The sequence below is a fragment of the Microbulbifer sp. NBRC 101763 genome (assembly GCF_040371615.1).
Classification (GTDB): domain Bacteria; phylum Pseudomonadota; class Gammaproteobacteria; order Pseudomonadales; family Cellvibrionaceae; genus Microbulbifer; species Microbulbifer variabilis.
This window is the reverse complement of the sequence record NZ_BAABQV010000003.1, coordinates 1-57671: the sequence shown is the minus strand read 5'-3', so window position 1 is coordinate 57671 and position 57671 is coordinate 1. Positions and strand designations below refer to the sequence as shown.

General features: G+C 51.9%; 48 protein-coding genes (1 of these 48 running past the window's edge). 36 read left to right on the top strand and 12 right to left on the bottom strand.

Translation table 11 applies throughout. The features are described from left to right. From gltB to ABWV76_RS08350, 4 genes are all read left to right on the top strand, one after another. Window positions 1-104, top strand: the 3' portion of a protein-coding gene (gene gltB, locus ABWV76_RS08365) for a glutamate synthase large subunit (protein WP_353375739.1). Its footprint begins 4345 nt before the window's first position; 104 of the gene's 4449 nt are visible here — the last part of the coding sequence; its start codon lies beyond the left edge, outside the window; the stop codon is at window positions 102-104. Between the two features lie 20 nt (window positions 105-124). Then, on the top strand, window positions 125-1543 hold the full coding sequence (locus tag ABWV76_RS08360) for a glutamate synthase small subunit GltD family protein (RefSeq protein ID WP_020413636.1): 1419 nt from the start codon (window positions 125-127) through the stop codon (window positions 1541-1543). Window positions 1544-1705: 162 nt separating this feature from the next. After that, on the top strand, window positions 1706-2785 hold the full coding sequence (gene hemE, locus ABWV76_RS08355; RefSeq protein ID WP_020413635.1) for a uroporphyrinogen decarboxylase: 1080 nt from the start codon (window positions 1706-1708) through the stop codon (window positions 2783-2785). A gap of 173 nt (window positions 2786-2958) precedes the next feature. Continuing rightward, window positions 2959-4311: a cyclic di-GMP phosphodiesterase gene (locus tag ABWV76_RS08350; protein ID WP_353375738.1), complete on the top strand. Its 1353-nt coding sequence runs from the start codon at window positions 2959-2961 to the stop codon at window positions 4309-4311. A gap of 60 nt (window positions 4312-4371) precedes the next feature. Here the strand turns inward: ABWV76_RS08350 and asd are convergent, their stop codons facing one another. Genes asd through rsgA form a run of 3 tightly spaced genes read right to left on the bottom strand, consistent with a single transcriptional unit; the run spans window position 4372 to window position 7093 of the window. Beyond that, entirely contained in the window at window positions 4372-5235 is an 864-nt protein-coding gene (asd, locus tag ABWV76_RS08345) for an archaetidylserine decarboxylase (protein ID WP_020413633.1), read from the bottom strand. A gap of 26 nt (window positions 5236-5261) precedes the next feature. After that, window positions 5262-6056: a sulfurtransferase gene (locus ABWV76_RS08340; RefSeq protein ID WP_020413632.1), complete on the bottom strand. Its 795-nt coding sequence runs from the start codon at window positions 6054-6056 to the stop codon at window positions 5262-5264. Further along, window positions 6053-7093 (bottom strand): small ribosomal subunit biogenesis GTPase RsgA, encoded by a 1041-nt coding sequence (gene rsgA, locus ABWV76_RS08335; protein WP_282951882.1) that lies wholly within the window; start codon window positions 7091-7093, stop codon window positions 6053-6055. Before rsgA ends, ABWV76_RS08340 begins: the two co-directional genes overlap by 4 nt. 86 nt (window positions 7094-7179) lie before the next feature. On the opposite strand from rsgA, the gene orn reads away from it, so the two are divergent. Next, on the top strand, window positions 7180-7719 hold the full coding sequence (orn, locus tag ABWV76_RS08330) for an oligoribonuclease (protein ID WP_020413630.1): 540 nt from the start codon (window positions 7180-7182) through the stop codon (window positions 7717-7719). Between the two features lie 35 nt (window positions 7720-7754). Here the strand turns inward: orn and queG are convergent, their stop codons facing one another. Further along, a complete protein-coding gene (gene queG, locus ABWV76_RS08325) occupies window positions 7755-8861 on the bottom strand; it encodes a tRNA epoxyqueuosine(34) reductase QueG (protein WP_282951881.1) in 1107 nt (368 codons plus the stop codon). 135 nt (window positions 8862-8996) lie between these two features. Here queG and ABWV76_RS08320 point away from each other — a divergent pair, with 135 nt between their 5' ends. The 13 genes from ABWV76_RS08320 (at window position 8997) to ABWV76_RS08260 (ending at window position 24421) form a co-directional block, all read left to right on the top strand. Next, the gene (locus tag ABWV76_RS08320) at window positions 8997-10478 is read left to right on the top strand and encodes an NAD(P)H-hydrate dehydratase (protein WP_282951880.1); all 1482 of its coding nucleotides are present in this window, start codon (window positions 8997-8999) and stop codon (window positions 10476-10478) included. Window positions 10479-10480: 2 nt separating this feature from the next. Then, window positions 10481-10966 (top strand): tRNA (adenosine(37)-N6)-threonylcarbamoyltransferase complex ATPase subunit type 1 TsaE, encoded by a 486-nt coding sequence (gene tsaE / locus ABWV76_RS08315; protein WP_020413627.1) that lies wholly within the window; start codon window positions 10481-10483, stop codon window positions 10964-10966. A 60-nt stretch (window positions 10967-11026) separates the two neighbouring features. Continuing rightward, complete coding sequence (locus ABWV76_RS08310) at window positions 11027-12337, top strand: N-acetylmuramoyl-L-alanine amidase (RefSeq protein ID WP_020413626.1); 1311 nt, start codon at window positions 11027-11029, stop codon at window positions 12335-12337. Between the two features lie 55 nt (window positions 12338-12392). Next, complete coding sequence (gene mutL, locus ABWV76_RS08305) at window positions 12393-14276, top strand: DNA mismatch repair endonuclease MutL (protein ID WP_020413625.1); 1884 nt, start codon at window positions 12393-12395, stop codon at window positions 14274-14276. A 70-nt stretch (window positions 14277-14346) separates the two neighbouring features. Further along, entirely contained in the window at window positions 14347-15270 is a 924-nt protein-coding gene (gene miaA, locus ABWV76_RS08300) for a tRNA (adenosine(37)-N6)-dimethylallyltransferase MiaA (RefSeq protein WP_040628948.1), read from the top strand. Window positions 15271-15460: 190 nt separating this feature from the next. Continuing rightward, window positions 15461-15745: an RNA chaperone Hfq gene (hfq, locus tag ABWV76_RS08295; protein WP_020413623.1), complete on the top strand. Its 285-nt coding sequence runs from the start codon at window positions 15461-15463 to the stop codon at window positions 15743-15745. Between the two features lie 131 nt (window positions 15746-15876). Further along, the gene (hflX, locus tag ABWV76_RS08290; RefSeq protein WP_020413622.1) at window positions 15877-17208 is read left to right on the top strand and encodes a ribosome rescue GTPase HflX; all 1332 of its coding nucleotides are present in this window, start codon (window positions 15877-15879) and stop codon (window positions 17206-17208) included. A gap of 164 nt (window positions 17209-17372) precedes the next feature. Further along, window positions 17373-18515, top strand: a complete 1143-nt coding sequence (hflK, locus tag ABWV76_RS08285) for an FtsH protease activity modulator HflK (protein WP_020413621.1) — start codon at window positions 17373-17375, stop codon at window positions 18513-18515. Window positions 18516-18526: 11 nt separating this feature from the next. Continuing rightward, a complete protein-coding gene (gene hflC, locus ABWV76_RS08280) occupies window positions 18527-19399 on the top strand; it encodes a protease modulator HflC (RefSeq protein WP_020413620.1) in 873 nt (290 codons plus the stop codon). A 201-nt stretch (window positions 19400-19600) separates the two neighbouring features. After that, window positions 19601-20800 (top strand): ATP phosphoribosyltransferase regulatory subunit, encoded by a 1200-nt coding sequence (locus ABWV76_RS08275; RefSeq protein ID WP_026305107.1) that lies wholly within the window; start codon window positions 19601-19603, stop codon window positions 20798-20800. A 111-nt stretch (window positions 20801-20911) separates the two neighbouring features. Beyond that, window positions 20912-22234, top strand: a complete 1323-nt coding sequence (locus ABWV76_RS08270; protein ID WP_353375736.1) for an adenylosuccinate synthase — start codon at window positions 20912-20914, stop codon at window positions 22232-22234. A 114-nt stretch (window positions 22235-22348) separates the two neighbouring features. Continuing rightward, window positions 22349-23029 carry a PAQR family membrane homeostasis protein TrhA gene (trhA, locus tag ABWV76_RS08265; protein ID WP_020413617.1) on the top strand — a complete coding sequence of 227 codons (681 nt, stop codon included), beginning with the start codon at window positions 22349-22351 and terminating at the stop codon, window positions 23027-23029. A gap of 171 nt (window positions 23030-23200) precedes the next feature. Next, window positions 23201-24421 carry a lytic murein transglycosylase gene (locus tag ABWV76_RS08260; RefSeq protein ID WP_353375735.1) on the top strand — a complete coding sequence of 407 codons (1221 nt, stop codon included), beginning with the start codon at window positions 23201-23203 and terminating at the stop codon, window positions 24419-24421. A gap of 4 nt (window positions 24422-24425) precedes the next feature. Here the strand turns inward: ABWV76_RS08260 and ABWV76_RS08255 are convergent, their stop codons facing one another. The 3 genes from ABWV76_RS08255 to ABWV76_RS08245 all read right to left on the bottom strand — a co-directional run bounded on the left by ABWV76_RS08255 (window position 24426) and on the right by ABWV76_RS08245 (window position 29509). Further along, window positions 24426-25448 carry a succinylglutamate desuccinylase/aspartoacylase family protein gene (locus tag ABWV76_RS08255; RefSeq protein ID WP_020413615.1) on the bottom strand — a complete coding sequence of 341 codons (1023 nt, stop codon included), beginning with the start codon at window positions 25446-25448 and terminating at the stop codon, window positions 24426-24428. Between the two features lie 93 nt (window positions 25449-25541). Further along, window positions 25542-28622 (bottom strand): DUF6531 domain-containing protein, encoded by a 3081-nt coding sequence (locus ABWV76_RS08250; protein ID WP_353375734.1) that lies wholly within the window; start codon window positions 28620-28622, stop codon window positions 25542-25544. 23 nt (window positions 28623-28645) lie between these two features. Next, window positions 28646-29509 (bottom strand): Stp1/IreP family PP2C-type Ser/Thr phosphatase, encoded by an 864-nt coding sequence (locus ABWV76_RS08245; protein WP_020413613.1) that lies wholly within the window; start codon window positions 29507-29509, stop codon window positions 28646-28648. A 191-nt stretch (window positions 29510-29700) separates the two neighbouring features. On the opposite strand from ABWV76_RS08245, the gene ABWV76_RS08240 reads away from it, so the two are divergent. The 18 genes from ABWV76_RS08240 to tssH all read left to right on the top strand — a co-directional run bounded on the left by ABWV76_RS08240 (window position 29701) and on the right by tssH (window position 54067). Continuing rightward, the gene (locus ABWV76_RS08240; RefSeq protein ID WP_020413612.1) at window positions 29701-30420 is read left to right on the top strand and encodes a transposase; all 720 of its coding nucleotides are present in this window, start codon (window positions 29701-29703) and stop codon (window positions 30418-30420) included. A 75-nt stretch (window positions 30421-30495) separates the two neighbouring features. Next, the gene (locus ABWV76_RS08235; protein WP_353375733.1) at window positions 30496-31992 is read left to right on the top strand and encodes a type VI secretion system contractile sheath domain-containing protein; all 1497 of its coding nucleotides are present in this window, start codon (window positions 30496-30498) and stop codon (window positions 31990-31992) included. A 143-nt stretch (window positions 31993-32135) separates the two neighbouring features. Next, the gene (gene tagH / locus ABWV76_RS08230) at window positions 32136-33884 is read left to right on the top strand and encodes a type VI secretion system-associated FHA domain protein TagH (RefSeq protein WP_020413610.1); all 1749 of its coding nucleotides are present in this window, start codon (window positions 32136-32138) and stop codon (window positions 33882-33884) included. Window positions 33885-33912: 28 nt separating this feature from the next. Beyond that, entirely contained in the window at window positions 33913-34530 is a 618-nt protein-coding gene (tssJ, locus tag ABWV76_RS08225) for a type VI secretion system lipoprotein TssJ (RefSeq protein ID WP_245556697.1), read from the top strand. A gap of 74 nt (window positions 34531-34604) precedes the next feature. Further along, window positions 34605-35942, top strand: coding sequence for a type VI secretion system baseplate subunit TssK (tssK, locus tag ABWV76_RS08220; protein ID WP_282951870.1), 1338 nt, complete (start codon window positions 34605-34607; stop codon window positions 35940-35942). 1 nt (window position 35943) lies between these two features. Next, a complete protein-coding gene (gene icmH / locus ABWV76_RS08215) occupies window positions 35944-36813 on the top strand; it encodes a type IVB secretion system protein IcmH/DotU (RefSeq protein WP_353375731.1) in 870 nt (289 codons plus the stop codon). Window positions 36814-36867: 54 nt separating this feature from the next. Next, window positions 36868-40407 carry a type VI secretion system membrane subunit TssM gene (gene tssM, locus ABWV76_RS08210; protein ID WP_353375730.1) on the top strand — a complete coding sequence of 1180 codons (3540 nt, stop codon included), beginning with the start codon at window positions 36868-36870 and terminating at the stop codon, window positions 40405-40407. A gap of 16 nt (window positions 40408-40423) precedes the next feature. Beyond that, complete coding sequence (gene tagF / locus ABWV76_RS08205; RefSeq protein WP_020413605.1) at window positions 40424-41101, top strand: type VI secretion system-associated protein TagF; 678 nt, start codon at window positions 40424-40426, stop codon at window positions 41099-41101. Between the two features lie 29 nt (window positions 41102-41130). Next, window positions 41131-41844, top strand: coding sequence for a SapC family protein (locus tag ABWV76_RS08200; protein WP_026305104.1), 714 nt, complete (start codon window positions 41131-41133; stop codon window positions 41842-41844). Window positions 41845-42011: 167 nt separating this feature from the next. Further along, the gene (locus ABWV76_RS08195) at window positions 42012-42794 is read left to right on the top strand and encodes a hypothetical protein (RefSeq protein WP_020413603.1); all 783 of its coding nucleotides are present in this window, start codon (window positions 42012-42014) and stop codon (window positions 42792-42794) included. A gap of 187 nt (window positions 42795-42981) precedes the next feature. Next, window positions 42982-44286 carry a type VI secretion system protein TssA gene (gene tssA / locus ABWV76_RS08190; RefSeq protein WP_353375729.1) on the top strand — a complete coding sequence of 435 codons (1305 nt, stop codon included), beginning with the start codon at window positions 42982-42984 and terminating at the stop codon, window positions 44284-44286. A 45-nt stretch (window positions 44287-44331) separates the two neighbouring features. Continuing rightward, entirely contained in the window at window positions 44332-44853 is a 522-nt protein-coding gene (gene tssB, locus ABWV76_RS08185) for a type VI secretion system contractile sheath small subunit (RefSeq protein ID WP_020413601.1), read from the top strand. Continuing rightward, window positions 44850-46337: a type VI secretion system contractile sheath large subunit gene (gene tssC, locus ABWV76_RS08180; RefSeq protein WP_020413600.1), complete on the top strand. Its 1488-nt coding sequence runs from the start codon at window positions 44850-44852 to the stop codon at window positions 46335-46337. Before tssB ends, tssC (ABWV76_RS08180) begins: the two co-directional genes overlap by 4 nt. Window positions 46338-46469: 132 nt before the next feature. Continuing rightward, window positions 46470-47957 carry a type VI secretion system contractile sheath large subunit gene (gene tssC, locus ABWV76_RS08175; RefSeq protein ID WP_020413599.1) on the top strand — a complete coding sequence of 496 codons (1488 nt, stop codon included), beginning with the start codon at window positions 46470-46472 and terminating at the stop codon, window positions 47955-47957. A 4-nt stretch (window positions 47958-47961) separates the two neighbouring features. Beyond that, on the top strand, window positions 47962-48435 hold the full coding sequence (tssE, locus tag ABWV76_RS08170; RefSeq protein WP_020413598.1) for a type VI secretion system baseplate subunit TssE: 474 nt from the start codon (window positions 47962-47964) through the stop codon (window positions 48433-48435). Further along, on the top strand, window positions 48435-50264 hold the full coding sequence (gene tssF, locus ABWV76_RS08165; protein ID WP_020413597.1) for a type VI secretion system baseplate subunit TssF: 1830 nt from the start codon (window positions 48435-48437) through the stop codon (window positions 50262-50264). The genes tssE and tssF overlap by 1 nt, the downstream gene beginning before the upstream one ends. Continuing rightward, the gene (gene tssG, locus ABWV76_RS08160; RefSeq protein ID WP_020413596.1) at window positions 50228-51358 is read left to right on the top strand and encodes a type VI secretion system baseplate subunit TssG; all 1131 of its coding nucleotides are present in this window, start codon (window positions 50228-50230) and stop codon (window positions 51356-51358) included. The genes tssF and tssG overlap by 37 nt, the downstream gene beginning before the upstream one ends. 39 nt (window positions 51359-51397) lie before the next feature. Then, window positions 51398-54067: a type VI secretion system ATPase TssH gene (gene tssH, locus ABWV76_RS08155; protein ID WP_020413595.1), complete on the top strand. Its 2670-nt coding sequence runs from the start codon at window positions 51398-51400 to the stop codon at window positions 54065-54067. A 97-nt stretch (window positions 54068-54164) separates the two neighbouring features. On the opposite strand, the gene ABWV76_RS08150 is transcribed toward tssH, so the two are convergent. The 5 genes from ABWV76_RS08150 to ABWV76_RS08130 form a co-directional block, all read right to left on the bottom strand. Further along, window positions 54165-55319 carry a lipase family protein gene (locus ABWV76_RS08150; protein ID WP_020413594.1) on the bottom strand — a complete coding sequence of 385 codons (1155 nt, stop codon included), beginning with the start codon at window positions 55317-55319 and terminating at the stop codon, window positions 54165-54167. A gap of 21 nt (window positions 55320-55340) precedes the next feature. Continuing rightward, window positions 55341-55745 (bottom strand): DUF6795 domain-containing protein, encoded by a 405-nt coding sequence (locus ABWV76_RS08145; protein WP_353375728.1) that lies wholly within the window; start codon window positions 55743-55745, stop codon window positions 55341-55343. 580 nt (window positions 55746-56325) lie between these two features. Further along, window positions 56326-56619: a PAAR domain-containing protein gene (locus tag ABWV76_RS08140; protein WP_020413592.1), complete on the bottom strand. Its 294-nt coding sequence runs from the start codon at window positions 56617-56619 to the stop codon at window positions 56326-56328. A gap of 2 nt (window positions 56620-56621) precedes the next feature. Then, the gene (locus tag ABWV76_RS08135) at window positions 56622-57200 is read right to left on the bottom strand and encodes a DUF6931 family protein (RefSeq protein ID WP_020413591.1); all 579 of its coding nucleotides are present in this window, start codon (window positions 57198-57200) and stop codon (window positions 56622-56624) included. 16 nt (window positions 57201-57216) lie between these two features. Next, window positions 57217-57671, bottom strand: a 455-nt coding sequence (locus ABWV76_RS08130; RefSeq protein WP_502914787.1) for a bacteriophage T4 gp5 trimerization domain-containing protein, incomplete at its 5' end; no start/stop codon positions are given.

The following is a 57671-nucleotide window of genomic DNA, read 5'->3' as shown; positions in this document are numbered from 1 at the left end:
TACTGGATAACTTTGATGACTACCTGAGTCGTTTCTGGCTGGTAAAACCCAAGGCGGCGAGCCTTGCGGATCTTCTTTCTGACGTGCGCAAGCGCGGCGAATAAGGCTGGGGTGGAGAAACAATATGAAAGACAGACTGAATAACGATTTCCAGTTTATCGACGTATCCCGCATCGATCCGCCAAAGAAGGACGTCATTACTCGCACTAATGAGTTTGTAGAAATCTACCAGCCCTTCAGTGAGAATCAGGTAGCTAGCCAAGCGCACCGTTGCCTGGACTGTGGCAATCCCTACTGTGAATGGAAGTGTCCGGTGCACAACTATATTCCCAACTGGCTGAAGCTAATCAGCGAGGGGAATGTGATTGAGGCGGCAGAGCTTTGCCATGAAACTAATACGTTGCCAGAAGTCTGTGGCCGCGTTTGCCCACAAGATCGCCTGTGTGAAGGTGCCTGCACCCTTAATGATGGTTTTGGTGCCGTAACTATCGGGAATGCGGAAAAGTATATTACCGATACAGCTTTTGCGCTGGGCTGGCGGCCGGATCTGAGTCATGTGGAAAAAACGGGCAAGAAGGTTGCGATTGTTGGTGCCGGCCCCGCGGGCCTGGGCTGCGCCGATATTCTCGTGCGCAATGGTGTGCAGCCGGTAGTATTCGACAAGCACCCGGAGATCGGCGGCTTAATTACTTTCGGTATCCCAGAGTTCAAGCTGGAAAAGTCAGTGATGCAGAAGCGTCGCGAGGTTTTTGTGGAGATGGGGGTGGAGTTTTGCCTCAATACCGAAGTGGGCAAGGACATCACCTTCGAGCAACTGCTCAGCGATTACGATGCGGTATTCCTTGGAATGGGTACCTACAACTATATGAAGGGCGGCTTCCCTGGTGAAGACCTCCCTGGGGTTCACGATGCCCTGCCATTTCTAGTGGCCAATGTGAACCGCAATATGGGGTGGGAGAAAGACCCCTCGGAATTTGTTCCTGTGGAGGGTAAGCGTGTGGTGGTACTCGGTGGTGGTGATACCGCTATGGACTGTAATCGCAGCTCCATTCGCCTAGGTGCCAAGAGCGTCACCTGCGCCTACCGCCGCGACGAACAAAATATGCCCGGCTCCCGCAGAGAAGTGGCCAATGCCAAAGAGGAGGGGGTGCAATTCCTATTTAACCGCCAGCCGGTGGAAATTGTCGGTGACGGCAAGGTCTCTGGAGTTAAGGTGGTGACAACGAAATTGGGTGAGCCAGATGAGAATGGCCGCCGTCGCCCACAAGTTGTGCCTGAATCGGAGGAAGTGATCCCCGCCGATATTGTATTGGTTGCCTTCGGCTTCCGCCCGAGCCCCGCGGAGTGGTTTACTGAACACAATATTGCAGTCGCCGATTGGGGTGGCGTTGTCGCTCCGGAAAAGCAGAAGTACAAGTTTCAGACTTCAAATGAGAAGGTCTTCGCTGGCGGTGATATGGTGCGCGGCTCCGATTTGGTGGTTACCGCTATTTGGGAGGGGCGTCAGGCCGGTGAGGGTATCCTCGACTACCTGGATATCTGATGGACCTCGCAGGATAGGAGAGGGTGACACCCCTCTCCATACTTTTCTTTGTTGATCTTCCCTATCAGCTCAAGGCTGCGCACCGCTATATTTTTGCCACTCTATTTATAGTGGCCCCGCCCCCTGTACAATGGCCGCTTTTTTAGCCCGCTCGGTGTGCTTATGTCTGATATTAAATCGCCCGAATTGAAAAACGATCGTTTCCTTCGCGCCCTGCTACGCCAGCCTGTGGATCGAACACCAGTGTGGATGATGCGCCAGGCGGGTCGCTATCTGCCAGAGTATCGTGCCAGCCGTGCCGAAGCTGGTAGTTTTATGGACCTGTGCCGCAACACCGAGCTGGCTTGCGAGGTGACACTGCAACCTTTGGAGCGCTACCCTCTGGATGCGGCAATCCTATTTTCCGATATCCTTACTATCCCCGATGCCATGGGGCTAGGCCTCTATTTTTCTGAGGGCGAAGGCCCGAAATTCCACAAGCCTCTGCGCACTGCGGCAGATATTGAGTCACTGGAAGTGGTTAACAGCGAGCGGGACCTGGATTATGTGATGAATGCCGTGTCCACCATTCGCCGAGAGCTGAATGGGCGTGTACCACTGATCGGTTTTTCCGGTAGTCCTTGGACTCTGGCCACCTATATGATTGAGGGTGGCTCCAGCAAAGATTTCGCTCGCTGCAAAGAAATGCTCTATAACCGTCCTGAGTTGATGCACCAGCTGCTATCAGTATTGGCCGATTCCGTAACCGACTACCTGAATGCGCAGATACGTGCCGGTGCCCAAGCTGTGCAGATCTTTGATACATGGGGTGGAGCGCTGAGCCACAGTGCCTACCGCGAGTTCTCCCTGCAGTATATGGCGCGTATCCTGGGCGGCTTGATTAAGGAGGTCGACGGCCGTCGTGTGCCCGCCATCCTGTTCACCAAAGGCGGTGGGCAGTGGTTGGAGGCGATGGCGGAAACTGGTGCCGATGCATTGGGCTTGGATTGGACTACAGATATTGGCAGTGCCCGTGCCCGTGTCGGTGAACGAGTTGCCCTACAGGGTAACCTTGATCCCTCAGTCCTCTATGCCAGCCCCGAGCGTATCCGCCAGGAAGTGGAAACTATCCTGCAGGCATTCGGTCATGGTAGTGGCCATGTATTTAACCTCGGTCACGGAATTACTCCAAAGGTCGATCCCGCCCATGCCGGTGCCATGATTGAGGCGGTAGTAGAGCTTTCTGCGAAGTATCACGCTTAATGGTGGTAACTAGTGTCTGAGTCTGTGAATGCAGTCTCACTTTGGGCGGGTGCTCGCCAATATCTCTCCGTGATATAAATGTGCGCCTGCCCAAAGGGTTCCGAGTTAGGCACCCTGCTCCTTGGCATTGGGCGGCTTTCAGAAAATTATCTCAGTGGTCGGCACCTCTCCAAGTGGCAATCGAACAGGCAAAAATCTCCGTCGGTGACCTACAGCGCGGCATGTTTGTTTCCAGGCTGGACAGGCCCTGGACACGAACACCTTTTGCGCTGCAGGGCTTTTATATCCGCGACCTGGAGGAAATACGGCAGCTGCAAAAATGCTGCCGCTTTGTCTATGTAGATGTTCACAAGACCGTTGGTAGTGCTGGTGCGACCCTACGCCGCCTGGTCGGTGGCAGCGGTGCTGGTATAGTTGGTGAAGGTCGCACCCCCCGCGTTACTATCCCCTGTCGTCCAGTGGCAATTTCTCACAGAGCATACCCTCCGCCACAGCCTGCCCGGCGCGAAGCCAGTAATGCACGCAAACTGCATGGGCAGATATTGCAGGGCATGGGGCAGGTGATGGGGTTAGTGGCGAGCAACCGGCCGCTACCAGTACAACAGGTCAACCGGGTGGTGGAAGACCTTGTGGATAGTGTGTTGCGCAGCCCCGATGCTTTCGCCTGGCTGGCTCGGGTGCGGGATAAAGATGAGCATACCTATAGCCACTCGGTGAGGGCGAGTATCTGGGCAGTACTGTTTGGCCGCCATATCGGTTTAGGGCGACGTGAACTATTACAGCTGGGGGTGGCGACTCTTCTAAAGGATGTCGGTAAATTGGCTATCCCTGCGGAAGTGTTGCAGATGAAGCAACGAGATCCGCGCAGTGAGCTGGAGTATCGAAAGTTTGTACTGCACAGTGCGAATATGCTTGCTGCCGATGTACAGATGGACCCACAAGTAATTAATATTGTCCGCTGCCACCGCGAACGTCACGATGGAAGTGGTTATCCGGAAGGCCTGCGGGGTGACAAGATTCCCGTGTTAGCGCGTATGTGCGGGATTGTGACCTTTTACGATGAAGCAACTAACCCCCGTGGTGTTAGCGAACCTATAGCTCCATCTCGTGCCGTGGCGGGCCTGTATGACTTGCGAGGTATCGCCTACCAGGAGCAGCTGGTAGTGGAGTTTATTCAGGCGATAGGCCTTTACCCAACGGGTACCCAGGTGGAGCTTTCCAATGGTGAAGTGGGCGTGGTAGTGGAGCAAACTTACGATCGTCGCCTTAGGCCGAAGGTGATGATTGTACTGGATGAGAACAAGCGCCAATTGAATAAACCTCGCCTTCTCGACCTGGCTGAGACTGAGGATCGTGCGAAGAAGCTGATTGAGCGAGGAAAGATGAGTGCTCAGGTGCAAGTGAGTATTTTGCGTGATATCGAGCCCGGCGCTTACCCCCAGGTGGATACTGCTGCGGTGCGGGATACTTATTTATTTAAAGGTAATGGGCAGCTATCCCGTTTGATTTCCCGCCTGGCGAAATAACTGCTGCTACTCACTACCCAGACTATCCACGATGGGCGGTTTATGCCGCCCCTCTCAAGTTCAGTCATTCTCAGCGATAAGGTTTCCGAAGTGCTCACCCATTCGTACGGTGGTTTCCGCATCCAATGAGTCCAGCCAGCGCACTTGCTCCTTGCCGAACAACATAATAACGGTGGATCCCAGTTTAAAGCGGCCCATCTCCTCGCCCTTTTTCAGGTGGATTGGTGCGGTGTCTAGATAATTGGTGCTACGCACATCGCGCTTGTGTGGGGTTACCTGGCCTGCCCATACGGTTTCGATACCGGCAACGATCATAGCGCCGACAAGAATCATAGCCATGGGGCCTGCCGCAGTATCGAATACACACACCAGCCGCTCATTGCGGGCGAACAGGCGAGGAACATTTTCCGCTGTGACTGTGTTGACTGAAAAGAGTTGGCCCGGCACATAGATCATGCTGCGCAAGGTGCCGGCCATAGGCATATGCACACGGTGGTAATCCTTGGGCGACAGATAAACTGTGGCGAAATGGCCGTCGTTAAACTGTGCTGCCAGCTCCGGATCACCGCCCACAAGTTCGAGCAGGCTGTAATCGTGTCCCTTGGCCTGGAATATGCGGCCGTTGTGAATGCCTCCCAGCTGACTGATGGCACCATCCGCCGGGCAAGCAAGGCTGTGCTCACCGCTGACGATTGGGCGTACGCCTTCTTTTAGTTCGCGGGTGAAAAAATCGTTAAAGGTGCGATAGGCGGTACAGTCGGTCTCCTTTGCCTCCTGCATATTGACACCGTACTTATCCACAAACCAGCGGGTGAAGGGATCTTTGATCGATTTGATTTGTGTGTTCGCCAGCCAGCCGGCAGCGCGTGAAAAGGCATGCTGTGGGGTCAGGTACTGCAGTGTGGCAAAGAGTTTTGGATTCATAGAATTACAACGTTTCTTGATGATTCTTACTGTTCTACCGGTGTATCGGGCAGGTTACCCCACTCGCTCCAGGAACCGGGATAGGCGTGTATATCAAAGCCCAGGGATTTACCCACCAGCCAGGTGAAGCCAGAGCGGTGATGGCTTTGGCAATGGGTAACGATTTTGTGCTTGTCGTCAATTCCCAGCTTGGCAAGAAATTCCCGTGCATCGGTGCGGATACGCAAGTCGCGCTGAGGATCCATTAGCTGGGTCCACTCGCAGTTGATAGCTCCGGGAATATGGCCACCTTTCATGGCTAATACCCGTTCACCAGAATATTCCTGCGGTGAGCGCGCATCCCAAATAATGAAATCCGGGTTGCCTAGTTGTGCCTGGATTTGTTCGGCGTCAATGGACGGGGTTGAATCGATGGATATTTCGATATCGCTGGGGTTGGCTTGTGATTCGTCAGTGGAGAGAGGCAGGCCAGCACTGCGCCAGGCGTGCATACCACCATTCAGATAGCTGTAGTTATGGTGGCCTATCATCTCCAGGGTCCACAGAAAGCGTCCAGCCCAGCCGCCTCCTTCATCGTCGCAGGCGACGACATGGGTTTCTGGGCGCAAGCCAATTGCGCGGAATATTCGGGTCAATTGTTCCAGGTCTGGCAATTTACCGGGCGCTGGAGGGGTACCGGCCATCAAAGCCTGGAAAGGCAGGTGCAAGGCGCCGGGAATATGGCCGCTCAAATAGTTTTGGTTGGAGCTGAGATCGACAATTAGCAGCTCCTCACGCTCTAGTTCGGCAGCGAGATCTTCCGCTTCGATAATCAGGTTCAAAATTTATTCTCCGATTCCAGGCTGTTGCGCAGGTGTAAGAAACTGTTCATGCGGCGTTCGGTGATGTCGCCACTGGACAGTGCTTTGTGGATGGCGCAACCGGGTTCACCCTGGTGACGGCAGTCCCTAAAGCGACAGTGGCCGATAAAGGGGCGGAACTCTACAAAACCTTCCAGCAGCGCAGTTTCCTCCATATGCCAGAGGCCAAATTCACGGATGCCAGGGGAGTCTATCAAATCGCCGCCACTTGGCAGGTGAAACAGTTCCGCCGCAGTAGTGGTGTGGGTGCCTTTCAAGGTGGCTTGTGAAAGCGCACCAGTACGTGCGCCGGCACTTGGGAGCAGTGCGTTCACCAATGATGATTTTCCCACGCCGGATTGTCCTACAAAAACACTGCTGCCCAGGGCCAGGGTTTCCAGTAATTGGGGTAAGCCCTCACCGGTTTTCGTGGAGAGTTTTAGTACCGGATAACCCAGGTCTGGGTAAGGGGCCAGCAACTCATCCAGTGCTTCGCGGTTACTGTCGTTGATCAGGTCGATTTTGTTGAGCAATAAAATAGGTGGAATGCCGGTGGTTTCTGCCGCTACCAGGTAGCGATCGATAGCATTGGCGAAGGGCTCGGGATAGGGTGCTATAACGATGACAATACGATCGATATTGGCGGCGACGGTTTTTAAATCGCCGTAGCGATCTGGTCGCTGTAATTCCGATGTACGGGGTAGGCGTGCACCGACCACACCATACCCACCATCGCTGTCACTCGTGGCCGGGCGCCAGGCAACATGATCGCCGGTAACCAATGTCTCAATATTGGCGCGCAGGTGGCAGCGCTGGCGCAGGGAGGAATCACTTTCACTCTCTACCAATATCTGGGTGCCATAATTGGCGATCACCAGGCCGGTCTGTTCCTGGGCCAGCTGACCTTCATCCATCGCTTGTTCCGCCGACTGCTCGCGCTTGCGCGCGCGGGCCTCGCGTTCCTGCTGGATTTTGGCGATACGCCATTGCTGGCGCCGGTTCAATTTGCGTTTACTCATGCATTGGTACCTGGGGATCAGCGGCGGATTATAGCTATTGCCGGGTAGTTACGGTAACTTGCGCGGAAAGTTTGAGGAGACCCCCTGTGGATCAGAACAACCTGATCTGGATCGATCTGGAGATGACCGGCCTCGATCCAGAGAAAGAGCGCATTATCGAGATTGCTACCATTGTGACCGATTCGCGCCTAAATGTTCTCGCTGAAGGCCCTGCAATGGTAATTCATCAGAGTGATGCTCTGTTGAATGCAATGGATGATTGGAACACTGAACAACACGGTGGTTCTGGTCTGGTAGCACGGGTGAAGGAGTCGACCATATCCGAGCGAGAAGCGGAGCGTGAAACTATTGAATTCTTGCGCCACTGGGTACCGGAGGGTGCGTCCCCTATGTGTGGTAACTCTATTGGCCAAGACCGCCGCTTTTTAGTCAAATATATGCCGCAGTTGGAATCCTACTTCCACTATCGCAACCTGGATGTGAGTTCGGTGAAGGAGCTGGCCAGGCGCTGGCGCCCGGAAGTGCTGGAAGGGGTAAAGAAGCACAGTAACCACCTGGCTCTTGATGATATCCGCGATTCGATCGGAGAGCTGCGCCATTACCGCGAGACTTTTTTTCGTCTCTAACTCTTGCCCCTTAGCTTTGCGTGTCGCTGCGCGGTCTAGGTGGGAGCGCGCTTGATCTTGCGCTTGCGCTTTCGGCCACCACGCAGGCGTGCCAGGGCCCAGTCAATATGTTCAAGCACTAATGGCGTGGCGGTTTGCCGCGCTTGTTCCAGGGTGTCCAGGACTCTATCGACGGGTTCGCCATTGCCGAGGGCAACCGCCAGATTGCGTTGCCAGCGTTCGTAACCAATACGGCGAATGGGGGAGCCTTCAGTTTTGCGCAGAAACTCCTCTTCGCTCCAGTTGAATAGTGCCAACAGCTCGCCGTTATCCAGTCCGTGGCGTGGGTGGAAATCCTGTTCGGCGGTGGGTTTGGCGAATTTGTTCCAGGGGCAGATCGTCTGGCAGTCATCGCAGCCAAATACACGGTTTCCGATGGGCTCGCGAAATTCTTCGGGTATCGGCCCTTTATTTTCGATGGTCAGGTAGGAGATACAGCGGCCCGCATCCAGGGTTCGAGGACCGATAAAGGCATCGGTTGGGCATACCCGGAGACAGGCCACGCAGTCGCCGCACTCATCGACGAAGTCACCTTCGTCGATAGGTAGCGGTAGGTTGGTATAGATTTCTCCGAGGAAAAAGAACGAGCCGGCTTTAGAGTTAATCAGTAGGCAGTTCTTGCCCACCCAGCCGAGTCCGGCTTTGCGAGCTAATGCCCTTTCCAATACCGGGGCGCTATCGGTAAATGCACGCCCTTTGGATTCGATCCCGTGCTCGGCACAAAAAGCATCAATTTTCTTGGCCAGGTTAGCCAGGCGTTTGCGAATCAGCTTGTGGTAATCGCGCCCGTTGGCATAACGTGAGACATAGGCTTTACTGGAGTCTTTCAGTATTTTGATGGGTTGGGTATCCGGTGGAAGGTAGTCGAGACGCACACTGATGGCGCGGATAGTACCTTCCTCCAGGAGTGCTGGGCGCCAGCGCTTTTCCCCATGAGCACCCATCCATTCCATATCTGCGCTGTAACCGGCATCAATCCATGCGCGTAGGCGCTCGCCATCCTCCTCCAGCTGGCAATCAGTAATGCCAACTTGCTGGAAGCCCAGCTCCCGCCCCCAGGTTTTAATCAGGTTGGCTAATTCTGCGAGCAGTGAATCGGTCATAGGTAAAAGCGGCTCGATATCCCAGGCAAGCACATTGACTGGCCGGGGCGGTATACTCTGCTGACAGAGCAACTGACAGCGATGCAATCGCCTATTTTGCCACAGATGAATTCTTGACCACATTGCGGGAGCCGCATGGATACGCCTCAATCTCTGTACAGTGCCGAATCGGTACGGGAACTCGACCGACAAACCATAGCTGCGCTGGAAATTCCCTCTATTCAATTAATGAAACGCGCCGGCCGCGCGGCCTTCAAGCATTTGCAGGCACAGTGGCCCGATATTGGCCGAATACAGGTCTTTTGTGGCGGTGGTAATAACGGTGGGGATGGCTATGTGATTGCGGCCCTGGCTGCGCAGAAAAAGATCCCGGTTACGGTTTATGCCTGTACTGAGCCGGGCAAGCTGAAAGGTGATGCGCGAGAAGCCTGTGAATATGCCCTTCGAGAAGGCGTACAGGTGTTGACTTCCTTAGCAGAGTTGGACAATGCCGATGGCAATACCCTGATCGTGGATGCCCTGCTTGGTACTGGGTTTAGTGGGGCTTTGCGCGAGGATGTCGCCCATGCGGTGGAGAGAATTAAGAAGAGTCCTGGGCCGATATTGGCTGTGGATATCCCGTCCGGTCTAAGCGCCGATACGGGAACCGCTGACCTCGCTGTACATGCGGATATGACAGTGACTTTTATCGGGCGCAAACTCGGCCTCTATTGTGGTCGAGGCCCGGCGCTATGCGGTGAGGTCCAGTTCGAGGATCTGGGCGCGCCAGCGCAGGCCTACTGTGATGTTGATGTCTCAGTGCACCGCTACACGGCGGAGGGTATTAAACGCTTGCCAGTGCGTGCTGCGGACAGCTTTAAAAACCAGTTTGGCCATATTCTGATCGTTGGAGGCGATAGCGGCTTTGGCGGTGCTGCACTTATGGCTGCTCAGTCCAGCGCGCGGGCTGGAGCCGGTCTGATTTCTCTGGCGACTCGCCCTGAGCACCTCTCTGCAGCTTTGACTCGTTGCCCTGAAGTTATGGCTTATCCGGTAATTTCCGGCCAGGAGCTGGAGCCACTGCTGGACGGCCCCAGTGTTATAGCTGTTGGTCCCGGCCTCGGGCGCTCGCCCTGGAGCGAACAGCTGTTAGCCCGCGCGGGGCGAGCAGAGGTGCCATTAGTGGTGGATGCGGATGGGTTAAATATCCTGTCCGAAGGGCGGGTATTGGCCGGCGTGAAACGGAATGATTGGGTACTGACGCCCCATGTGGGAGAGGCGGCACGCCTGCTCGGTTGTGACACTGCCGATGTACTGGTCGATCCCCGTGAAGCAGCTGCCGCAGTTCAGGAGAAGTTCAGTGGTGTGGTGATACTTAAGGGCGCAGGTACCCTGATTGCCCACGATGGTGGTGTAGATCTGATAAATAGCGGTAATCCGGGTATGGCCTCTGGTGGTATGGGCGATCTGCTTACCGGTATCGTCGCTGCACTGATCGGGCAGCACCTGCCCCTGGTTGAAGCGGCCCGTCTGGCAGTTTGGCTGCATGGAGAAGCCGGTAATCGCGCTGCTGAGGATGGCCAGCGAGGTTTGTTGGCCACCGATTTATTGCCTTGGATTCGACGGTTGGTAGATTGATAGTGAGTGAACTCAAAATACATTTGGCGGACGAAGAAGCAACAGTCGCCAGTGGAGAGGCGCTGGGGCGCGCATGCCTGGCCAGTGGCCTGCAGCATGGACTGACCTTGTATCTGAATGGCCAGTTGGGTGCTGGGAAAACCACTTTTTGCCGTGGCGTGTTAAGGGCTTTTGGTCATGACGGCGCAGTAAAGAGTCCCACCTATACGTTGGTGGAGCCCTATGAGCTGGGTACGCAACGGGTTTATCACTTTGATCTATACCGGCTGGGTGACGCCGAGGAGCTGGAGTTTATGGGGGTGCGGGATTATTTCGCTGCCCACAGTCTGAGTCTGGTGGAGTGGCCGGAGCGCGGTGCTGGTGTTTTACCGGAGCCGGATTTGCAATTGGACCTGGAGGTGCCAGATAGCGGAAGACAGTTATTGCTGATTGCTCACTCCAAACAGGGCACAGCAGTGCTCGATACGCTGGAAAAATTGCTGCAATAGTATCGGCAGACCTTAATTCGAGGGTGTGTGAATAACAATAAGCGAAAGGACTGAGATGTAATGAGTTTGATGTGGCGGTCACTTTTGGCCCTGATTTTTGGGCTGGTGATAGTAGTGCCGTTAAAGGCGGCAGAAGTGGAAGGTGTACGTCTGTGGCGTGCGCCGGATCACACACGCCTGGTTTTTGATTTGAGTGGGCCGGCGGAGCACAAGCTCTTTACCCTGAGTGGACCGCACCGGGTAGTGGTGGATATTACTGATACCAAATTGAAAGCTCAGTTGGATGCACTGGATTTAAAAGACACCCCTATTGCTCAGGTACGTCACGCGCGCCACAACAAGAAAGATCTGCGTGTGGTGCTCGATCTCAAACAGCAGATCAATCCACGTAGTTTTGCCCTGCGTCGCCACGAGAAATTACCAGATCGACTGGTAATCGATCTTTACGACAAAGTTGAAAACCAAGAAAAAACTCTACTACAAGTAAGTAGTGAACGAGATATCGTTATTGCTGTAAATGCTGGTCACGGGGGCGAGGATCCGGGGGCTCTAGGTCCTGGAGGTCTGCGGGAGAAGGATGTAGTGCTGGCGATCGCGCGCAAACTCCAGCGGGAACTCGATCGAGAGCGGGGGTTTAGCGCGAAATTGGTAAGAACAGGTGATTATTTTATCCCCCTGAGACAGCGAGTGAAAAAAGGGCGCAAAATGCGCGCTGATTTATATGTCTCGATTCACGCCGATGCCTTTACCCGTAAAGAGGCTCGTGGTGCTGGTGTCTACGCAGTTTCCTCTCGAGGAGCGACCAGTGAGACGGCTCGCTTCTTGGCCCAGCGAGAAAATGAGTCTGATTTAATTGGGGGAGCGGGAGACCTGAGTCTGGATGACAAGGATGATACTCTTGCCGGGGTGTTATTGGACCTGTCGATGACTGCGACTATGAATGCGAGTCTTGACGTTGGTGCCAGCGTACTGAGCTCCCTGGGTAGTTTTACCCATTTGCACAAAAAGAAAGTGGAGCAGGCAAATTTCTCAGAGCTACGTAATCCCGATGTACCTTCAATCCTCGTAGAAACAGGTTTTATCACTAATCCCTATGAGTCTCGACGCTTGAGTGACCCTAAATTCCAGCAGCGCATGGCAGAAAAACTCAGCGAAGGTATAGTGGGCTACTTCAGCCGTCGTCCACCGGCAGGCACTTGGCTAGCAGCTAACCAGGGCACCAAGTCGCGGCGTCATATAATTGCCCGAGGTGAGACACTATCCGGGATAGCTGCGCGGTATAATGTCTCTGTTACAGCCCTAATGAGGGCTAACGGCATTAAAAACTCAGTGATTCGCGTGGGTCAAACCCTGAGTATTCCCTCGGGGTAAGATCGAATTCCATAGCCTTTCAGGCCGGTCAAATAAGCGTTAACAGGCCAGTGTCATGCACGAACGTATCCAGCAATTATCGCCCCGCCTTGCCAACCAAATCGCCGCTGGCGAGGTGGTAGAGCGCCCGGCTTCAGTTATCAAGGAGCTGCTGGAAAACAGTCTCGATGCAGGTGCCACGCGTTTGGAGGTGGATGTCGATAGCGGCGGTATCAAACGTATGAAAGTGCGCGATAACGGTAAAGGTATCGAACGCGAAGACCTGCCTATGGCTCTGGCCCGCCACGCTACTTCAAAGATTCATGTGTTGGAAGATCTCGAGGCTGTAGCGACCCTTGGTTTTCGCGGTGAGGCTCTCGCCAGTATTTCCTCAGTAGCGCGCTTGGCGCTGACCAGCAGCCGTGATGAGAGTGGCAAGGGCTGGCAGGTGAGTGCAGAAGGGCGTGATATGCAGGCGCAGCTATCCCCGGCTGCCCACCCTCGCGGTACCACCGTGGATGTGCGTGATCTATTTTTTAATACCCCTGCGAGACGCAAATTCCTGCGTACCGAGAAGACTGAATTTAACCGCATTGATGACACCATTAAGCGTTTGGCCCTGTCCCGTTTTGATGTCTCCATCAGTTTGCGCCATAACGGCAAAGGAGTGCATAACCTGCGAGCAGGCAGTGGCCGTGTTGAAATGGAACGCCGTGTTGCCCAGGTTTGCGGCCCGGCTTTTATGCAAAATGCCCTACATATTGATGTGGAACGAAATGGTCTGCGTCTCTGGGGTTGGGTGGCTGAGCCTGCATTCTCACGCTCCCAGGCCGACTTGCAGTTTTTCTATGTCAATGGCCGTGCAATTCGCGACAAGGTAGTGAGCCATGCGGTGCGCCGTGCTTTTGCCGATGTGCTCTATCACGGTCGCCATCCTGCATTTGTACTCTACTTGGAACTGGACCCCGCATCAGTGGATGTTAACGTGCACCCAACCAAGCACGAGGTGCGCTTTCGCGATGGCCGTTTGGTGCATGATTTCCTGTTTGGTAGTTTGCACCGGGCCCTGGCTGATGTGCGACCAGGACAGCGTGAAGAGGCCGTAGAGGAGGCGGCTGAGGATACAGAAGTTGCGAGTGCAGACAGAGTTACTGGTATCCAGGCCGGGGAGTTTGCCGGACAGCAGAAGATGCCGCTGAGCAATAAACCTTCTCCTGGAAACCTGCAGCAGCAGATGAAGGCCTACGGTACTTTGCACCAACCCTATCAAGGGAGTGGAGCGGTGGCTGAGCTTGTAACTAGGGGGGCTGAATCTGGCAGTATGGCAGCGGTGGCACCGGCACCTCTGGGGGGGGAAGTAAGTTCTGGAGAAGAGGCGCCACCTCTGGGTTTTGCTATTGCCCAGTTGCACGGGATTTACATTCTCGCGCAGAACGAGCAGGGCATGGTTGTGGTGGATATGCATGCCGCCCATGAGCGTATTGTTTACGAGCAGATGAAGGTCGCTCACGCTGCCGGGGGTATCCAGGCCCAGCCGTTACTGGTGCCGGTGAGTCTTGCAGTAAGCCAGCGCGAAGCGGATTGCTTCGAGGAGCGCAGTGAAGTCTTTACGTCTCTTGGCTTTGTATTACAGCGCGCCGGTCCTGAGACCCTGCTGGTGCGCCAAGTGCCTACCATGTTGCATGGCGCGGAGGTGGAGCAGTTGGTGCGTGATGTCCTTTCCGATTTATTGGGGCAGGGTGATAGTGAACGTATCGGTGAGCGCATTAACGAAGTGCTTGGCACCATGGCCTGCCACGGTTCAGTGCGTGCCAATCGCCGTCTGACGGTGCCTGAAATGAATGCCCTGTTACGGGATATGGAGCGCACCGAGCGTAGCGGCCAGTGCAATCACGGCCGCCCCACCTGGACCCAGGTTAAACTGGCAGATATGGATAAGTGGTTTATGCGCGGTCAGTAGCCGTGAACTGGAAGTAGGTGGTGATTTGAACAAGCGCATTTTGGGTGACAAACCCCGCGCAATTTTCCTGATGGGCCCCACGGCATCGGGCAAGACGGATCTGGCAATGGCGCTGGCGGACAATCTGCCGGTGGAGTTGATCAGTGTGGATTCTGCTTTGGTGTATCGAGGTCTGGATCTGGGTTCCGCAAAACCATCCCAGGAAGAGTTAGTGCGCTATCCTCATCGCCTAATCGATATTTGTGATACCAGTGAATCCTATTCCGCAGGTCGATTTCGAAAAGATGCCCTGGAAGCTATGGACGAAATCAGTGCAGCAGGTAAGATCCCTCTCCTGGTAGGCGGAACTATGTTGTATTTCCGTGCTCTCCTGGAAGGTATGGCAAAACTACCTGAAGCCGATGCACAATTGCGTGCAGAAATTGAGGCTCGTGCTGAACAAGAGGGTTGGCCAGCCCTGCACGCAGAGTTGGCTGAAGTGGATCCGGATTTGGCGGCGGAGTTACATCCGAATCACTCGGTACGAATCGAGAGAGGGCTGGAGGTTTACCGTCTCACCGGAGTGCCCATGTCCCAGTTGCGTCGCGAGCAGGCCGGTAGTGGGGTACAGAAACGCTACCAGCTGAGCCAGTTGGCGATTATGCCGAGGGATAGGTTGCTGTTGCACCAGCGTATTGAATTGCGCTTTAAGAGGATGCTTGAAGCCGGGTTTGTCGATGAGGTGCGTGGGCTACGTGCTCGGGATGATTTGCACGAGGACCTCCCGGCGATTCGCGCTGTGGGTTATCGTCAAGTTTGGCATTACCTGGATGGCCGCTGTGATTATGATGAAATGGTAGCGGCGGGTGTTGCGGCTACACGTCAGCTGGCCAAGCGACAGCTGACTTGGTTGCGACGCTGGCCAGACCTGCAAACTTTGTATACTCAGGATGCCGATGGCAGGGTGCGTGAGAATGACGAAATATTGGCGGAAGCCTTGAAATTTCTCGCCTGAGCATCCATAACGTGGTTGGGCTAATAAACGACAAGCTCATTCAGTCAGTTTTCAAAGGGCCGGCCTTTTCCGGCTTACTACTACACTACTTACACGCGTATTCAACCTCAGTCGTTCTTTGATCCGCGCTCTTCGCGGATGCGATTGCGGCCTGCATACCGCATTCAGCTTTTTGACAAGGAGAAAAAAGATGTCAAAAGGGCATAGCTTACAAGACCCTTACCTCAACGTACTGCGCAAAGAGCGTATCCCGGTTTCTATCTATCTGGTAAACGGCATCAAGCTCCAAGGGCAAATTGAATCTTTCGACCAGTTTGTGGTGTTACTAAAAAACACCGTTAGCCAAATGGTCTATAAGCACGCTATTTCCACTGTTGTTCCGTCCCGAGCTGTACGTGTGCCCTTGCTGAACCCGGCGGCACAACACGGTGGTGAAGGTAACGGTGAGGGCGGAGAGCGCGAATCCTTTAGCTGATAAGCCACCTATTTTGACCAGCGCCTCTTTACGAGGGGTGCCTGCAGCGGGTGAGCCCTGAATGACTTGCCCACTGCCACTTCAGTCTGGAAGGTGGGTTGCTGTCCACTTCCGCATATAGAGATTTCCCATTGTTTTTCGATCGACCGGAATCCGGTGAGCTGGCGGTGCTGGTTCACCTAGAACTCTCCGCAATCGACAGTCCCGAAGACCCTCGTGAATTTGAGGAGTTGGCCCTCTCTGCCGGAGCAGATCCGGTCAGTTTTATTTTTGGCCAGCGCGCAACGCCGGACCCGAAAACTTTTGTCGGGCGCGGTAAGCTGGAAGAAATTCGCCAGGTGGTAAAAGAGCAGGGCGCGGAGCTTGTGATCTTTGATCACATTCTTTCTCCTAGTCAGGAGCGCAATATTGAGCGTGAGTTGAAATGTCGGGTGCTAGACCGTACAGGACTGATCCTGGACATTTTTGCCCAGCGCGCACGTACTCATGAGGGTAAGTTACAGGTAGAGTTGGCACAGCTACGCCATATGGCTACCCGGCTTGTGCGCGGTTGGACTCACTTGGAGCGCCAGAAGGGTGGTATTGGCCTGCGTGGACCAGGTGAAACGCAGCTGGAAACTGACCGCCGCTTGTTGCGTGCGAGGATTGATTCTATCGAAAAGCGCCTGGAGAAAGTCAGGCGACAGCGGGAGCAGGGCCGGCGCGCGCGCTCCCGTGCGGATGTGGCCACGGTATCCTTGGTGGGTTATACCAATGCCGGCAAGTCCACTCTGTTTAATCGCCTCACCGATGCAGAAGTTTATGTGCGTGACCAGCTGTTCGCTACGCTGGACCCGACCATGCGCCGGGTTGAATTACCCAATGTTGGCGCCATGGTATTGGCTGACACGGTTGGTTTTGTCTCCCATTTGCCTCATAAACTGGTCGAGGCATTTCGTGCCACGCTAGAGGAGGCTGCTCAGGCAACCCTGTTACTGCATGTGGTAGATGCCTCGGCAGAAGACCGTCTGCATCTGATAGAGGAGGTGCAGAATGTTCTCGAAGAAATTGGCGCAGCGGACCTGCCACAGCTGTTGGTGTATAACAAAATTGACCTCCTGGCCGATTGTGAGCCCCGTATCGATCGTGATGAGGATGGTATACCGCGCGCGGTATGGCTATCCGCAGCTACTGGAGCAGGATGTGAGCTTCTGATAGAGGCTATTGCTGAACGCTTGGGAGAACAGATGGTGCGTGGTCTGTTGGTGGTAAAACCTCAACAGTCCCGACTGCGAGCACAGCTTTACCAGGTTAACGCAATCCAAAGTGAGGTGTATCGCGATAATGGCGACTGTGAATTAGAGCTGCTGTTGCCGCGTAGCGACTTCCAGCGCCTGCTGGCCCAGTTTACCGTCGATGGTGAGGGCCCCGAGTGGTTACCACAAGAATGTGAGGGGGAGGACAATGGAGAGGCAGAATATTAGCGCTCCTGGTGTCATAGTGTTGGTGCTATAGAGAAAGGTTTCTGCGCAACTACGGTTGCGACAAACTTGCCACCAGTTGAGTCCTGGCGGCAATATTTTGCCGGCGGGGGATGCTAGAATCCGCCGGAGACAAAGCTTAAATGATCAGAGTTGGAGTAAGTTAGATGGCCTGGAATGAGCCGGGTGGTAAAGATAAAGACCCGTGGGGTGGTGGCGGTGGCAATCGCAATAATGATGGACCGCCGGACCTTGATGAACTATTTCGGAAAGTCCAGCAAAAGTTAGGTGGTCTGTTTGGAGGCGGTAGCCCCAGTACTGGTACAGGCAACTTTCCTTGGATGCTGGTGATTGGTGTCGCCGTATTAATCTATGCGGGCCTGGGAATCTATCAGGTGAACGCCAATGAACAGGCAGTAGTATTACGCCTGGGTAAGTACCACTCTACAGAATCTGCGGGATTGCACTGGAATCCGCCCCTGATTGATAGTGTCACTAAGGTCAATATGACCGAGGTGCGTACTGAGCGTACGACAGGGCAGATGCTGACGGAAGACGCCAATATCGTTGAAGTCGTATTGACCGTGCAATGGCAGGTTGGTGATGCGGAATCCTTTGTTCTGCGTGTGCGCGATCCTGTGAAGAGCCTGCAAGAGGCCACGGACAGTGCCCTGCGCCATGTGGTCGGCTCCTTGACCTTAAACGGCGTTATCTCTCAAAACCGTACCCAGGTATCCACAGATACCCAACAGCGTCTTCAGGAGTACCTCGATCTTTACCAGACGGGGATTCGTGTCGATGTGGTTAACCTGACTGATGCCAAGGCGCCGCGCGAAGTTCAGGATGCGTTTGACGATGTTACCAAGGCTCGTGAAGACGAGGTACGTTTGCAGAATGAAGCCCAGGCCTATGCAAACCAGGTGATTCCGGTGGCCCGTGGTCAGGCCCAGCGGATTATTGAAGAGGCAGAAGGCTATAAGGCCCGCGTAGTGGAGAGTGCCCGCGGTGAGGCGGTTCGCTTCGAGAAATTGCTGGCTGAATATGAGCGTGCCCCGGAAGTGACCCGCGAGCGTCTCTACCTGGATGCGGTCCAGGAGGTGATGTCCAGCACCTCGAAAGTGATGGTGGATGTCGAAGGTGGCAATAACATGATGTATTTGCCATTGGACAAGTTGGCCCAGGAAAGCACCAGCAAGGCGGTACAGCGCAAAGACACTTCACCGATCGTGATTGAGGAAGTCTACCAGCGCATTGTCGAGCGTTTGCGCCAGGATGCTGCCAATGGCCGTCGCAGCCAGTCTGTCCGCTAGGAGGTGATGGAATGAACAACAAGACTTTGGGAATCATTGCCATACTGCTGGTTGGCATACTGGTGGTATCTTCCAGCGCTTTTGTGGTGAAGGAAACTGAAAAGGGCGTACTGCTGCGATTTGGTGAACTGATACGCACCTATAACGAACCGGGACTTTATTTCAAAATCCCGTTTGCAGAGAAACTGCGCAAATTTGATGCGCGTATCCAGACTGTGGACTCCAGCCCGGTGCGTATGCTTAATAGCGAAAACAAGTTCATGATGGTGGACTCGTATGCTAAGTACCGTATCTCCGATGTGAGCAAGTTTTACATCGCAACCCGTGGTGATGAGCGCAACGCTGTTCGTCTGCTGTCCGAGCAGATCAATGACCGATTACGTAACCAGTTTGGTGTGCGAGACCTGCACGAAGTGGTCAGTGGTGAGCGCGATGAGCTGATGGCAGAGATCACAAAAAACCTGAATCAGGTAGCGCAGAAAAACCTCGGTGTGGAAGTGATTGATGTGCGTGTTAAGCGTATTGACCTGCCACCGGAAGTGTCCGAATCAGTGTTCCAGCGTATGCGCGCCGGACGTGAGCTGGAAGCACGGGATCACCGCGCTAAAGGTCAGGAAGCCAGTGAGCGCATCCGCGCTAATGCCGACCGCCAAAAAGTGGTTATTGAGTCTGAGGCCTATCGCCAGTCTGAGGAGTTGCGTGGTGCCGGCGATGCAGAAGCTGCGGCTATTTATGCCTCGGCTTACAACAAGAACCCCGAGTTCTATCGCTTTACCCGCAGCTTGCAGGCGTACAAAGAGTCTTTCCAGAGTAAATCGGACATGCTATTGGTGGACCCGGACAGTGAATTTTTCCGCTATCTGAAGGACCCTAAAGGGCAATAAACCTTATTAGGGGTTAAACGGCAGCTGATTACTCATTTCAGCTCGCCGTTTTCGGCGAATCCAATCTGTCGTCATCAATACCCCCAATAGCCCTACCTTCCCAGCAGCACTTGATGCTAAAATCACGCAAACCGGGCCTAGCCCGGTTTTTTTGTGGAAGCTGCTGGCTCGCCTTATTAACCCTGATAAACCCGTTTCACCATGACTCAAGCTGATCGCTGGATGTTGCCGGATGGCATCGCGGAAATTTTGCCTGCGGATGCCATTCAGGTTGAGACCCTGCGCCGCCAACTGCTGGACCTCTACTCCTGCTGGGGGTACGAGTTGGTAATACCGCCAATGCTGGAATTCACCGAGTCCCTGTTGATCGGGATGGGGCGTGATGTGGATCTGAGTACCTTCAAGGTTACTGATCAGATCTCCGGCCGCACTCTCGGTATTCGCGCTGATATCACTCCGCAAACCGCGCGTATTGATGCGCACAGTTTTCCCCGCGTAGGCGCTAACCGCCTGTGCTATGCGGGTCATGTTCTCTATACCCGACCGCGTACTGCTATGGGCTCGAGGGCTCCAATTCAGGTTGGTGCGGAGCTGTTTGGTGTGGATAGCCTCAGTGGTGATATAGAGGTGATCTCCCTGATGCTGGAGAGCCTGCAGGTCGCTGGGATTGAACAGATTTACCTGGACCTGGGCCATGTTGCCATTTACCGCAGTCTTGCCGAGGCGGCAGGATTGGGTGAGGTTCAGCAGGATGAGTTGTCGGCGCTGCTACAGAACAAGGCGAGTGCCGATGTGCATAGTTGGGTCGCTGCAAACGTTGCAGATGCGCAGGTAGCGAACTGGTTGCAAGCGCTACCTGGCCTTGCCGGGGGTTCGGACTGCTTGGAGAGAGCCCGCGAGTTGCTTAGCGGCGCTCCAGAGCCGCTCCTGGCAGCGCTATCCGACTTGTACCAAGTCGCCGAGGCGCTGGGAGAGCGCTACCCGATGGTAGAGCTGTTTTTTGATTTGAGCGAAGTGCGTGGTTACGACTATGAAACCGGATTGGTTTTTGCTGCCTATAGTCCGGGCCATGGCCAAGCCCTTGCTAATGGTGGGCGTTACAACGGTATAGGTGCTGTGTTCGGACGGGATCGTCCGGCTACTGGCTTTAGTAGTGATTTAGTGGCCCTGAATACTTTGGGTAATAGAGCTGAGCCCAAGGGTGGCGCCATTCTCGCGCCGGAAGTCAGTGGCCCGGACGGTGTTGGACTTTGGCATGCAGTTGATGAGTTGCGCAGGCAGGGAGAGGTAGTAATCGCTACCTTGTCCGACGGCGCGGACAGTGATCTCCACTCGCGTTGCGACCGCGAGCTGGTGCTCGAAAGTGGTTCCTGGATAGTAAAAAGCCGCGGGACTGATTGAGGGCGGGCGCAGTGGAAGTGCCAGTATAGGTGCGGTGTTCACCGCAAGATCCATTGATGTCGGGGGCTCCAAGCACCCGCCGAGAGAAACCTGAGTTAGAGATTTATACAGATGGGCAAGAACGTAGTAGTGCTGGGAACCCAGTGGGGTGATGAAGGCAAGGGCAAAATTGTCGATTTGCTGACAGAGCAGGTCTCCCTGGTAGTGCGCTTTCAGGGCGGACACAACGCCGGCCACACGCTAGTGATCGATGGTGAAAAAACCGTACTGCACCTGATTCCCTCCGGTATCCTGCGCCCCAGCGTAACCTGCCTCATTGGCAACGGCGTGGTACTTTCCCCTGAAGCGTTGCTCAAGGAAATGAAGGCGCTGGAAGAGCGCGGTGTACCTGTGCGTGAACGCCTGCGTCTGTCGCCGGCTTGTCCACTGATCCTCCCAGTGCATGTGGCACTGGACCAGGCTCGTGAAAAAGCCCGCGGTGACAAGGCGATTGGCACCACCGGCCGGGGTATTGGTCCTGCCTATGAGGACAAGGTGGCTCGCCGTGGCTTGCGACTCGGCGACCTGTGTAACTGGGAAAGTTTCTGCAGCCAGCTCAAAGAGCTGATCGATTACCACAACTTTGCTTTGACCCAGTATTACCAAGTGGCGCCGGTGAGTTACGAAGAGACTTTGGAGGAGGCGAAGATCTGGCGTGAACAGCTGATGCCGATGATTACCGACGTTGCGGATCACCTGCATAAGACCCGTGAACAAGGTGAACATATTCTGTTTGAAGGCGCTCAGGGTTCGCTGTTGGATATCGATCACGGCACTTACCCCTATGTAACCTCCTCCAATACCACTGCAGGTGGAACCGCTACAGGTTCTGGCTTTGGTCCACTTTATCTCGATTACGTTCTGGGTATTACCAAGGCTTACACCACCCGTGTTGGTAGCGGCCCGTTCCCAACTGAACTGGACTGCGAAGTGGGCCGTCATCTGGGCGAGAAAGGCCACGAGTTTGGTGCCACTACCGGCCGCCAGCGCCGCACAGGTTGGTTTGATGCGGTGGCGGTACGCCATGCAATTCGTATCAACAGTATCTCGGGCCTGTGTTTGACCAAGTTGGATGTGCTCGATGGTCTCGAGGAAGTGAAAATCTGCATTGGTTACCGCAATAGTGCCGGTGAAGAAGTTCCGGTGCCCTTCGATGCCGCCGGCTGGGAGGGAGTTGAGCCAGTTTATGAAAGCATGCCCGGCTGGGAAGAGACCACAGAAGGTGCACGCCGTGAGTCAGATCTGCCGGCCAATGCCAAGGCCTATATAGCCCGCATTGAAGAGCTGGTTGGTGCGCCTGTAGATATTGTTTCTACCGGACCTGACAGAAATGAGACCATTGTTCGCGCTTCTTCCGCTCTGTGTGAAATGGGAATCCATAACGCCAGCGAATAAGTGGTTATGGTCCGGTTGTGAACCCCTGGTCTGATCCTGGCCTTGCTATTTTGGGTGAGGCCTCTGATCATTAGACCTGATTCAAGTTATTGGTCGAGTGCCGTTGATGTGCTTATGACCAGAATTCAGCCGGGCCAATTTATGACTTCGACCGTTTCCGTTGCCAGCCGCTATAGCTTCGCAGAAGAGATTGCCAATAGCGTTACTCACGGTGTCGGGGCCCTACTGGCTATCGCCGGCCTGGGTGTTCTCACAGGTTTCGCCGCATTGCGCGGTGATGCTTGGCATATCGTCAGCTCCAGCGTTTACGCCTCTACACTGATTCTCTGCTTCCTTGCCTCGACTCTGTACCATGCTGTCAGTCATATCGGTGCCAAGGCGATCTTGCGTACCCTGGATCACTCCTCAATTTTCCTTTTAATAGCGGGGACTTATACGCCGTTCACCCTGGTGACTCTCCGCGGTCCATGGGGTTGGTGGTTATTTGGGATTATCTGGGGACTGGCACTGCTCGGGTTGATAATTCAGTTCACCCCGCTGAAAAAAATTCGCGCCCTGTCTATCACTTTAAGCGCCTTAATGGGCTGGGTAGTTATCGCTGCAATCAAGCCACTGGCGAATAGTCTTGAGACTGGTGGTTTGTGGCTGCTGGTTTTGGGCGGGCTCTGTTATACGGGTGGTATCGCTTTCTACCTGTGGCGCAGTCTGCGTTTCCATCATGCGATCTGGCACTTGTTTGTACTGGCAGGAGGGATCTTGCACTTCTTTGCAGTTCTTTTCTATGTAATCCCATAGTTTTGTGGCCCTGACAACAGGGCTGTGACACAAGCAGAACTTTCCCGCAGGTTTATCTGTCAACATTGATGACTGGTCGGGCGGATGACACCATTTGATAAATCCGCCTTTCGGAAAAGGGAGGCTCGTCCTAACCTTGAGCGAGCAAAAAGTTGTGTCAAAGGTACTCTCATGCCCAGATTGTCCAGGTTCCCCACGCTTTCCTATTTTCTCGCCCTATACCTGGCGCTGATATCGCTAGGTGTTCACTCAGCAGATAAGCCGGACCCGGCCTTTGAGAAATGGGTTCGGGACTTTCGCCAGACGGCGATAAAGAATGGTATTTCCCCCCAGGTTTATGATCAGGCATTTAAGGGCATAACCTCTCCTGACCAGTGGGTATTGGATCGTGCCAGCTACCAGCCCGAATTCAAGGCACCGGTATGGCAGTATTTCGACAACAGGGTACAGAAACGAGCTATAGAGCGGGGTAAGCAGGAAAAAGAGAAGATGAAGCCCTGGCTCGACAAGATCCAAAAGCGCTTTGGAGTTGACCCAGATATCCTTTTGGCGATCTGGTCGGTGGAGTCGAGTTTTGGTGGCATCCTCGGTAATGACAAAGTCATGCGTAGTGTGGTCCGGTCCCTGGCTACCCTTGCCTACGCAGACCCTCAGCGCAAGAAGTTTGGTCGCCAGCAGTTACTCGCGGCTTTGAAGATATTACAGGCCGGGGATGTCGAGGGGCAGCACCTGTTGGGGTCCTGGGCCGGGGCCATGGGGCACACCCAGTTTATCCCCACCAGTTATCAAGCCTATGCGGTAGATATCGATGGCGATGGCAAACGTGATATCTGGAATTCGGTGCCAGATGCACTGGCTACAGCGGCCAACCTGCTGTCGAGCAATGGGTGGCAAAAGGACAAGCCCTGGGGCTATGAGGTCACTATACCTTCGCGCAAGATGCCGGGAGGTAAGTTGACTGTAGCAGAGTGGGAAAAGCTCGGGGTCAAACGCGCCAATGGTGAATCATTCCCAAATAAGAAAGCTGTGGCAGAGCTGAAGCTGCCGGATGGACGTAACGGTCCCGCCTTTCTGGTTTTCAAAAACTTCTTTGTACTGAAGCGCTACAACAACTCCGATCGTTATGCGACCGCTATTGGCCTTTTGGCGGATCGCATCGGTGGCGCACCACCTCTGGTAAAGGACTGGAATCGACCCTTTACCCCACTCGATGGCAGCCAGGTGGAAGAGTTACAGAAGTTGCTGAAACAGAAGGGGTTTTATACAGGTGAAGTCGATGGTAAGGCCGGCCCTGGCACGCGCAAGGCTATTCGGGAGTTTGAAAAACGTGCTGGTGTCGAAGTGAAAGGGTTTCCCAGTAAGGAAGTACTGGAGTTATTACAGCAGCAATAGCGCCCTAGAAATTTTCGTCTGGCAGCAGGCTGTCCTGAAGCAATTCGAGGTTTTCAACTACTTCCTGTGGCTTGCGGAAATAGGCGATGTGATACATCGCCTCGCCCTCGAGCACCAGGGGAATGTTCTGCTTGCCAATAATGATCCCCTCCCCGTTAGATCGCACCTGGTCGAGTTCCTTGCCGTAAGGGTCGGTAATAGTGGCTAGTAATTCGCCCTCGTATATGTGATCCCCCAGAGCCTTGATATGTTTTGCGATACCACTATCTCCAGCACGCAGCCAACCGCTGCTACGGGCAATAAACGGCTCTATCGAATTGCCACTGCGGCCTTTTGGCAGCATTTCCAGGTGCCGCATTACGTTGATTACGCCCTTGACCCCTGCGCGAATACACAATTCATCAAAACGCAGCGCTTCGCCCGCTTCATAAAGCAGGATTCTTACTCCAAGATCGGCGGCGGCCTGGCGCAGGGAACCATCGCGGATGGAGGCGTTGAGCAGTACCGGTACACCAAAAGCTCTGGCCATGGCACGAGTGTCGGTATCGTCCAGGTTGGCGCGGACCTGAGGTAAGTTGCTGCGGTGCGCAGCGCCGGTGTGAAGGTCGATGCCGTAATCACATTTGGCCACTATCTCCCGCAGGAATACATAGGCCATACGAGCGGCCAGGGAGCCCTTGGCTGAGCCGGGGAAAGATCGGTTCAGGTCGCGCCGATCGGGTAAGTAGCGAGTGTGTTGAAGCACGCCGTAGACATTGACCATGGGAACAGCAATCAGAGTGCCACGCAGGGACTTGAGGCCGCGGCTCTGAATCAGGCGGCTGATTATCTCGATGCCATTAAGTTCATCTCCGTGTACCGCCGCACAGACAAAAATTGTAGGGCCGGTCCGCTTGCCGCGCTGTACATAGACAGGGATTGCCATATCCGTATTGGTATACAGGCTAACCACTGGCAGGTTTATACGACGGGACTCCCCCCTGGCCACTTCAATACCGCCGATTTCAAAGTCCGGGGAATCTCGCATATCTCAGCCACTCTATTGGACTTAATTGATTGTAGAGGGCAGAAGGGGAAGCCCTGTGGAGTCTTCCCGATAGGTTGTATCAGGCCACTGACCTTAAAGTTTGGCCAGAGAAGAGTCGGGTGTCGAGCGAGCAAAAACCTGGGTGCCATTCAACCAAATATTCAGCGCCGGGTTCCAATATCCTGAGGTATGGTACCAGAGGCCGGTTTCGATATCGGCAATGAGGTTGGCACCACGCCAGGGGCTGGGTTCCTGGCCAAAGCCGCGGTTGGCAGTAACTCCGGCCTCGCTGCCGCGGGACCATTGTATCGAGCCCTGCGACTCAAAGATGGCCAGGGGCTTGCCCTCCGGATCGGTCAAATAGTGCTCGCTGGTACCTGAACTCCAGTGGCAGAGAAGTGAGCCGCTCAAGGGGTGTTGTATCCAGTGTCCGATACCGCGTGATTTTCCATCAATCTGGTGTGCTTCCGCCCAGATGCCAAGACCGCTCCAGCTGGTAGTCACACGGCGTTGGCGTGTCGACTTGCGATGGGTACAGGTTTTACTCAGACGGCGCCCAAACGGGTCATAGCGGAAATAGGTTTTGAACTCACCACACTCTGCGGTACTCATCAGACCCCAGCCATCGTACTGGTATTGGTAGTCCTTGCGCCCGGGAATCTCCCGCTCAATGGTGATATTGCCGCGTTGATCTCGCTCGATATGTGCCTGGGCGAATCCAGCCTGGCGAATAGGCGTCGTGAGTTGCAGCGGCGCTTGTCGATCAAATTGCCAGGTTAAGGCGAGGCCACTGTCCAGGGCTGCTAGCCGGCCTGCGTCAAATTTATAGGTGCTGCGAATATTCCCCTGGACATGTATATGGTTTTGTCCGTCTATTTCAGTGCGGAGGATTGGCTCACCATTGGCGTCAATACCGTACAGGGAACCGCAAGGTGTCAGGGTATAGGCTAGATCGAGATTATCGGAGCTGGCACTTTTCAGCCATCCGCGTGAGTCGTACTGATATCTCAGGCTGAAATCGCGAACGTCGCTGCTGTCGTGGTTCTCGGCGATCACCCGGTTGCGCTGGTCGTATTTAAAACGCACGGAAGAGTGTAAATTGTTGGCCTGGATCAGGCGCTGGTGCGCATCGTAATGAAATTCACTGCTCTGGCCGTTGTTGTTTCGGATTCCGGCAATGGAGCCATTTTCATTGTAATTAAAATACCAGCGGCAGTCGTTGTCGCAGTATTCGCTGATGCTGCCATCAGTATTGTAGTGCCAGCGCAATTGGCGTTTATCCGGTGTGTGAAATGAGACTAACTGGCCGACGGGGTCGTAGTGCCAGCGGTAGCTCCCTTTAGCAGTATCCAACTGGGTTAACTGGCCGTGGGCATTGCAGTGCAGTTCCCAGCTGTTGCCATCGGCAAATTGGATCTGGCATATATTGCCGGCACTATCGTATTCGCAGTGCAGGCTCTGGCTGTTGCCGGCGTGAATTGCGTAGGGTAGTCCCCGCTCTGAGTAATCCAGGCCATATTGGTGCATGCCAATTCGGGACTCACGCAATTCACCTTCCGGACCATAGCGCCATTCGCACCAAGTGTCCTCATTGACAACCAGTGCACTCATTCGCTGCCAGTGATCGTACTCAAACCCCCAAACTTTATCCCCGTAGCGTACGGTTTGCAGCTGACCCTGCCCATCCCAGGTGAAGTCCACCCGGCCGCCCTCAGGGTCGACGATCTGCGTCAACTGCCCGCGATCGCTGTAGAGGAATTTCCACTCCTGTTTTCCTGGGTCGACGATTGTCAGCGGCCGGCCTTTATCACTAAAGCGATACAGCCATGGCTGGTCCCCATTGAGTAGTATGCCTTCGGGGAAGCCGTTCTCATCGTATTGATAACGATTGCTGGTGCCTGCGCAAGTGCTGCGTCGGATTCGTCCCAATTCATCGTAGCGGAGGAAGGTGTTCAGCCCATCTGCTCCGATATGTTGGCAGAGATTGCCGTAGGTGTCATAGAGCCAACTGCACTGGCGCTGGCCCTGGACTTCATGAATCAGTTGGCCGAAGCGATCAAAGCGAAGCTGCTGTGATTCCCTGTCGATGGTTTCTACAAGGCAGGTATTGTGCGTCTGCTGCCAGCTGAGGAGGGTCTCTGTCTCCTCTCTTCTCAACTTATGGCAGCGGCCCTGGTGGTCGTACTCAAACTGGGTACTGCCATTTCGGCTGCTGTGCGCCTCAACCAGAGAGAGATCATGGTAACTGTAGTGTTCCCTCTCGCGACCCCGGGAAACACCAGTGAGCAGCCCACCGTGAAAATCGTAAGCACACAAAGTTTGTTGCTCTTCAGGGGCGTGGATGTTGAGCAGCCTGCTAATGCGACCACCGTGGCTGTAGAATTCCAGTACCCGCCCCCAGGAGCTTACAATTTTCCTGGGCAGTCCCTCGCTGTAGTCGATGGTCAGGGCATTGCCAAACTGATCCCGGATTTCGGTAAGAGGCAGGGCGCTGTTGACCCCGTCGGCACGAAAAATTTTGTGAGGCTCGCTAAATGCCGTGAGGCGATAGCTATGCAGGCTCTGGCGAAACAGCAGCAGGCGCTCAAAACGGTTGTAACAACCGTGGCCAATCGCGGGCAGTTGAAAGTGGACCCTACGCCCCTCCGCAGTGTGTAATTCGACGGTATTGCCCTGTACTGACAGTTTTTCGCTAAGGGAGTGGCGCCAGCCGGCGCCGATGCCACAGTCGTCGCTAATTGAGGAGCGATAGTAGCGTTTCCATTGGAAGGGCAGTGGGCCCGGTAGTGCTAAGTCAATGCTTTCGAAAGCCAGCTCGCCACTTGCCCCGTTAACCCAGCCCTCAATGCGCAGGCTGCGCTGCATTGGCGGGATACAGATGTCAAGGGGATTGACTCCGGGAATATTGATCAGGCTTGTCGGGCCATCGCCGATACCGGGAAGTAATTGCCCCGCTGGTGCTGAGGCGAGGGTGTAGGTATTAACTGATACGTCAGGAGCCTGTGGCCACAACGGGTGGATATGATCGGTAGTATCGGTTGGTGAAAGTAAGTTCTGAATTTCAGCCAGCCATAGGCAAGCCGCGGCCGGATCCCCCTGTGAGAAAGTAACAGGGGGAGGGCTTAGGGTTTTGAACAGGTTGGGTACTAGCTGGGTGAGACGTTCCGGTGTCATGCTTCAGCTTCCGGCAAACAGGTTTAGCGTTGTGATTTACGGATAGTCACATCAGGTGACTGCGGTCTTTGAGTCACACTCTGCTCTTGTGCGAGCATCTGTGGCATAGATTGGGAGGAGTATTCGAGGATGCCTGCACTGATATTGTCTCGTCCCCCCAGTCTGTTGGCATCGTCGATAAAGCGGTATACGCATTCCAGAGCGGGACGATGAGTGGCAAGGACCCGCTCGATTGCATGGTCGTCCAGATATTCAGTTAGGCCATCACTACATACAAGCAGCAGCGCGTTTTCAGTCAGTTTCCAACTGTTAATTTCTGCTTCCACACTGCTGGAGATACCCAGGGCGCGGGTAATATGATTGCGCACATTGGACTGCTTGGCCTGTTCCGGGGTCATTTGACCACTATCGACCATTTCCTGTACCACGCTGTGATCTCGTGTAAGGCGCTGTAACCCGTAGTTGTTCCATAAATACGCCCTTGAATCCCCTATATGGGCAACGATCAGGAAGTCGCGCCACATAACTGCAACAACAATAGTTGTTCCCATTTTGGAAAATTGGGGGTTCATATTTTTGGTATTCAGAAGCGCACTATTGGCATTGTTGATGGCATCAATCAGGGTCGCGCGTAAAATCAGTTGTTGCTGTTCAGGTGTGCAGGAAATAAAGGTGTGTTCAAGCAGATTGTCCAGGTGGGATTGAATGGTCTCAGCCGCGATTTTGCTTGCTGTGGCACCGCCCGTATAGCCTCCCATACCGTCGGCTACGACCATGTAGGCGAAGGGTTTATCCGCGCTAGCATGCCAGCGGATGCTATCTTCATTTTCCTCGCGAACTTGACCGATGTCAGTGCGCCCGTTGACCGCCAGACTTATCTGATCCATGTCTGGTGCAACTCCCCTTTATTAAATAGCAATAAAATGCGGCGTAACATTATTACAACCGAATAACCAGTTCTTATGTTAACTTGGCCGCAGACTAAGTTTGAAATTTTTTTCCTTGGTTTGCGATAATAAAACCTTTAATCATCACTAGAAAAGGCACTGCGCCTGTTTAATAAGGATTCGCTGGCAAAATGCCCCGTTTGCCTAGGCTCAATCTGATAAATATTCCCCAGCACATAGTGCAGGTTGGTCACAATAACCTGCCTTGTTTCTTTGATGAGGAAGATTATCAATATTATTTGATTAGTTTGCGTAATGCCGCTGACCAGTACAGCGTAGATGTTCACGCATACGTTTTGTTACCCAATATGATCCAGATTATTGCGTCGCCACGGATTCCCGATGGAATATCCTCAATGATGCAGTCCCTGGGGCGTCGCTATGTCCAGTTTGTAAATCACCGTTACAAACGCTCCGGTACCCTCTGGAGAGGGCGCTATAAATCAAGCCTGATTGACTCCGATGCCTACCTGCTGACCTGTTACAGGTATGTCGAGTTGCGCCCTCTCTATCTGGGATTGGCGGACTCCCTTGGGAACTACCAATGGTCGAGTTTTAATCATCATGTGAACGATAAACATGACCATTTGATTAAGGATCACCATTTATACACCGCCCTGGGAGAAAGTGCTCAGGAGCGTGCTCAGGCATACAGAAAACTTTTCCGTTACAGCTTTGATAGACGTCTGCTCGATTACATTGCAGAAACCATTAAATTAGGGCATGTATTGGGTGGCGATGCGTTTAAAGAGAAAATTGAACAAATTGCGAATCAGCGAGTACGGCCATTAAAGCGAGGTCGTCCCAGAAAGACAAAAAAAATCGAAAAAGAAGCTATAGAAACCGAATAAATAAAAACGCATGATGGGTACAGGGAAGTAGCGCTAATCGCTGCGTAGTTTTTGCCGCCATTGGAATCTTAAAAAGTGAGTAGAGCCACCATAGCGACGGGATTTGAAATTCCCGGCGACAATAAAAAAGGAAGAAATATGGATTTGGGCACTGATAATCTGAAGGTCGCAATTATCGGCGATTTTAGTGGGCGAGCCAGCCGTCGCCAGTGTGAGCCGGATACTATTGCCGAGCGCCGTGTTTACTTGTTAAACCGTGACACTTTTGAAGGCGTATTCGCCGACCTGGGGGTGAGCCTACAGCTGCCGGTTATGGAGAAACCACTGTTTCTTCCCTGTTTTGATGACTTGCACCCGGACTACCTGTACAGCCGCCTGCCGCTATTCAAAAAATTTATTGAGCTGGAGCAGCGCCTGCGCGACCCAGTGCAATTCCAGCAGGCCGCAGAGGAAATTCAGCAGTGGAAGCCCGAATTACGTGAGCCTTCTACTGAGGCTACCTCCTATTCTGCTGATCAATCCTTTCTTGATGAAATTCTTGCAGCGGGTCGCGAGCGCTATGCCAGAGAGAATGGCAATAGCCTCGAAGTGGACCAGTTGATTAAGGATATCGTTGCGCCCTATGTGCAGAAGAGTGCCGACCCTCGCCAGGGTGAATACCTTGATGCACTTACTGAAGCTACTTCGGATGTGATGCGCAAGTTGATGCATCACAGTGATTTTCGCCAGCTGGAGGCAAGCTGGCTCAGCCTGCAGTTTTTACTCAGGCGTTTAGAAGAACATCCCAATTTACAGCTGTACCTTATCGACATTAGTAAAGAGGAGTTGCTTGCCGACTTTGCCAGTGCGGAGAGTGACCTGGAAAATTCACAGGTCTTCAAATTGCTGGTCGAAAGGGAGACCGTATCAGGTAGTCGCCCATACAATTTGGTTCTAGGTGATTTTTATATCACTGATGAGGAGCGGGACCTGCATCTGCTGATCGACCTTTCAACGATCGCTGAAGCGGCTGGCAGTGCTTTGTTGTTAGGTGGTGATACCAAATTGGCGGGCTGTCCCAATCTGGCAGGGTCCGTTGACCCCGATGATTGGTATTACCCCTTGAGTGAACGTTTTGCAGAGAGCTGGCAAGCCGTGCGGGAGTACTCCGGGAGTGAGTATGTGGCGTTGGCGGCCCCCCGGTTTATGTTGCGTCTGCCTTTTGGCAGCGAAACATCTACTACTGAGCACTTTGATTTCGAGGAGTTGACTCCCGAGCAAGGGCACCAGTATTACCTGTGGGGTAACAGCGTTTATCTGCTGGCTTTGGCTATATGCCAAGGGTTCTCCGCAAGTGGCAGACTTCGTGCGCCGTCATCGGCCACTTATGAAAGCCTGCCGTTGCATTTGCGCAAACTACCCCAGGGACAGTGGATTACGCCCTGTGCCGAGGCTTTGCTTACCGATCGCGGAGCGACAAGATTTATGCAAGCGGGGCTCAGTACCATGCGCTCTGTACAGGGACGGGACCAGATTATTCTGCCCCGATTAAGTTCCCTTGCCGGTGGGGCCCTGAAAGGCCCCTGGGACTAAAAGAAATGAACTGGATTGTCTTTGGCAGCCCGGATTAATTGACATGACTGGCAGATTTTTCCCGATCATTTTGCGTGACTTGGCGGCTTCCGGAAGCCGCTTGTGTTATTGCAAAGTCTATTAACAGCGTGAGTCAGGAAGACATGGATCTAATTCTCTCGGTATTGGCGGATCCCGCAGGGGCCAATATGCTTAAGCATACAAAACTGTTCACGAAAGAGGGGGGCAGTTTAGGTCGCTCTGCAGATAACTACTGGGTGTTACCTGATCCCGATCGCGTCGTCTCTTCCAAGCACGCACAGATCTCTTTCAGTGAGAATCAGTTTTTCCTGATAGATACCAGTACTAATGGCACCTATCACAATGATGGTGACAGCCCCTTAGGCAAGGGCAATAAAATAGCGCTTAAAGAGGGGGATATTGTTAATGTGGGAGAGTATCGACTCAAAGTGACGCTGCGAAAACCGCAGGCGCAAAGTGACTTGCCCAAGGGGCTGGACAGCGCAGATTTTCTCGATACTTCGGATCGCACAACTTTTAATGCCAGTGCCATGGCAAAGATGCAGAGCCAGGCAGAGGCTAAGCAGTTAGATAACTGGCTGGAACCTGGTGCTGGCAGCAATAGTGATATCTCTCAGACCGGTGAGTGGGGTTATGTTACTTCAGGCAGCCAGAGTGCGCCTTCAGGAGATAGCCTTCTCGGTGCGGATTCTGGGCCCCTGGATCCACTTTCTGCTTTTGACAAGCCACAGGCTTTTGCTGGCACAGAGGCTCCCGGCCTGGGATCACTGCCCGGATCCACCGGCCAGAATGATTCGAGCCAGTGGTCGGACGATGAATGGTGGAAAGATGGTAGTGATCAGGACCATGTACCAGCGGATCGTCATGCAGTACATATCGCTCCAGAGCCACAGCCTGTGGAGCCAATGCCTCCCGTACAGCCGCAGGTAACACCACCACAACAGTTCCAGGCTCCCCCTGTGCAGCCTCAGTTGGCGCAACCGCAAGCGCCAATGGCTCAACCGCAGACACCTGTCACGCCTCCTCAACCCCAGGTGCCTCCGGCCCAGGTCCAACCGCAGGTAGCTCCGCAAACTCCACAAGATAACCCGTTCGCCGATTCCTTTGCGGCGATACAGGGGCAGCAGGTTGAAGGTGCTCCAGGTTTTGATACGTCTCAGGGGCTGGCGAGCGGCCCGGCCAATTTTGCCGCGCAGGGGCAGAGTTTTTCCCAGCTACAGCAGCCGCAAGCTCAACCACAGGTGCCCGAACCGCAGCCCGAACCACAACCACAAGCGGTGGCACCACCATCCGTCCCTAGTGCTGGTGTGTTGGCCTCGACCCTGGGCCTGAATATAAACCCAGCCCAACATCAGTTGGCTGATCAGCAGGCGGCGGAGATTGTACGCGAGACCGTTGCGCGCCTGATTGACCTGCTGCGTGCGCGTACCAGCATTAAAAATGAGTTGCGTGTACAGCGCACCATGATACAGACCGAGGCCAATAACCCGCTTAAATTCAGTGCTACAGAGCGCGATGCCCTCGAAGCGATGTTTGCCGGCAATGGGGCCTTTATGCAACCTAAAGAGGCTGTGCGCGATAGCTTCGATGATTTGTCGGATCATCAGGTGGCAGTGCTCGCCGGAATGCGTGCAGGTTACAGTGCGATGCTGAAATATTTCAGCCCTGACAATATCGAGCGTCGCCTGGGAAACACCTCGGGGATGTTTGGCAATAAAAATGCAAAAAAGTGGGAAGGTTTCAGTGCGATGTATCGCGACCTGGTTGGCGATCCCGATGCCTGTTATCGCAAGTTATTTGGCGATGAATTTGCAGTGACTTATGAAAATCAACTGTCTGAGCTGAAAAATGCCAGACAATTGAAAAATTAATTAATTGATCGAAAAGAGGGAGTTGGTCGTGTCGATAAGAAAATTATTGCATTTTACTTTGCTGGGAATATTAGTGATTACCCTGACGGCTTGCCAGACCACCAGGCGTACCCTGAATCTGGAGACCAGTGTGGAGTTGTCGGTAAATATCCGCGAGGACGTCAATCCCGATGATGATGGGCGGGCTTCGCCAGTTGTGGTGCGGGTATTTATGCTGGCGGATGACCGTCAGTTTGCCCGCGAGGATTTTCTGAACCTATATGAAAATGCACAGTCGCGGCTGGGCAAGGATTTGTTGGATACCGTAATCCTGAAAGAGTTTGCACCCGGAGAGCAGCGTATAGAAGAATTGCAGCTGACTCCAGATGTAAAATATATCGGCCTTCTGGCTGAATTTGTGCAGTATCAAAAGGCCGACGCTCTGCTGGTCTTGCCGATTACGGATCACAAGAAAAATGAGTACCGCGTAGCCCTGGCCGATACCCGTATCGGTACGCCAGATGATATTAATAAGCGCCGTCGCGGAATTGTTTCTCCTTTGTCTCGTCAGGATTCCGGAAAGCGCCAGAGCGATACTGTGACTATTTCCAGCGAAGATTATGAGGCGATGCAAAAACGCCTGCAGGAAATGGAAAAATCTAAATAGATCGGTAAACCTTTCTGATCAGCCCCTTTTATTGAGCCCCTCCTGAAGCGAGATGGGCCCTGCAAGGAAGACTTATGTCGGCAAACAACAAGGTGATCTGGAGCGAGGGTATGTTTTTACGCCCTCAGCATTTTCAACAGCAGGATCGCTATCTTGAACAGTTGGTTGAGGCGCGCACGGCCTCGCTGGGGCCCTATACCTGGGGTGTGATTGAGCTGGGCATCGACAGTGAGCCGCTGTCTATGGGTAAAATTTCCGTGTCCCGCGTACGCGCTATCTTTCCTGATGGTACCCCGATATTGGCACCGGAAAACGAGCACCTGCCTGACGTTTTGGATGTACCGATCAATACGCGCGATGAAGTGGTTTACCTCTGTGTGCCGATGAAACGGCCGGGTAGCCAGGAATCCATACGGGATCAGGAAGATTTTCCCCAGGCGCGCTATCAAACGGCCAATTTCGACGCGCGTAACAGCGCCGCTGCTTCTGGTGAGTCTGCCCGCATCCAGGTGGGTAAGTTGCGTGTGTGTCTCAAGCTGGAAAGTGATGACCTGAGCGGCTATGCCGCGATCGGTATTGCGCGTATACGTGAGCGCCAGCCAGAGAAGCCGGTGGAATTGGATGCGGACTATATTCCACCGCTTTTAAATACAGAAACCTCGGCGGTAATTAAAGCCTATATCGAGGAGGTTAAGGGGCTACTCGATCATCGTGGTTCGGCTCTCGGGCACCGCCTCAGTGATAGTGGCAGAAGCGGCTCTGCGGAGATCGCCGATTACCTTTTACTGCAAGTGATTAACCGTTTCGAGCCACTACTGAAACAGATTACTGCCCAGCCGCGCTTGCATCCGCACTGTCTGTTTGTGGAACTTCTCCAGCTGGCTGGTGAGCTATCGACTTTCACTTCATCGACCAAACGCCCGCCGGATATTCCCAGTTATGCGCATGAAAACCTGCAACTTAGCTTTGCCGGGCTGTTTTCGGCTCTTCGCCAGTCGCTCTCTACCGTGCTGGAGCAGACAGCCATTCCCATGGAGCTGGTGCAGAGAAAATTTGGTATTTATGTCGCGCCAGTTACCGACCCCTCACTACTAAAGGGCGCCAGCTTTGTGATGGCCGCGAAAGCGGATATGCCTGGTGACCTGCTGCGCAGCCGTTTCCCCACCCAGTCCAAAGTGGCACCGGTAGAAGCTATTCGCGAATTGATTTCTGCGCAGTTACCCGGCTTGAAATTGCGCCCACTGCCTGTGGCGCCACGGCAAATTCCCTATCATGCCGGGTTTACTTATTTTGAGTTGGAGCGCAGCGGTGAGCTGTGGCAGGCGATGTTACGGTCTGGCGGTTTTGCCGTGCATCTCGGAGCGGAGTTCCCCGGGCTGACCATGGAGCTCTGGGCGATAAGGAATAACTGATATGAGCAATGAAAGCTTTACTCCACCGCCGACACCCAATGCGGGTGACAGAACCGTAATGATTCCAACTCCGGGTGCGGCAGCCCCGGCGCAGCCGGCAGCGCCGTCCCAGCAGGCATTTTTTGCCAGCCCTGGTGGCAGTGTGGATATGCAGATCCGCAACAGCTTAAACCCGCTGGTTTCTGCCGCCTCCAAATTGCTCGGTGTGATCATCAAGCTGCGCACAACCATGAATCATTCCAATGTGCCGGATTTACACAAGCGCTTGACCAAGGAAATCCAGGCGTTTGAACGAGAGGCCAAACAGTTGGCTCTGGCTCCGGAGTCGGTTCTCACTGCGCGCTACCTGCTGTGTACTGTAGTAGATGAAGTGGTGCTTACTACTCCCTGGGGAACCGCCAGTGGCTGGAGCCAGCACTCGTTATTAAGTCTGTTCCATAAAGAGACTTTTGGTGGAGAAAAATGCTTTGCTATTTTGCAGCGCATGCTCGAAACGCCGGCCTCCCATCTGGAACTGCTGGAGCTTTTCTACTTGTGCCTAAGCCTCGGCTTCCAGGGCAAGTACCGATTGGTGCAGCGCGGCCACGAACAGATCGAACAGATACGCGATGAACTGTACCGAACGATTGAGCAACACAAGCCGGCTATGGACCGGGACCTGTCCCCCCGCTGGCAGGGCTGTGTCGAGCGCAAATCAGGCCTGATTCACTACGTGCCCTTATGGGTCGTTATGAGTGTTGCCTTGGGCCTGTTGGTCGCCACTTATAGCGGCTATCGCTGGTGGCTATACGAAACGACGACGCCAGTAGCTGATCGCGTTGTAGATCTCACAGGCAGTGACAGCGAAGCCCCGCAAGGGGAAGAAGGGTAACACTCGGACTGAACCGATCCGGCGCGGCAAAGCCCCGGGGAGATGGAGCTATTCATGAAACGCTTGCGCGACTTTTTTACCAATAAATGGGTGCTAGGACTGATCGGACTGTCAGCACTCTCTGTGCTTATTTGGTTTGGGGCGGATTACATCAAATTTGGCAGTGAAAACGCCACTCTTTCGCCAACTATTCGTATCACAATAATCGTATTTATTTTCGCCCTCTGGCTGGTGTGGAACTTGAGCCAGTGGTTGGTGGAGCGCCGCCAGAATCAGGCATTAATTAAGGGCATTGAAGAGTCTCAGGAGGCAGCACAGGATCCGGATGAGGAGCACTCCCGCGAGGAACTGGATGCACTGTCGGGGCGTTTCCGTGAAGCTATGGAAGTGTTGCGCAACGCCCGCTTCAAGTCAGACAAAGGTAAGATATCTCTATATCAGTTGCCCTGGTACATCATTATTGGTCCGCCTGGATGTGGTAAAACCACGGCTCTGGTGAATTCCGGCTTGGAGTTCCCCCTTGCGCAAAGTCACGGGAAAGAGGCTTTGGGTGGGGTTGGCGGTACGCGCAACTGCGATTGGTGGTTTACCAATGATGCGGTGCTGATAGATACCGCGGGCCGCTATACCACTCAAGATAGTCATAGGGTATATGACAACAGTGCATGGAAGGCTTTCCTGGGATTATTGAAGCGCTATCGTCGCCGCCGCCCGATCAACGGCGCCATGGTTGCTATCAGTTTGCAGGATTTGATGGTGCAAACTGAGGAGCAGCGCCAGCATCAGGCAAAAACAATTCGCCAACGCGTAAATGAACTGCAGCAGGAATTGGGCATTCGCTTTCCTATCTATCTCACCTTCACCAAGTGTGACCTGGTGGCGGGCTTTAGTGAGTTCTTTGATAACCTGTCCCAAGCTGAGCGTGAGCAGGTTTGGGGCGTGAGTTTCCCACGCGAAACCAATGCTACGATCGGTGCGCCTTTGGATAACTTCAAGGCGGAATTCAACCAATTGATAGAGCGCCTGAATCAGCGCGTTTTGTGGCGGGTGCACCAGGAGCGCAATGTAGAGAAGCGCGCTTTATTGCAGGGTTTCCCTGCTCGAATGGAAAATCTCGCAGATATTCTGGCCGACTTTATCAAGCAATCCTTCGAGCCAAACCGCTACGAAACTGTGCCAATGGTAAGGGGCATTTACTTTACCAGTGGTACCCAAGAGGGTAGCCCGGTAGACAGAATGATGGCTTCGGTCACCGCAGACTTTGGTCTTGAGCGCAGTGTTGCGCACAAATTCCAAGGGGCGGGGAAGAGCTTTTTCCTACACCGCTTACTCAAGGATGTTATTTTTCCAGAGGCGGAGCTGGTTGGCGTTAACCGCAGGGTAGAAACAGCCAATCAGTGGCTGCGCAGAGGGGTGTATGCCACGCTGGCGGCGGTATTCGTGGGCTCGATTTTCCTTTGGAGTGGCAGCCTTGCGTCAAATAAGCTGTCTATGGGGGAGGTTAATGACAGCCTGGCTGCCTATCAACAGGCTGAGGATGAGCTCAAGGGTAAACGGCCCACGCCAGCAAATACCTTGAAAATGCTTGAACCCCTGCGCCGGGCAACCTCAGTGTACGATCGCGAGGAGCACCCCTGGATATCTAACCTGGGTTTGTATGACAAACGCATCGACCAGGCGGTAGACCAGCTCTACCGTCATAAATTGGAAACTGTTTTCCTGCCGGCATTGTTGCGCGATATTGAGAGTAACCTCAGCCGCTTGGGCAGTGATGACCCGGCTCTGGTCAGTACGCTGAAAACTTACTTGATGTTCTTTAACCCGGACAAGCTCGATATTGCCAGTGTTGAGGGTTACTACAATTCACGCTGGGAGCGACAGTTGCCGGGGGAGGCCGGTGAGCAGGAGAATTTGCGCTATCACCTCGACCAGTTGTTAGCCCAAGCGATCCCCGCAAGTGTCCAGCAGAATGATCGGGTAGTGGCGCGTGCGCGCCAGCAGCTGCGACGTATCCCGGTACCGCAGCGTCTTTTCGCCCAGCTACAAAATAGCGATCTGGGTCAGACCTCGGTAGATCTTTATCAGGAGATTGGAGGTGATACCCAGCAGGTTTTTGGTGTAGCAGCTAATGATCCACGATTCAGTATCCCCTTCTTGTATACCAAAGCCGGATACAAGGAAATGGACTTCGGGGCCGATTCCCAGCTGATGACAAACATGGCCGAGGAGCGCTGGATTTATGGTGGCGATCTCACTGGTGAGGACTTTACCGAGGCAGATCGCGCGAAACTTGGCGAGGATGTGAAGCGTATTTATTTGAGTGAATATCTGCAACAGTGGCAGTCTTTCCTCGGCGGTTTCAGTATCCGGAGATTTAACAGTACCTCCCAGGCTCTGGAGGTTCTCTCGACATTATCTGATCCCATCTATTCACCACTACTGGCCGTGACAGAAATCACAGCGGATAACACTCGTCTGACCCCTCGCCCTGAACTGCCCGTAGATGCTAAAGGCGTGCCGCTGCCGGTATCCAGCACTACTCGCAGGCTCGGGGGCGCTGCGCTGGATAGTGCTGCAGGTGCCCTTAAGGATCACTACAAGCCCAATATTGTCGATGTGCGTTTTGAAGAGGTGCAGCGCATTACCCAAAGTGAAAAGGGCAGGCCGGCGAGGATTCAGGAGTACCTTGTCACCATCAACAAGATTCAGGAGTACCTGACTGAGATTGATAGTGCACCCGATTCCAATGAGGCCGCTTTTGCTAGCGCCAAGGGTCGTTTTGCAGGGGGCGGTGACGCTATCAAGCAGCTGAGGGTTAAAGCGGCCAATGCGCCAGCTCCCTTTGATAGGTGGCTAACAGATATTGCTGACGGCACCTGGGCACTGGTGATGAGCAAGGCAAAAGGCCATCTCAACCGGGTGTGGCGGGAGCAGGTCTATTTCAGTTATGCCAATACCCTGGCCAACCGCTACCCACTGCGCAGTGACCGCGACCAGGAAGTACCGGTGATGGAATTTAATCAATACTTCAAACCGGGTGGCATTCAGCAGAAGTTTGTCGACGAATACCTGAAGCCATTTGTCGATACTAGAAACTGGAAAGTGAAATATGTGGAGGGACAAGGCATGAGTCTTTCCCAGGAGACTCTGTCACAGTTGCGACGTGCGGAAAAAATCCGCAAGACCTTCTTCGCTGCAGGAGCGAACGCATCCTATTCGTTTCGCATTGAGCCGACCAAGTTGGATTCCAGTGTGAGACTGTTTGAGCTGGAGCTGGGAGACCAACGGGTTCCTTATTCCCATGGGCCCAAGACCAGTAAGAAACTCACTTGGCGCGGTGGTGAGAGCAACAGGGCGCGGATTATTTTTGAAGACCTGAATGAAACTGTGCACCGCAAACATTTTGAAGGGGACTGGGCATGGTACCGTCTTCTCGCCAGTTCTGATGTGGAATCTGGCCGCAGTAATGCTGAGCGATTGGTGACTTTCTCAGAAGAAGGGCGTAAGGCACAGTTCAGGCTGATCGCCTCCAATGTAAACAATCCGTTTGATCGCAGCCTGCTGCGTGGGTACAGGTGTCCAGAGACCCTGTGAGCAGAGAGAGAGTAATTTGCAAAACTCTATAGGTATTTTTGGCAAGCTGCCGGGACATGGGGATTTTATCCAACGCCAGTTACCCGCCAGCTTTGTCAGTGTGTGGGATGAATGGCTACAGCGCGTTGTACATGGCTCCCGAGAGATTATGGGCAATGAGTGGCTGGATTATTATTTAACCAGCCCGGTCTGGCGCTTTGTGCATGCTAAGGGAGTGATTGATGAAAGCGCCTGGGCGGGGATCCTGGTTCCCAGTGTGGATAGCGTTGGCCGTTATTTTCCGCTAACGATCACGGCACCGTTGCCCGCAGCTACCGATGCATTTACCTTCATGGCGCATGAAAAAGACTGGTTTCAGGGACTCTCTGAACTGGCGATCGGCGCTCTGCAAAATATGCTGCATGTCGATCAGCTATCTGTGGCTTTTGCACCAGTTCCTACGGGGTTATATACGGCGATTTTGCCCGGACCTCAATCAGACTTTTATGTATCCAGTGGTGATGCATCGGGTATTGAGAGCAGTTATGCGGGGCTGCTAGGACAGTTGTGTAAAAAGAGCTTTGCCAGCTACAGCTTGTGGTGGTGTGAAGGGTCACAACATCTGGCTCCGACCAGTCTGTTATGTCCGTCACTGCCGAGTCCTGAGTTCTACTGTTCCATGCTGGGTGCAAGGCAGCCGCAAGTGGCGATGTAAGAAGTGGAGGGAAATATCGCGTGGCACAAATGATTATATTGGACAAGAACAAACACCACAGGCACAGCGTTCTGGTGGGGGATATTTCTCATAGTGATAAGCGACATGTCTGTCCGGTTTACCCTGGTGAATTCCATACGGTAGCGCAGGACTGTCCAGTTGTGTTTGCCAAGTCCGATGACGGCCAGGCGCTGGAAAGCTGTGCCATGTTGGGAATCAAGCCTGGCAAGAATCTGTTTTGGCAGGAGGGGAAGTGGCAGGGCACTTATATACCGGCAGTATTGAGAGCCCATCCCTTCTACTTACATTATCAGGATGTGGACTCCAAAAGTGCGGTGATTTGTATTGATTCATCGGCATTGTCGGCGGAAGCTGGTGAGACAGCCCACAAACTTTTTGAGGAAAACGGCGAGCCAACTCAGCATTTAGCTGGGGCCAGGAATCTGTTGTACAAAATTCATCAGCAGAAGTTGCAGGGTAAAGAGTTTATCCGCTGTCTCACTGAGTTGGATCTGTTGCAGGAGCAGGTTGTATTAGTCGACCTGCCGGGTAATACAAAACACCACCTCACCGGGGTGTTTTGTGTATCAGAGAAGCGCCTGAATGAGCTGGATGAGCGGGATTTTTTAACTTTGCGAAAGCGTGGTTATTTAGCATATATCTATGCTCATATTTTCAGTTTGAAGCAATCAGTGAATTTGAGTGGCTTGTTTAAAAAATATCACGCTCGTTCACTACATTGATTTATCGGGTCATAAGTATGGAACTCAATTAATAATAGAGTGATTGAGTTGAGAAAATAATTGATCGATGGTCTCCCCTATGGGGGGTATCGCTTGTTGGCAGGACATGCGGAGTGTGTCCAGAGGTTGCCTACCTATCAATCGCTGCAGGAAGCTAGGGTTAGGGTATGTCTTACGTGGTGGTATTTACAGGGGAAATAAGGAAGCTTTATGAAAGGCGCCGGGCAATTGCGGCACTGGGTAGTGATTTTGGATTTAGTTTCAGTCAAATAAAAGCCCTGATGGCCAGCTCCAGGTCACGATTAAAGAAAACTGATGATAGGGCGGAAGCCTGTCGATTTATGCACAAATTGTGGAACTCCGGTTGGCACTCTCAATTGTACTTGGACGTTGAGCTTTTGCACTGCACTAAAGCATCCAGTGAAAGTGGTGGATCGGAGTTGCCAGTAGTACTGGGTAAACTGCACAGTACAGATCCCGGAATTTCTGTGAGTGCGCCGCGCAGCTGGAGTTCATGCGATAACCTGAATCCTGGTGCGGTGATTCAGGCTGGAAATGTAGAGGCCAATCGCTATCTGATTGTTTTGGCGCAGAACCGTTCAGAGCTTCCTGCTGAACTCACGCTTGCCGATTACGGTGAAGCGCAGATGAAGCAGTGCCTGGAGAAGGTTGCTGGCGGAGAGCGGTTGAGTGGCCCCGATCCGGTGGAACACTCATGGCAAACAGGACTTTTGTACGAGATGAGTGCGAATATTGGCCAGGATTCCGTGCAGTATCTGGTCGCTTTTTTTCAGAATTCGCAGAGTTTTTATACCTTGTTTTTGTGGACCGATTTGCAAAGCTTTACACAGAGCAAAGTAGAATTTATTCAGGTAGTGGCTACTTTCCAGTCATTACATCCTGATTCAGGTACCGCAGAAAATAAGGGCTCAGCTGTAATCACCGTGTAATGACCCCTGAAAAAATCCTAAATACTAAAAATTTAACAAAAATAATTTGCACAGCTTTGTGCTTCATGCACTTTTTTTAGGGTAATGTTGGCTCATCGTGTCATTTGCCTTGATTAGATCTTTACAACGTGTACTCTTCTCGAGATTCTTATTGAAGGAATTGTTTCGGTAGAAGGGACTTATTTTCATGGCATTCCCAAATACAATAAATATCGAAGAACTCATTGCTCCAATCACCTCGGACAGCCCCGTCGGAGAGGATATCCGAGAGGATCGCTCTCCAACCTCGGATTACTACTCCATCAAGGATGCGCGCAATAGCGCCCGGGCTGCTGAGCGCTCGGCTATGTTCGATGAAACAGATGCTGATCTTCTGGCGCCCTGGCGTGATGTAGCTAAATCTGCCGAAAAGATTCTTACCAAGAAAGGTAAGGATCTGGAGGTGGCCAGTTGGTATACCGAGGCACTTATCCGGCTGCATGGCTTTACTGGGCTGCGCGACGGTTTCCAATTGATAGACCAGCTTATAGAAGAATTTTGGGATGGCTTATTCCCGTTGCCGGATGAGGATGGCATTGAGACAAAAGTTGCCCCCCTGACAGGCCTCAACGGTGATGGCGGCGATGGCACTCTAATGATGCCGATCCGCAGTGCACCGGTCACTCCCGAAGGAGACTACGGAGATTTCTCCTTCTTCCAGCACCAGCAGGCGCGAGATGCTGATCGCATTGCTGATGACGATGCTAAAGCCGCACGAATTGAAACTTTGGGTTATAGTTTTGAGGACGTCAATCAGTGTGTGAACAGTGCGAGTAATGAGTGGGCTCAGAACCTGATTGAGACAATAGAGTCCAGCATTGCTCACTACAAAAATATTAATGATGTGCTGCGTAAGAGTTGCGGCCATGATGCCCCTCCCTCGACCAATATTTCCTCTCTTTTGGATGAAGTGCTGCGCACAGCCAGATTTATTTATAAAACCCAGTTGGAATCGATAGCGGCTCAGGCTGAAGCAACAACGACCCAAGGTGATGAGTCAGCATCAGCTGAGGCTGTCTCAGATGATGCTGTCCCAAATGTTGCGGCCACATTGGTGGCCAATGCTATCGCGGTACCTACAGGGCCTGTGTCCTCGCGTGAGGATGCACTTCGCCTGTTAGAGCAGGCCGCCAAGTATTTCAGGACTTACGAGCCCCATACTCCGCTGGCACCAGGTCTGGAACGACTGATTGGCTGGGGGCGTATGACGGTTTCAGAATTGATGACAGAGTTGCTGCCGGATGAGCAGTCCCGAGCACTCTATTCCCAGCTCACAGGAGTGCGCCTGGATGGCACCGATACTCAGCGCTACGTCGCGCCACCAGTATCGAGCAGCACCCCTTCGTCTGCACCGGCTGCATCTGAGCCTGCGCCTGCCACTTCTGAGCCAGCGCCTGCTTCCGATGATGCTTGGGGCAGTCAACCACAAGAAGAAGCCAGCACAGGTTGGTAGTTAATTGAGAACAGCAGTCCCTAAATCTAGGAAAGGAGACCTGAGATGTCTGAAAGCATCCACAATAAACTAAAGCGTGTGCGCAAGCCGCGTGTACATATTACTTATGATGTTGAAACTAATGGCGCAGAAGTCAAAAAGGAGCTTCCTTTCGTGGCGGGCGTTATGGGCGATTATTCAGGTGATAACACTGAAAATCGCAAGGCGTTGAAAGATCGTAAATTCGTTCAAATCGATCGTGACAATTTCAACGATGTAATGACCAAGGTAAACCCGAAGTTGAACCTACAGGTGGAGAACACCCTGTCAGGTGACGGCAGTAAAATGGCCGTGGATCTCGATTTCAGACAAATGGACGACTTCTCCCCAGAGCAGATTGTGGATCAGGTTGAGCCGCTCAAGCAGCTTTTGGAGGCGCGCAGTAAATTGCGTGACCTTTTGAGCAAGGCTGACCGTTCAGAAGAGCTGGAGAAAGTTCTGGAAGATATTCTGAAGAGCACGGAAAACGTAGGCGCTATTTCCGAGCAGCTGGGCCTGAACAAGGATAAAGGAGAGGACTCAGAATGAGCACAGAAGTAGAAAATGTAGCGGAAAGCGAAGCTGAGGAACAATCTTCCAGCCTGTTGGACCAGGCGATTGCCGCAACTAAGCAAACTGAGCCTCAAGAAGCGCAAGACCTGATTGCAAACCTCACTGAACAGGTCCTAAAAGGTACCGTTACCTGGGATCGCAACCTGACTCAGACCATTAAAACTGCGGTTAGCGCGATTGACCAGGCTATGTCCAAGCAGCTGTCCGCAATCCTGCACGATGAAAAATTCCAAAAGCTGGAAGGCTCCTGGCGTGGGCTCAACCACTTGGTGATGAACTCTGAAACCGGGGCGACAATGAAGATCCGCATGCTCAATCTGAGCAAGCGTGAACTGTTCCGTGACCTGGACAAAGCTGTTGAGTTTGACCAGAGCCAGACCTTTAAGAAAATCTATGAAGAAGAGTTTGGCACCGCTGGTGGTGAGCCTTATGGCTGCATGATTGGTGATTTCGAATTTACCAGCCACCCAGAAGATATCGAGCTGCTGAGCAAGATGTCGAATGTTGCTGCAGCGGGCTTCTGTCCGTTTATTTCCGCTGCCGGCGCCGGTATGTTTGGTTTTGATGATTACACTGAGCTGTCCAAGCCCCGCGATCTCGGCGGTATTTTTGAGTCAGCTGAATACATTAAGTGGCGTAGCTTCCGCGACAGTGATGATTCCCGTTTCGTGACTTTGGTGATGCCGCGCACCCTGGCTCGTACCCCTTATGGCGCCAATACCAAGCCCATCGAAGCTTTTGATTTTGAGGAGTTTGAAGTTGATGAGTCCGGTGTTTCCCGTCCGGCTGAGCACGACCAGTACTGCTGGATGAATGCTTCTTATGTTATGGGTACCACCATGACCAAAGCTTTCGCTGAAAACTCCTGGTGTACTGCAATTCGCGGTGCAGAGGGTGGTGGTAAGGTGGAAGGTCTGCCCTCACACGTGTTTAAAAGTGATGACGGCGATCTTGACCAGAAATGCCCTACTGAAATCGGTATTACCGACCGCCGTGAAGCGGAACTCAGTGCTCAGGGCTTCCTGCCGCTGTGCCATTATAAAAATACTGACTATTCCGTATTTTTCGGTTCCCAGAGCGCACAGAAAGCCAAGACTTATGATGACCCGGATGCAACTGCAAACGCAGCTATTTCCGCGCGTTTACCTTATCTGATGGCCACTTCTCGTATCGCCCATTACCTGAAAGTAATGGCTCGGGACAAGGTGGGTTCTTTCATGGAAGCCAGTGACTGTGAGCGCTGGTTGAACAAGTGGATTTCCCAATACACCAACTCAAATCCGGATGCGAGCCCGGAAATGAAAGCGAAGTACCCGCTCTCTGAGGCCCGTGTGGAAGTGAAGGAAATTCCAGGACAGCCTGGCTGTTACAGTGCGGTTGCTTATTTGAAGCCTTGGCTGCAGATGGAAGAGCTGACTACATCCATGCGTATGGTGGCGAATATCCCGTCCGCTGGATAATGCCACAGGCCCGCCTGTTTGAGGCGGGCCACCTCTTCAAAGGGCCTTGCTCAAGGCCAGGATTCTGTCGAGTCTCTCAGGAACAATGCTTGTGGGAGTTTTCCGGTGCCTTGCGCAACACATGACCAGATAATGGAAGATCACGTAGACGTACTACCGGAAAAGTTGGCCAAGGGAGAGCAGCGCGAACTTCGGCGCTTTTTAAGTGAGCCGGATGATCTGTTTGCCTTTGAATATTGGCTAACTGAAATTTGTCCCTGCTCAAAGAAGGATAATTTTTCTGTTCGCCAGTATCTCAGCCGCGTGATTATGGAGCTGGATGAGCTTATTTGTGATCAGGTAAATCGGATCATTCATCACCCTCGCTTCCAACAACTCGAAGCAAGTTGGCGTGGTTTGTCCATGCTGGTTTTTAATACGCCGCACTCGGACAATATTAAGATCAAATTACTGGATGCCAACTGGCGGGATTTGAGCAAAGATATGGAAAGAGCTCCGGATTTTGATCAGTCCGGTCTTTTCCACCTAATCTATAACGAGGAGTTCGGCACTCCGGGTGGTGAGCCATTTGGCCTACTACTGGGCGATTACTATATCTGCCATCGACCAATGCCGGATCACCCCTACGATGACGTATTTACACTGCAGGGGATAGCGCATACGGCAGCAGCTGCTTTTGCTCCTTTCATTTGTGCCGCCACTCCGTATCTCTTTGGTATTGATCATTTCGATGACCTTGCAAAACCAATCCAGTTTTCCGAAGTTTTTCGCCAGAAAGAGTATATTCGCTGGAATAGTTTGCGCGACCTGGAAGATAGCCGCTTTGTTGCGGTTACCCTGCCGCATGTACTAATGCGCGAGCCTTACAGTGTTGAATTTTCCCGCTATCGTGGATTGCGATTTCAGGAGCAGGTTAATGCCTCTCACAACCGACACTATTTATGGGGTAATGCCTGTTTTGCCTTAGGCGCCGTGCTGCTGCGTGAATTTAGTGAGGTGGGATGGTTTTCCCATATTCGTGGCGTAGCCCGCGATCACCTGGGTGGCGGTCTGGTAACCCAGTTGCCGAAAATACCCTATAGACCGGATAGCAATCCTTCGATGGTGCGTATGTCCACCTCGATTCTGGTTACAGATTTTGCGGAAAGGGATTTGTCTGAGCTGGGATTTGCCTGCTTGAGCCACTGTTATGATACCCCTTACAGCGCATTTAATAGTGTGCCGTCTCTACAAAAGGCTAAGCAATACACCTCGAAAGCCGCCACAGCGAATGCGCGTATCAGTTCCATGTTACAGCAGATTCTTTGTGCGTCCCGCTTTGCACATTATATCAAGGTAATGATCAGGGATAAGGTTGGTGCCTATATGAATGCCGCTGACTGTGAACGCCAGTTACAACAGTGGCTCGATCGTTATACCACTGGCCGTGACGATCTTTCGTGGGAGATGCTTGCGCGCTATCCATTGCGCGAGGCACGAGTCAGGGTGGTTGATGAGCCTGGCAAGGCAGGTAGCTATCAAAGTGTTATCCACTTGAAAAGTCATTATACCGTTGATCATTTGGTTTCTGAACTGAAGCTGACTACGGCCTTGGCGACCATAGGTGTAGGAGGCACTTAGGTTTATGGCAAAGGAAAAGCGCCTGCTGGCACCGGTTCTGGACAGACTGCTGGATTCTTCTAGCAGAATGGATATACATCAATCCCATCAGGTTCTGAGGCAATTACGTGAGGGAGTGCGACGCGATCTCGAGTACCTATTTAATACGCGCTATCGCTGTATTTCTGCTCCTGATGGACTGGATAATCTTGAGCACTCTAATATTAATTATGGTCTCCCGGATTTATCCACAGTAAATTTATCTTCATTGGGCAGCAGGAAACAGTTTTGCCGGGATATAGAAAAAACAATCCTAAATTTTGAGCCAAGAATTCGCTCGGTAAAAGTCACAACCCAGGAAAAGGTTGATGTAGAGGATCCGAGTATTCGTTTTCGAGTCGAAGCTGTATTGCATGTGAACCCGGCGGCAGAAGTGATTGTGTTTGATTCGGCCCTGAACCCTGTGACCCAACTGGTAGACGTGTCTGAGATTATGTAATGAGTGAAAAATTAATCGATCTCTATGAGCGCGAATTAGCCTTTATTCAGCAAACTTCTGCTGAATTTGCTCGGATGCATCCCGCAGCGGCCTCGCGATTACAATTGGATGCGGAAACAGTTGACGATCCTCTCGTGGGACGCTTGTTATCGGGTTTCGCTTATATGAATGCGAGGGTACAGCAGAAACTCAGCGATGATTTTCCCGAGCTGACAGATGCTATGCTGGAAACCCTTTATCCGCATTATCTAAGGCCAATTCCCTCCTGCGCTATTGTACAGTTTGAGCCGGATGCAGATCTCGATGCTATCACTCCGGTGGCAGCTGGTACTTTATTGGAAAGTGAAAGCTTTCAAGGACAGACCTGCCGCTTTACTACTAATTATCCGGTAGATATCAGTCCATTTCAGCCCGTGAGCGCTAGTCTGATGCCCAGGCCCTTTATTGCACCTGGTTGTAATGATATCCAGGGGGCAAATGCGGTTCTTAAATTGTCCTTAAAAGCTTTGAGCCCGGATTTAAGTTTTGCGGAAATGACACCGGAAAATTTGCGTTTTTTCCTGCGCGGTCAAGCTACGCACGTATATGCTCTTTACGATTTGTTGCTGACAAAGTGTGTAAAGTTGGTAGTAGCCAATGGTGAGAGTGACCCTAAACCAACATTTCTATCTCCTGATGATATCAAACAGGTAGGGCTGGACGAAGATCAGGGATTGTTGCCTTACCCCGATACAGCATTTATTGGCTATCGGCTACTGACAGAATATTTTGCTTTTCCAGAAAAATTCCTATTTCTGGATATTGCCAATTTGCAGAATGCTCTGAATGAGAGCTATGGTGATACACTAAATCTCTATTTCTATCTTTCTGAAACCCATGAAGAATTGGAAAAACAACTGGTTCCCAGTATGTTTGCCCTTGGCTGCACTCCGGTAATCAACTTATTTAGTCAGAGTGCTGATCCAATCCCCTTGAGTCACACTCAATATAATTATCATATTGTGCCCGATGCTCGCCGCAGTGATGGCTTGGAGATTTATTCCATTGACGAGGTCGCTGCGACAGATGGTGATGGAGAAACGACCAATTACCGACCATTTTATGGCATTAAGCATAGTCAGCATCATGCGGAGCAATCGGCATTCTGGTACAGCCAGCGCAGAGATGTTATTGAAGGTGAGCATCGCAATGAACAGGCTTCAGAGGTTGATATCAGCCTGGTAGATCTCGATTTTAATCCACACAGAATCAGTGACCAGACGCTGGATATCAAGCTAACTTGCTGTAATCGCAATTTGCCAAAAAAACTACCCAGTGGAAATTCGCAACCTTATCTAGAGGTGGTGGATGGAGATGTTCCAGCCAGTCGTATTTCCAGTGTGGTTGCGCCAACAGCGACATTGAGACCTCCGAGAAGAGAGCGTGGTTTCTGGCGATTAATTTCGCACCTGAATTTGAATCATCTTTCACTATCAGGTGATCAGGGTTGTGACGCGCTCAAGGAGATATTCAGGCTATATGATTTTCGCGATTCTGCCAGCACACGCAACTTAATTGAGTCGTTGCTTAAGTTGCAAACCAAGCCTGTTACCGCACCGATACAGATCGATCAGAGTGTAGTTTTGTGCCGGGGTACTGAAGTGGAAATAGAACTCGATTCTATGATGCTTACTGGTACTAGCCCACTCTTGTTTGCCAGTATTATTGAGCGCTTTTTAGGACTCTATTGCTCTATTAATTCATTTACCAAATTGATTGCCACTATGAGTGGCAGAGATGGAGACTTGAAGAGATGGCCACCTCGCGCCGGCGAAAAAGCTTTACTGTAATAGAGCGGCTGCGCCGAGAACCCTACAATTTCGACTTTTTTCAGGCTGTACGTCTGGTAGAGCGGGCAGTGTCAATGTCGGATGGCGGGTTCTGTAAAGAGCCTATTGCCGGAGCCGCACCACCATCCAAAGAATTGGTTCGTTTTAGCGCTCAATCGGGGCTTTCATTTGTTGGGTCAGACGTTCTACGCCTTGAGAAAAAACAATCCGTTGGGGCACAAGGGCAGGACGCCGATGTCAGCCAATGGCATATGGAGGTTGGGTTTACCGGTTTGATCGGTAGTCAGGGGGTTATGCCTTACTACCTGACTGAGCTTGTGCAAAAAGAGCTGAGGGAAAATAACACGGCTCTGCGTGATTTTCTCGATATGTTCAATCATCGTCATGTGTCACTGCTCTACCAAGCTTGGTACAAATATCAACTTCCAGTGAATTATGAACGGCAGCGCCTGCGCACTGAGCGTGAACCTGATCTTTTCACCCAAGCTATTGCTTCCCTGGCTGGACTCGGCACGAGTGAAATGCGTTACCGGATGCCTATACCTGATGAGGCAATGTTGGGAATGGCCGGCCACCTTGGTCAGGAGCGATGCTCTGCGGCAGCTCTGACCAGTATGATCAAGCACTACTTTAATCTTATCGTGAGTATTGAGCAGTTCCAGGGGCAATGGGATGCGCTACCCAAAGATATTCTCTGTAGACTCCCGTGTGATGAGGCTCCTGATGGGGTGAATAATTGCCTTGGTACCAACACGATCCTGGGGACTCATTGCTTCCAGGCACAGAATAAATTCCGGGTGATTATAGAACCAATGGCCTATGAGCAATTTATGACAATTGCTCCTGGAACCCAGAAATTGGAAGCATTAAAAGCGTTTATTAAGTTTAGCGCAGGTATTGAAATGGATTTTGAACTTTCCGTATCACTGCCTTCCAAGCAAGTGTCACCGGTACAGTTAAATCGGAAATCTGAACATGAGCCCCTGCTAGGATGGAATACTCATATGGCCAGTGAGCAGGAAGCTGTAGATCCAGTGCAGATTACGCTAAGTGCTGAAAATTTATCACCCGATGAAGCTTTACCAGCAGCATAAGTAATATTTAACAATAATTTTTAAAAGGACCTTTACGCCGTGATTAATATTGATCTGAAGCGGTTAGTGGATACCATGACACCGCACATGCGTGACTCTCTTGAGGGGGCTGCCGGCTTGTGTTTGGCACAGAACCAGTACAATGTAGAGTTAGAGCACTGGCTACTCAAATTGTTGGACCAGTCTGATACAGACCTGTATCACCTGCTGGAAAAACATGATTGTAACCCAGCCAATTTCGCCAAACAGTTGGCAACGGCAATTGCTGGGTTCCGTTCCGGAAGCAGCCGCCCACCGGCGCTGTCTCCGACTATTGTAGAGGCAGGTAAAAATGCCTGGATGCTTGCTTCAATTGACTATGGCCATCGTGCTATCAGTTCCGGGCATTTCCTGGCGGCGCTATTATTGGAAGAAACTTCCCGCCGACAAATCCTAGAGTCTTGTCCCGAACTCAAGAATATAGCCCCGGAATCTGTCCGTGAAACAGCTAGAGCGATGTTTGGTCAGAGCGGAGAATCCAGCCATGTAGGAGCTGCGGCAGCCAGTAGTGATGGAGCTGCTGCGGTGGCCGCAGCGGCCAGCAAGGCGCCGGCGTTGGACAAGTACACTATTAACCTCACCGAAAGAGCCAAAAAGGGTGAGATCGATCCTGTACTCGGCCGAGATGAAGAGATTCGCCAGTGTATCGATATCCTAACCCGTCGCCGACAAAATAACCCAATTCTTACCGGCGAAGCCGGTGTTGGCAAAACCGCCGTCGTGGAAGGGTTTGCATTACGCATTGCCAGTGGTGATGTACCAGAGCCATTGCGTGGTGTCGCTGTACGTACACTCGACCTCGGCCTGTTACAGGCGGGCGCCAGCGTAAAGGGCGAGTTCGAGAATCGCTTGAAATCGGTTATCGAAGAAGTACGCGCTTCAGCTACGCCAATAATTTTATTTATTGATGAAGCCCACACCATGATTGGTGCTGGTGGTAAGGAAGGACAGGGTGATGCGGCTAACTTGCTGAAGCCTGCGTTGGCCAGGGGGGAATTGCGTACTCTCGCTGCAACGACATGGGCGGAATACAAAAAATATTTCGAGCGCGACCCAGCCCTCACCAGACGCTTCCAAGTGGTAAAAGTGGAAGAGCCAGATGAAAACAATGCTATTGATATGATGCGTGGTATTGCTACTTCCCTGGAACAGCATCACAAGGTGCGTATTCTGGATGAAGCAGTTATCGCATCAGTGAAATTGTCCCATCGCTACATTCCCGGCCGCCAGCTTCCCGATAAGTCGGTAAGTCTGTTAGACACCGCCTGTGCTCGGGTGGCTTTGAGTCAGTCGGCTACACCGGGGGCAATTGAAGATGCTCGGATTAATATTAATCGCACTACTACCACTCTGGCCAAGTTGGAACGTGAAAATGCGGCAATGGGTGAGCACGAAGAGCAATTGGCTGAATTGAGAGAGTTTAAGCAAGCTGAAGAGCAGCGCCAGGCCTCTCTGGAGCAGCAACTTACTCAGGAAAATGAGCTGATTGAGCAGATTCAGAAACTGCGTGATCTGATTGACGCTGAGTTTGTAAAAACTCAGGGTGGTAATAGTGAAGAGACTCCCGATGCTGCCTTGTTGGCAGACTACCAAGAACAACTTAAAGTTCTTATCTCTGATCTGGAGGCGATCCAGGGAGATACACCACTCATGCAGCCTGCGGTGGACGAGCAGGCAATAGCTGCGGTAGTTGCCAACTGGACTGGAATCCCGGTAGGCAAAATGGTGAGCGATGAAATTGTTGCAGTGAAGACACTGGCCGACCGGCTGAATAAGCGTGTCATAGGACAGCCACACGCAATTGAAGCCGTTGCCCAGGCAATCCGTACCTCCCGTGCTGGGTTGACTGATCCCCGTAAGCCTGTCGGGGTATTTATGTTCTGCGGTACCAGTGGTGTGGGTAAAACCGAAACTGCGTTGGCTTTAGCGGATGAGCTATTTGGCGGTGAGCAAAGTATTACCACAATTAATATGGCTGAGTTCAAGGAAGAGCATAAAGTTTCCATGCTTCTGGGCTCTCCACCAGGGTATGTTGGTTACGGAGAAGGTGGTGTGCTCACTGAAGCTGCACGACGCAAGCCTTATTCAGTAATCCTGCTAGATGAAATGGAAAAAGCCCATCCGGGTGTGCAGGATATTTTCTACAATTTGTTTGATAAAGGCACGATTAAGGATGGTGAAGGTCGTGATATCGACTTTAAGAACACAGTTATTATCATGACTTCAAACGCTGGTGAAGACGCTATCAGAGCTATCTTTAACCAAGTTGAGGAAAAGCCTGAACCGGATGTATTGTTGGATAATATCCGTCCTCATCTGTTACAGAAATTCAAGCCGGCTTTCCTCGGCCGGGCTAATGTAGTTGCCTACTACCCGCTGGATGATGAGGATCTGGTTGAGATTTGTAAAATCAATATGCGCAAGATTGAGAAACGAGTGCGTGAGCACTACGGAGCATCTTTCTCATATGATGAGGATGTACTTATCAATATCGTAGCACGATGTCATGAAGCTGATACTGGCGCCCGTAATATTGAGGTGATCTTAAATAAAACTCTGTTACCTGAATTGGCTAGTGAGTGCCTGGATAAGATGGCGAAAGGTGAAGAAGTTAAGGTAATTAAAGTTTCCGCGACTGAAGAAGGTGACTTTGCCTATAACGTAGAATAATCAGAAAACTAGCCCAGTAGTGGAGTCAACTGGATTGCACTACTGGGCTGGGTACCACTTAATGCCATATTGCTATAGTTACTTCTGCTAAGTCAGATTAATGAATCATTCTTCCTGCTCTCATTACTAAGTCAGAGATAGCCCGATGCATACGTAAGAACACCATGCGTATAAATGAGACCGTGATGTCAACTCCTTCCACAATAGTCATACCGATTAACTGAGCAAATCTACGTATTAGCCGCATTACCCAGAAGGAAATATCTTTACTTACTTGGTAGGCGTTATGTAGGAATATTGCCAACCTGTCTAAGATGGTAAATGTTGTACTTCCTGCGACAACCAAAGAGATTCCAGCCAAATGACCGATCTTCTTTAAGACCCAGAGTAACGCCTCTCCTGCAATCCAAGCGGTATTCATGGATAATGAGAGAATACCATCTGATTTAAGCCAGGCTTCGATACTTTTATCCAAATTACCTTTAGGCTTTCTTTGTCTAACAGTATCCCAATCTAGACTCGTTTCATTCGGTGCGACAGAGTCAATATAGGTTTCGCTGCTATGATTAGTAAGAGGACTATAGCTTGGGCTTGGTAGTTCAAAATCTCCTATTCCACCGCTCGGTACATGAACAAATGGCCAAGTAGGCACCATAGGAACAGCATCGGCTCGATGATAAACTCGGTAGATATTGTGAGGAGTTAATCGGCGTTTACAATTATTGGAGAATTGATCAAGTCCAACCCTGGGGCTCCCATAGGTGTAGAGTTTTACAGTTTTTCCTGTGTTAGAGGAGAGCCAATCTGCAGCTAGAGTCGCTAGAGCCCCACCCAGGCTATGTCCAACGCAGTGTATTGTATGTATGTTAGATGGAAGATTTTGAGAAAAATTTTCTAGCTGGGGAAAGAAACTTTCAAAAGTATAGTAGAAGCCCTGATGTACTGACCCGCCAGTATGGAATCGTTTAATACCTGCATTTAGATCTGTTAATAGGTCGTAACCGCTGGCAGTTCCTTTCAGAGCTACAAAAGCCTGCCCTTTAAAGTTATCTTTACCACATGTCGCGATGCCCATTGCGTGAGTACTTTTTATTAGAGTAAAAGCACCTGTTTTCCCTTGTATTTTATTGGGGAGGTTTTCTTTTATGTCAAAGTCATCTTTGTATAGATCAAAGAAAATCTCTTGGTCATTAGGTTTCTTGATTAAGTAAATATCTGCAGCAAGCTGAGCACTATATTGTGGTGTGAGCATTATTTTGAATCCTTTTTATGGTTAAATAAATTTGCAAGAAGTCTTTACCGCTGACTTGAACTTTCTTTCTGTTTTTGGCTCGTCAGAGAGTTCACACGATAGATTAATTGGGTCACCGTTCATTTCTGAGTTTTCACCAGGATTTCTTTTTGCATAAATCCAAATTAAATAGTTATTATTTTCATATTCTACGTTTATGCTTTGTGAGGAAATAAACTCTACAGGTAGCACCTGAGTAAATGAATTTTCAAATTTTGCAGGAAGATCAACATTTCCGTCTTCATCTGAAGTAAAGAGGTCAATTTGCTCATCTTTCCAGTCAATCGTGCGAATAATTTTTGCGCCTACGGCAGGTTCACCATTTAAGGTGAGTCGGATTTTCATTTCTGAAAATGTGCATGCTTTTAGCGGGTTTAAAAATGCCATTCCGTAAGTTCCTCCTGAAATAGATAGAAGAAGTAAAATTAATGTGATTTTGAGGGGCAATATTTTATTGTGCATAAGAGTAAGTTTTTCATGTTAGGATTTATGGGCTGAATTTTTAGATTTATAATTTTAAAGCTGACAAGGTTTTTTCATCTTGCCTGGTTCTATTTGACGCTGCCTGTGGATGAGTGCCATGGGTGCATGCGCTAACTAAAGCGTAATTTTTAATATTATCTATGACAAGTTAGCCTTTGTTTTCTAAGAACTATTTATCCAATTGTAGCTGCAGGGCTGTATTCTATGAAGTGCAAGAAAAGACCTGAAGCTAATATTTGCACTTCATCCTGAGTGGATAAGAATATATAAATTTATATGCAGCTAATTAGCTTTGAAGCTAATGGATATCAGGCTAAAAAATAAAGAGGCTACTTGTTTTTTGTACGTAGCCCAATTTTTCGTTACTGTCACCAGATTATTTTAAGATAAATAATCGCTTGTTTGTCTAAACAACGGTAGGTTCTTTATTATTTGCTCAGACAATCTATTGTTTATATACAAGGCGCCATAGGTGGAATATTATTTAGCCACCGATCAGTACTGTGGGGCATCCGATTACAATCTTGCCGCCATGGCCAGTTGTATCTCCCATGCGGGCAGCAGGCTTCTTTTGCAGCAGTACGGTAGTGCTGCCCATAGCTACAGTATCTGGTGGTCCTACACAGGTACAGGCACTGCCAACCGTAGCTGAGGGCATTCCGCCGATAATGACCGTTGGAGCACCTGGGCTGAGGATCGGCCCGCCGACGTGAGGTACAGTACCTGTCACCATCGGACAGACATGCATATCCGTAATTCGTGAAGCCGGCTTGCCCATATTTAGTCCTCTATCCTGCCATTACCGCCACGAGCCAGATCCAACCCTTGATTCATGTATCTTGCGAATCTTTTGCCGGGATCCACTGGATCAGATAAAACTGCAGCGAGAGTGACACTACCAGCGACGGCGTGTGCATAAAGATGTTCTGGCGGCTCAACTACAGGCTCACCTTCCGCCGCCAGACTTCCATGGCACCAACTCGCTGCTGTAGCAGCCCAGCTCGCTGGGGTTTTGTGCTTGGTTTTATCGCCCAGGGTTTTGCACTTTAACCGAGTCTCTTCGCTGGGCTTTTTGGCCCAGCTTTCCGCAGCGACTAATGCATTTACATTGTCTTCATCAGTTTCTGGGCTTTGAATATCCCGAGCTGCGAGACAGGCCCACCAAACAGCTTCCCGTTTGGGGAGCCCATGTGCCAATAATTTGATCGCATCGGGGTAAAGACCCGCGTCAACCAGTTGGTTAATGCTGACCTCGGGCGCAGTATCGGGCACCAGGTGCTCTTCCGCTTCTTCACTCACCTCAAAATTTTTTAGCAGCTCCGCCGCGGTAAGTGCTTGTACTTTGATCAGGTCAGTCATTCTTAGTTAATCCCCATCAGTTGATCATAGTCACGCCGCCTTTCAGGGTAAGCATGCCGCCGCCTTTAACTTCAGCTGTAGCATCTCCCTTGCAGGAAAGCATTGTACCTTTGATGGTGATTCCCGCTGGGGTTAGCTTAATACTACTGCCCCCAACCTTTAATTCAATTGAAGCTTTTGAGGATATTTTGATAGCCCCCATAGCATCTGTGGTTTGCGAGCCTTTGCTAATCTTGAGTGTGTGATTGCCTGAACCAATCGTGACAGTCTGGTTTCCTTTATCCACATTCAATTTTTGGTCACCTTTGGCAATGGTGACCACTTCGCTACCATCAGTTACGGTGATGCTACGATCCTGTTTAACTTCCAGAGTTTGCTTGTTTTCTATTTTGCCAGTTTGGTCATTATGGATAACAAAGTTGTGATCCTTACCGGCTTCCATATAGATTTCTTCGTTGCCACCTTTGTCAT

Bases quoted from the DNA above. Each gene is read 5' to 3' on its own strand.
- mutL (WP_020413625.1), top strand. From the start codon at position 12,393: ATGCACGAACGTATCCAGCAATTATCGCCCCGCCTTGCCAACCAAATC.
- tssM (WP_353375730.1), top strand. From the start codon at position 36,868: ATGAAACGCTTGCGCGACTTTTTTACCAATAAATGGGTGCTAGGACTG.
- ABWV76_RS08145 (WP_353375728.1), bottom strand. From the start codon at position 55,745: ATGGCATTTTTAAACCCGCTAAAAGCATGCACATTTTCAGAAATGAAA.
- miaA (WP_040628948.1), top strand. From the start codon at position 14,347: ATGGGCCCCACGGCATCGGGCAAGACGGATCTGGCAATGGCGCTGGCG.
- queG (WP_282951881.1), bottom strand. From the start codon at position 8,861: ATGACCGATTCACTGCTCGCAGAATTAGCCAACCTGATTAAAACCTGG.
- tssG (WP_020413596.1), top strand. From the start codon at position 50,228: ATGGCCACCTCGCGCCGGCGAAAAAGCTTTACTGTAATAGAGCGGCTG.
- trhA (WP_020413617.1), top strand. From the start codon at position 22,349: ATGACCAGAATTCAGCCGGGCCAATTTATGACTTCGACCGTTTCCGTT.
- ABWV76_RS08240 (WP_020413612.1), top strand. From the start codon at position 29,701: ATGCCCCGTTTGCCTAGGCTCAATCTGATAAATATTCCCCAGCACATA.
- tagH (WP_020413610.1), top strand. From the start codon at position 32,136: ATGGATCTAATTCTCTCGGTATTGGCGGATCCCGCAGGGGCCAATATG.
- ABWV76_RS08195 (WP_020413603.1), top strand. From the start codon at position 42,012: ATGTCTTACGTGGTGGTATTTACAGGGGAAATAAGGAAGCTTTATGAA.
- ABWV76_RS08255 (WP_020413615.1), bottom strand. From the start codon at position 25,448: ATGCGAGATTCCCCGGACTTTGAAATCGGCGGTATTGAAGTGGCCAGG.
- tssF (WP_020413597.1), top strand. From the start codon at position 48,435: ATGAGTGAAAAATTAATCGATCTCTATGAGCGCGAATTAGCCTTTATT.
- tssA (WP_353375729.1), top strand. From the start codon at position 42,982: ATGGCATTCCCAAATACAATAAATATCGAAGAACTCATTGCTCCAATC.
- ABWV76_RS08150 (WP_020413594.1), bottom strand. From the start codon at position 55,319: ATGCTCACACCACAATATAGTGCTCAGCTTGCTGCAGATATTTACTTA.
- ABWV76_RS08245 (WP_020413613.1), bottom strand. From the start codon at position 29,509: ATGGATCAGATAAGTCTGGCGGTCAACGGGCGCACTGACATCGGTCAA.
- ABWV76_RS08200 (WP_026305104.1), top strand. From the start codon at position 41,131: ATGATTATATTGGACAAGAACAAACACCACAGGCACAGCGTTCTGGTG.
- hflC (WP_020413620.1), top strand. From the start codon at position 18,527: ATGAACAACAAGACTTTGGGAATCATTGCCATACTGCTGGTTGGCATA.
- tssK (WP_282951870.1), top strand. From the start codon at position 34,605: ATGTCGGCAAACAACAAGGTGATCTGGAGCGAGGGTATGTTTTTACGC.
- tssC (WP_020413599.1), top strand. From the start codon at position 46,470: ATGGAAGATCACGTAGACGTACTACCGGAAAAGTTGGCCAAGGGAGAG.
- icmH (WP_353375731.1), top strand. From the start codon at position 35,944: ATGAGCAATGAAAGCTTTACTCCACCGCCGACACCCAATGCGGGTGAC.
- rsgA (WP_282951882.1), bottom strand. From the start codon at position 7,093: ATGAGTAAACGCAAATTGAACCGGCGCCAGCAATGGCGTATCGCCAAA.
- asd (WP_020413633.1), bottom strand. From the start codon at position 5,235: ATGAATCCAAAACTCTTTGCCACACTGCAGTACCTGACCCCACAGCAT.
- hfq (WP_020413623.1), top strand. From the start codon at position 15,461: ATGTCAAAAGGGCATAGCTTACAAGACCCTTACCTCAACGTACTGCGC.
- tssE (WP_020413598.1), top strand. From the start codon at position 47,962: ATGGCAAAGGAAAAGCGCCTGCTGGCACCGGTTCTGGACAGACTGCTG.
- ABWV76_RS08250 (WP_353375734.1), bottom strand. From the start codon at position 28,622: ATGACACCGGAACGTCTCACCCAGCTAGTACCCAACCTGTTCAAAACC.
- ABWV76_RS08260 (WP_353375735.1), top strand. From the start codon at position 23,201: ATGCCCAGATTGTCCAGGTTCCCCACGCTTTCCTATTTTCTCGCCCTA.
- ABWV76_RS08275 (WP_026305107.1), top strand. From the start codon at position 19,601: ATGACTCAAGCTGATCGCTGGATGTTGCCGGATGGCATCGCGGAAATT.
- tssB (WP_020413601.1), top strand. From the start codon at position 44,332: ATGTCTGAAAGCATCCACAATAAACTAAAGCGTGTGCGCAAGCCGCGT.
- ABWV76_RS08320 (WP_282951880.1), top strand. From the start codon at position 8,997: ATGGATACGCCTCAATCTCTGTACAGTGCCGAATCGGTACGGGAACTC.
- ABWV76_RS08360 (WP_020413636.1), top strand. From the start codon at position 125: ATGAAAGACAGACTGAATAACGATTTCCAGTTTATCGACGTATCCCGC.
- hemE (WP_020413635.1), top strand. From the start codon at position 1,706: ATGTCTGATATTAAATCGCCCGAATTGAAAAACGATCGTTTCCTTCGC.
- ABWV76_RS08140 (WP_020413592.1), bottom strand. From the start codon at position 56,619: ATGGGCAAGCCGGCTTCACGAATTACGGATATGCATGTCTGTCCGATG.
- ABWV76_RS08310 (WP_020413626.1), top strand. From the start codon at position 11,027: ATGAGTTTGATGTGGCGGTCACTTTTGGCCCTGATTTTTGGGCTGGTG.
- ABWV76_RS08135 (WP_020413591.1), bottom strand. From the start codon at position 57,200: ATGACTGACCTGATCAAAGTACAAGCACTTACCGCGGCGGAGCTGCTA.
- ABWV76_RS08270 (WP_353375736.1), top strand. From the start codon at position 20,912: ATGGGCAAGAACGTAGTAGTGCTGGGAACCCAGTGGGGTGATGAAGGC.
- tssC (WP_020413600.1), top strand. From the start codon at position 44,850: ATGAGCACAGAAGTAGAAAATGTAGCGGAAAGCGAAGCTGAGGAACAA.
- hflK (WP_020413621.1), top strand. From the start codon at position 17,373: ATGGCCTGGAATGAGCCGGGTGGTAAAGATAAAGACCCGTGGGGTGGT.